General features: G+C 49.2%; 55 protein-coding genes, 1 tRNA gene and 1 pseudogene (1 of these 57 running past the window's edge). 32 read left to right on the top strand and 25 right to left on the bottom strand.

Annotated elements, in window-relative coordinates:
- A protein-coding gene (locus RIF25_RS12415; RefSeq protein WP_322878855.1) for a hypothetical protein crosses the window boundary here: on the bottom strand, positions 1–104 show its beginning. The gene continues 355 nt to the left of window position 1, outside the view; 104 of the gene's 459 nt are visible here — the first part of the coding sequence; it begins with the start codon at positions 102–104; its stop codon lies beyond the left edge, outside the window.
- A gap of 286 nt (positions 105–390) precedes the next feature.
- On the opposite strand from RIF25_RS12415, the gene RIF25_RS12410 reads away from it, so the two are divergent.
- Entirely contained in the window at positions 391–870 is a 480-nt protein-coding gene (locus tag RIF25_RS12410; protein ID WP_322878854.1) for a GNAT family N-acetyltransferase, read from the top strand.
- 442 nt (positions 871–1,312) lie between these two features.
- Here RIF25_RS12410 and RIF25_RS12405 read toward each other — a convergent pair whose 3' ends face one another.
- The 3 genes from RIF25_RS12405 to RIF25_RS12395 all read right to left on the bottom strand — a co-directional run bounded on the left by RIF25_RS12405 (position 1,313) and on the right by RIF25_RS12395 (position 3,245).
- Complete coding sequence (locus RIF25_RS12405; RefSeq protein WP_322878853.1) at positions 1,313–2,533, bottom strand: GTPase family protein; 1,221 nt, start codon at positions 2,531–2,533, stop codon at positions 1,313–1,315.
- On the bottom strand, positions 2,517–2,801 hold the full coding sequence (locus tag RIF25_RS12400; protein WP_041431767.1) for a DUF2973 domain-containing protein: 285 nt from the start codon (positions 2,799–2,801) through the stop codon (positions 2,517–2,519). Before RIF25_RS12400 ends, RIF25_RS12405 begins: the two co-directional genes overlap by 17 nt.
- Before the next feature lie 129 nt (positions 2,802–2,930).
- A complete protein-coding gene (locus tag RIF25_RS12395) occupies positions 2,931–3,245 on the bottom strand; it encodes a DUF2605 domain-containing protein (RefSeq protein WP_322878851.1) in 315 nt (104 codons plus the stop codon).
- Positions 3,246–3,340: 95 nt separating this feature from the next.
- Between RIF25_RS12395 and RIF25_RS12390 the strand changes: the two genes are divergently transcribed.
- The 9 genes from RIF25_RS12390 (at position 3,341) to RIF25_RS12350 (ending at position 11,824) form a co-directional block, all read left to right on the top strand.
- Positions 3,341–4,207, top strand: a complete 867-nt coding sequence (locus RIF25_RS12390; RefSeq protein ID WP_322878850.1) for an FAD-binding domain-containing protein — start codon at positions 3,341–3,343, stop codon at positions 4,205–4,207.
- 101 nt (positions 4,208–4,308) lie between these two features.
- Complete coding sequence (gene msrB, locus RIF25_RS12385; RefSeq protein WP_322878849.1) at positions 4,309–4,725, top strand: peptide-methionine (R)-S-oxide reductase MsrB; 417 nt, start codon at positions 4,309–4,311, stop codon at positions 4,723–4,725.
- 11 nt (positions 4,726–4,736) lie between these two features.
- The gene (ispF, locus tag RIF25_RS12380) at positions 4,737–5,216 is read left to right on the top strand and encodes a 2-C-methyl-D-erythritol 2,4-cyclodiphosphate synthase (protein WP_322878887.1); all 480 of its coding nucleotides are present in this window, start codon (positions 4,737–4,739) and stop codon (positions 5,214–5,216) included.
- A gap of 495 nt (positions 5,217–5,711) precedes the next feature.
- Positions 5,712–7,622, top strand: coding sequence for an asparagine synthetase B family protein (locus tag RIF25_RS12375; protein WP_322878848.1), 1,911 nt, complete (start codon positions 5,712–5,714; stop codon positions 7,620–7,622).
- Positions 7,623–7,641: 19 nt separating this feature from the next.
- On the top strand, positions 7,642–8,556 hold the full coding sequence (locus RIF25_RS12370) for a hypothetical protein (protein WP_322878847.1): 915 nt from the start codon (positions 7,642–7,644) through the stop codon (positions 8,554–8,556).
- Positions 8,557–8,635: 79 nt separating this feature from the next.
- Entirely contained in the window at positions 8,636–8,935 is a 300-nt protein-coding gene (locus RIF25_RS12365) for a PqqD family peptide modification chaperone (RefSeq protein ID WP_322878846.1), read from the top strand.
- 217 nt (positions 8,936–9,152) lie between these two features.
- Complete coding sequence (locus RIF25_RS12360) at positions 9,153–10,337, top strand: glycosyltransferase family protein (RefSeq protein ID WP_322878845.1); 1,185 nt, start codon at positions 9,153–9,155, stop codon at positions 10,335–10,337.
- A 26-nt stretch (positions 10,338–10,363) separates the two neighbouring features.
- Positions 10,364–11,101 (top strand): cupin domain-containing protein, encoded by a 738-nt coding sequence (locus tag RIF25_RS12355; protein ID WP_322878844.1) that lies wholly within the window; start codon positions 10,364–10,366, stop codon positions 11,099–11,101.
- 78 nt (positions 11,102–11,179) lie between these two features.
- Positions 11,180–11,824 (top strand): cupin domain-containing protein, encoded by a 645-nt coding sequence (locus RIF25_RS12350; protein WP_322878843.1) that lies wholly within the window; start codon positions 11,180–11,182, stop codon positions 11,822–11,824.
- Positions 11,825–12,218: 394 nt separating this feature from the next.
- Here RIF25_RS12350 and RIF25_RS12345 read toward each other — a convergent pair whose 3' ends face one another.
- Together RIF25_RS12345 and tmk are read right to left on the bottom strand one after the other, a co-directional pair.
- Positions 12,219–13,142: a DNA polymerase III subunit delta' gene (locus tag RIF25_RS12345; protein WP_322878842.1), complete on the bottom strand. Its 924-nt coding sequence runs from the start codon at positions 13,140–13,142 to the stop codon at positions 12,219–12,221.
- Positions 13,115–13,801 carry a dTMP kinase gene (gene tmk / locus RIF25_RS12340; RefSeq protein ID WP_322878886.1) on the bottom strand — a complete coding sequence of 229 codons (687 nt, stop codon included), beginning with the start codon at positions 13,799–13,801 and terminating at the stop codon, positions 13,115–13,117. The genes RIF25_RS12345 and tmk overlap by 28 nt, the downstream gene beginning before the upstream one ends.
- A gap of 283 nt (positions 13,802–14,084) precedes the next feature.
- Here tmk and RIF25_RS12335 point away from each other — a divergent pair, with 283 nt between their 5' ends.
- On the top strand, positions 14,085–14,435 hold the full coding sequence (locus RIF25_RS12335; protein WP_322878841.1) for a hypothetical protein: 351 nt from the start codon (positions 14,085–14,087) through the stop codon (positions 14,433–14,435).
- A 16-nt stretch (positions 14,436–14,451) separates the two neighbouring features.
- The gene (locus RIF25_RS12330) at positions 14,452–15,147 is read left to right on the top strand and encodes an FHA domain-containing protein (protein WP_322878840.1); all 696 of its coding nucleotides are present in this window, start codon (positions 14,452–14,454) and stop codon (positions 15,145–15,147) included.
- A gap of 232 nt (positions 15,148–15,379) precedes the next feature.
- Here RIF25_RS12330 and RIF25_RS12325 read toward each other — a convergent pair whose 3' ends face one another.
- Positions 15,380–16,816: an MFS transporter gene (locus RIF25_RS12325; RefSeq protein ID WP_322878839.1), complete on the bottom strand. Its 1,437-nt coding sequence runs from the start codon at positions 16,814–16,816 to the stop codon at positions 15,380–15,382.
- 323 nt (positions 16,817–17,139) lie between these two features.
- On the opposite strand from RIF25_RS12325, the gene RIF25_RS12320 reads away from it, so the two are divergent.
- Positions 17,140–18,201: a PstS family phosphate ABC transporter substrate-binding protein gene (locus RIF25_RS12320; protein ID WP_322878838.1), complete on the top strand. Its 1,062-nt coding sequence runs from the start codon at positions 17,140–17,142 to the stop codon at positions 18,199–18,201.
- Between the two features lie 142 nt (positions 18,202–18,343).
- Here RIF25_RS12320 and apcD read toward each other — a convergent pair whose 3' ends face one another.
- The 4 genes from apcD to psaM all read right to left on the bottom strand — a co-directional run bounded on the left by apcD (position 18,344) and on the right by psaM (position 20,033).
- Positions 18,344–18,829, bottom strand: coding sequence for an allophycocyanin subunit alpha-B (gene apcD, locus RIF25_RS12315; protein WP_322878837.1), 486 nt, complete (start codon positions 18,827–18,829; stop codon positions 18,344–18,346).
- A 98-nt stretch (positions 18,830–18,927) separates the two neighbouring features.
- Entirely contained in the window at positions 18,928–19,380 is a 453-nt protein-coding gene (locus RIF25_RS12310) for a hypothetical protein (protein ID WP_322878836.1), read from the bottom strand.
- Positions 19,381–19,452: 72 nt separating this feature from the next.
- Complete coding sequence (locus tag RIF25_RS12305) at positions 19,453–19,929, bottom strand: slr1601 family putative cell division protein (protein ID WP_322878835.1); 477 nt, start codon at positions 19,927–19,929, stop codon at positions 19,453–19,455.
- 8 nt (positions 19,930–19,937) lie between these two features.
- Positions 19,938–20,033, bottom strand: coding sequence for a photosystem I reaction center subunit XII (psaM, locus tag RIF25_RS12300; RefSeq protein WP_015125042.1), 96 nt, complete (start codon positions 20,031–20,033; stop codon positions 19,938–19,940).
- 431 nt (positions 20,034–20,464) lie between these two features.
- Between psaM and RIF25_RS12295 the strand changes: the two genes are divergently transcribed.
- Positions 20,465–21,259, top strand: coding sequence for a TerC family protein (locus RIF25_RS12295; protein ID WP_322878834.1), 795 nt, complete (start codon positions 20,465–20,467; stop codon positions 21,257–21,259).
- Here RIF25_RS12295 and ndk read toward each other — a convergent pair.
- The gene (ndk, locus tag RIF25_RS12290) at positions 21,231–21,680 is read right to left on the bottom strand and encodes a nucleoside-diphosphate kinase (protein ID WP_322878833.1); all 450 of its coding nucleotides are present in this window, start codon (positions 21,678–21,680) and stop codon (positions 21,231–21,233) included. The two genes, RIF25_RS12295 and ndk, sit on opposite strands and share 29 nt — an antisense overlap.
- A gap of 152 nt (positions 21,681–21,832) precedes the next feature.
- Here ndk and RIF25_RS12285 point away from each other — a divergent pair, with 152 nt between their 5' ends.
- The 3 genes and pseudogenes from RIF25_RS12285 to RIF25_RS12275 all read left to right on the top strand — a co-directional run bounded on the left by RIF25_RS12285 (position 21,833) and on the right by RIF25_RS12275 (position 24,296).
- A complete protein-coding gene (locus RIF25_RS12285) occupies positions 21,833–22,093 on the top strand; it encodes a hypothetical protein (protein WP_322878832.1) in 261 nt (86 codons plus the stop codon).
- A gap of 125 nt (positions 22,094–22,218) precedes the next feature.
- Positions 22,219–23,190, top strand: coding sequence for a DNA cytosine methyltransferase (locus tag RIF25_RS12280; protein WP_322878831.1), 972 nt, complete (start codon positions 22,219–22,221; stop codon positions 23,188–23,190).
- A gap of 44 nt (positions 23,191–23,234) precedes the next feature.
- Positions 23,235–24,296 (top strand): annotated as a pseudogene (locus tag RIF25_RS12275) (HaeII family restriction endonuclease).
- A 72-nt stretch (positions 24,297–24,368) separates the two neighbouring features.
- On the opposite strand, the gene RIF25_RS12270 reads toward RIF25_RS12275, so the two are convergent.
- Positions 24,369–24,608: a hypothetical protein gene (locus RIF25_RS12270; RefSeq protein WP_322878830.1), complete on the bottom strand. Its 240-nt coding sequence runs from the start codon at positions 24,606–24,608 to the stop codon at positions 24,369–24,371.
- A gap of 14 nt (positions 24,609–24,622) precedes the next feature.
- Positions 24,623–25,015 carry a hypothetical protein gene (locus tag RIF25_RS12265; protein ID WP_322878829.1) on the bottom strand — a complete coding sequence of 131 codons (393 nt, stop codon included), beginning with the start codon at positions 25,013–25,015 and terminating at the stop codon, positions 24,623–24,625.
- Between the two features lie 269 nt (positions 25,016–25,284).
- On the opposite strand from RIF25_RS12265, the gene htpG reads away from it, so the two are divergent.
- Entirely contained in the window at positions 25,285–27,234 is a 1,950-nt protein-coding gene (gene htpG / locus RIF25_RS12260) for a molecular chaperone HtpG (protein ID WP_322878828.1), read from the top strand.
- Positions 27,235–27,503: 269 nt separating this feature from the next.
- Positions 27,504–28,994, top strand: coding sequence for a site-2 protease family protein (locus RIF25_RS12255; RefSeq protein WP_322878827.1), 1,491 nt, complete (start codon positions 27,504–27,506; stop codon positions 28,992–28,994).
- Here the strand turns inward: RIF25_RS12255 and RIF25_RS12250 are convergent.
- Complete coding sequence (locus RIF25_RS12250) at positions 28,991–29,380, bottom strand: hypothetical protein (RefSeq protein ID WP_322878826.1); 390 nt, start codon at positions 29,378–29,380, stop codon at positions 28,991–28,993. The two genes, RIF25_RS12255 and RIF25_RS12250, sit on opposite strands and share 4 nt — an antisense overlap.
- Before the next feature lie 139 nt (positions 29,381–29,519).
- Here RIF25_RS12250 and sfsA point away from each other — a divergent pair, with 139 nt between their 5' ends.
- Positions 29,520–30,254, top strand: coding sequence for a DNA/RNA nuclease SfsA (gene sfsA / locus RIF25_RS12245; RefSeq protein WP_322878825.1), 735 nt, complete (start codon positions 29,520–29,522; stop codon positions 30,252–30,254).
- Here sfsA and RIF25_RS12240 read toward each other — a convergent pair.
- Positions 30,205–30,939, bottom strand: a complete 735-nt coding sequence (locus RIF25_RS12240; RefSeq protein ID WP_322878824.1) for a hypothetical protein — start codon at positions 30,937–30,939, stop codon at positions 30,205–30,207. The genes sfsA and RIF25_RS12240 overlap by 50 nt on opposite strands.
- A 484-nt stretch (positions 30,940–31,423) precedes the next feature.
- On the opposite strand from RIF25_RS12240, the gene RIF25_RS12235 reads away from it, so the two are divergent.
- Positions 31,424–32,401, top strand: a complete 978-nt coding sequence (locus tag RIF25_RS12235; RefSeq protein WP_322878823.1) for a DNA adenine methylase — start codon at positions 31,424–31,426, stop codon at positions 32,399–32,401.
- On the opposite strand, the gene RIF25_RS12230 is transcribed toward RIF25_RS12235, so the two are convergent.
- Together RIF25_RS12230 and hpnH are read right to left on the bottom strand one after the other, a co-directional pair.
- Positions 32,398–33,999, bottom strand: coding sequence for a TAXI family TRAP transporter solute-binding subunit (locus RIF25_RS12230; protein WP_322878822.1), 1,602 nt, complete (start codon positions 33,997–33,999; stop codon positions 32,398–32,400). The genes RIF25_RS12235 and RIF25_RS12230 overlap by 4 nt on opposite strands.
- Positions 34,000–34,130: 131 nt before the next feature.
- Positions 34,131–35,144 carry an adenosyl-hopene transferase HpnH gene (gene hpnH / locus RIF25_RS12225; RefSeq protein ID WP_322878821.1) on the bottom strand — a complete coding sequence of 338 codons (1,014 nt, stop codon included), beginning with the start codon at positions 35,142–35,144 and terminating at the stop codon, positions 34,131–34,133.
- Between the two features lie 624 nt (positions 35,145–35,768).
- Here hpnH and RIF25_RS12220 point away from each other — a divergent pair.
- The gene (locus RIF25_RS12220; protein WP_407682407.1) at positions 35,769–37,913 is read left to right on the top strand and encodes an Rne/Rng family ribonuclease; all 2,145 of its coding nucleotides are present in this window, start codon (positions 35,769–35,771) and stop codon (positions 37,911–37,913) included.
- 335 nt (positions 37,914–38,248) lie between these two features.
- Here the strand turns inward: RIF25_RS12220 and RIF25_RS12215 are convergent, their stop codons facing one another.
- Both RIF25_RS12215 and RIF25_RS12210 read right to left on the bottom strand, forming a co-directional pair.
- On the bottom strand, positions 38,249–39,427 hold the full coding sequence (locus tag RIF25_RS12215; protein ID WP_322878819.1) for a PRC-barrel domain-containing protein: 1,179 nt from the start codon (positions 39,425–39,427) through the stop codon (positions 38,249–38,251).
- A 557-nt stretch (positions 39,428–39,984) separates the two neighbouring features.
- Complete coding sequence (locus RIF25_RS12210; protein WP_322878818.1) at positions 39,985–40,722, bottom strand: DUF3120 domain-containing protein; 738 nt, start codon at positions 40,720–40,722, stop codon at positions 39,985–39,987.
- Positions 40,723–40,869: 147 nt separating this feature from the next.
- Between RIF25_RS12210 and RIF25_RS12205 the strand changes: the two genes are divergently transcribed.
- The 3 genes from RIF25_RS12205 (at position 40,870) to RIF25_RS12195 (ending at position 44,558) form a co-directional block, all read left to right on the top strand.
- Entirely contained in the window at positions 40,870–41,691 is an 822-nt protein-coding gene (locus RIF25_RS12205) for an undecaprenyl-diphosphate phosphatase (protein ID WP_322878817.1), read from the top strand.
- An 83-nt stretch (positions 41,692–41,774) separates the two neighbouring features.
- Positions 41,775–42,515, top strand: a complete 741-nt coding sequence (locus RIF25_RS12200; RefSeq protein ID WP_322878816.1) for a TIGR02281 family clan AA aspartic protease — start codon at positions 41,775–41,777, stop codon at positions 42,513–42,515.
- 78 nt (positions 42,516–42,593) lie between these two features.
- A complete protein-coding gene (locus tag RIF25_RS12195; RefSeq protein WP_322878815.1) occupies positions 42,594–44,558 on the top strand; it encodes an endonuclease/exonuclease/phosphatase family protein in 1,965 nt (654 codons plus the stop codon).
- Here the strand turns inward: RIF25_RS12195 and RIF25_RS12190 are convergent.
- A tRNA-Leu gene (locus tag RIF25_RS12190) sits at positions 44,540–44,621 on the bottom strand. The genes RIF25_RS12195 and RIF25_RS12190 overlap by 19 nt on opposite strands.
- A gap of 54 nt (positions 44,622–44,675) precedes the next feature.
- Positions 44,676–46,571, bottom strand: coding sequence for a sodium:proton antiporter (locus RIF25_RS12185; RefSeq protein WP_322878814.1), 1,896 nt, complete (start codon positions 46,569–46,571; stop codon positions 44,676–44,678).
- Between the two features lie 325 nt (positions 46,572–46,896).
- Here RIF25_RS12185 and RIF25_RS17320 point away from each other — a divergent pair, with 325 nt between their 5' ends.
- Positions 46,897–47,112 (top strand): DUF2887 domain-containing protein, encoded by a 216-nt coding sequence (locus RIF25_RS17320; protein ID WP_407682405.1) that lies wholly within the window; start codon positions 46,897–46,899, stop codon positions 47,110–47,112.
- A 33-nt stretch (positions 47,113–47,145) separates the two neighbouring features.
- Here the strand turns inward: RIF25_RS17320 and RIF25_RS12180 are convergent, their stop codons facing one another.
- Positions 47,146–47,940 (bottom strand): amino acid ABC transporter ATP-binding protein, encoded by a 795-nt coding sequence (locus RIF25_RS12180; RefSeq protein ID WP_322878813.1) that lies wholly within the window; start codon positions 47,938–47,940, stop codon positions 47,146–47,148.
- Between the two features lie 210 nt (positions 47,941–48,150).
- Here RIF25_RS12180 and pheT point away from each other — a divergent pair, with 210 nt between their 5' ends.
- Positions 48,151–50,721 (top strand): phenylalanine--tRNA ligase subunit beta, encoded by a 2,571-nt coding sequence (pheT, locus tag RIF25_RS12175; RefSeq protein WP_322878812.1) that lies wholly within the window; start codon positions 48,151–48,153, stop codon positions 50,719–50,721.
- An 8-nt stretch (positions 50,722–50,729) separates the two neighbouring features.
- Here the strand turns inward: pheT and RIF25_RS12170 are convergent, their stop codons facing one another.
- A complete protein-coding gene (locus RIF25_RS12170) occupies positions 50,730–51,713 on the bottom strand; it encodes a pentapeptide repeat-containing protein (protein ID WP_322878811.1) in 984 nt (327 codons plus the stop codon).
- Between the two features lie 186 nt (positions 51,714–51,899).
- On the opposite strand from RIF25_RS12170, the gene RIF25_RS12165 reads away from it, so the two are divergent.
- Both RIF25_RS12165 and RIF25_RS12160 read left to right on the top strand, forming a co-directional pair.
- Positions 51,900–53,822: a tetratricopeptide repeat protein gene (locus RIF25_RS12165; protein WP_322878810.1), complete on the top strand. Its 1,923-nt coding sequence runs from the start codon at positions 51,900–51,902 to the stop codon at positions 53,820–53,822.
- Between the two features lie 28 nt (positions 53,823–53,850).
- Complete coding sequence (locus RIF25_RS12160; RefSeq protein ID WP_322878809.1) at positions 53,851–54,177, top strand: metal-sensing transcriptional repressor; 327 nt, start codon at positions 53,851–53,853, stop codon at positions 54,175–54,177.
- 12 nt (positions 54,178–54,189) lie between these two features.
- Here the strand turns inward: RIF25_RS12160 and RIF25_RS12155 are convergent, their stop codons facing one another.
- Positions 54,190–54,924 (bottom strand): HpsJ family protein, encoded by a 735-nt coding sequence (locus tag RIF25_RS12155; protein WP_322878808.1) that lies wholly within the window; start codon positions 54,922–54,924, stop codon positions 54,190–54,192.
- Positions 54,925–55,103: 179 nt separating this feature from the next.
- Here RIF25_RS12155 and RIF25_RS12150 point away from each other — a divergent pair, with 179 nt between their 5' ends.
- The 3 genes from RIF25_RS12150 to RIF25_RS12140 all read left to right on the top strand — a co-directional run.
- Entirely contained in the window at positions 55,104–56,459 is a 1,356-nt protein-coding gene (locus tag RIF25_RS12150) for an APC family permease (RefSeq protein ID WP_322878807.1), read from the top strand.
- On the top strand, positions 56,447–57,316 hold the full coding sequence (locus RIF25_RS12145; protein ID WP_322878806.1) for a Holliday junction resolvase-like protein: 870 nt from the start codon (positions 56,447–56,449) through the stop codon (positions 57,314–57,316). Before RIF25_RS12150 ends, RIF25_RS12145 begins: the two co-directional genes overlap by 13 nt.
- 65 nt (positions 57,317–57,381) lie before the next feature.
- A partial coding sequence (locus RIF25_RS12140) for a cryptochrome/photolyase family protein (RefSeq protein WP_322878805.1) occupies positions 57,382–57,671 on the top strand: 290 nt, incomplete at its 3' end.

The following is a 57,671-nucleotide window of genomic DNA, read 5'->3' as shown; positions in this document are numbered from 1 at the left end:
ATGGCACTTTTAACCAGGCCTTGTATTTTTGAGAATTCTGGATAAGGATGTAAGAGCTTAAGATTTTTGGCTGTTTGACGAAACCAAAGTTTGTGATATGACATAGAAGTAGCAAACTCCATCGGAAAACTTAATATTTTCAGGCTAAAAATTGACCACCCTGATTGATGGCCCACATTTCAGCTAAAGGCAGTAAAAAGCTTAGGCGGCTGAATAATTTCGCCTTAGCTATTTTAGCAATAGATTTACCCATTTCAAAATTTATTGTATGCTTGACCCGTCTTCGTTTGTTGAGGGTGATTTGGATTAAGGAAAGGTTAAGAGCAAATAGGCCCAGGCCAGTCTAAGATTGGGATAATTTTGGGGTTCATCCCTCTGTAGGCGTGCTTGATGCTGGTTTATCGTGACTTTGACATTCGCCCCTGGCAACCCCAAGATCGGGAAGCAGTTGCAGCCCTCATTGCCACGGTGCTGGGAGAGTTTGGCCTGGCCTGGGAACCCCAAGGGGCCGATGCAGATGTGGTGGCAGTTGAAGCGTTTTATCAAGATCAGGGGGGTGAGTTTTGGGTCATAGAACAAGCCGGGCAAATTGTCGGAACGGCCGCCTATTATCCAATTGCACGGGGGGAGAATGCCGTAGAAATTCGCAAAATGTATCTCCATCCCCAGGCTCGCGGCCAAGGCTTAGGACAGTTTCTCCTCAGCCAATTGGAACAGCAGATTCACCAACGGGGATTTGACTTAATTTGGATTGAAACAGCGACCATTATGAACCAGGCCGTGAAACTCTATGAGAAAAATGGCTATCAGCCCACCAGTGGAATCGAAACTCAACGCTGTGATCGGGTTTATTACAAAACACTAGGATGACACTCAACTCTTAGTTCCCAAGGCCTGGGCTAAACTAAGATTTGCAGTCATCAACTATTTATCATGACAACCCTCGCTCAAATCTAAAAAGATATTCAAACTCTCCCTCCAGAATCCCCAGTCTGCCTGGCAGATTTTATCCAACTTCTCAAGAAAAATATCCCTTCTCCCCATGTCTCTTGCTGATGTTTGCCTAGTGGGGATCACTGAGCTGTATTTTGATAGCACTTTATTGACTTTGGATAGTGGTTTTCAGATTTACCGTCACAATAGAAATCAAATTATAGTCATTTCTGCCAAAACTGAGACACTCAAGAGTAACACTGGTGATGGTTTCAAGTATTTCTGTGTTTTATTCTTAAGCGAAATGACTATGATTCCAAATCAGTAGTATGGCTAACATAGACTGTTTTATAAATGTTTTATAAATTAGCGGTTGCACTCAACTTATTTTTCCTTGAGCCATAAGTTGTTGTTGAAATTTACGAGAGTTTTCTTGAAAGGAGTCTTGTATGACTTGGCGAATCCGGTCGGGGTTGGGTTTCTTGCCCCCGATTAAATCCCCAAAATAAACACAGGCCCCTTCCCCCAGTGCCCAGGTATAGGCAAACGACCAAGAGGCGGACATGACGTTCCCTAAGACCGGAATAAATTTAATTAGTTGCTGCCCCACCAATCGAGCTAGGAAGCCACCCCCAATGGTTGTTAAAATTCCCCCGGCCTGGGCTGGAGACAGGGTTTGTCCGTAGAGCCGGCCAATTAAGATGACCATCGTGGTCTGAATGGCAATTAAAACAGGCATGGTGGCAAAGGGTAAGGGGACAATCGCTAAGGTTGCGGCCATGATGGCAAAGGGCAAAATTGATCGCCGCCCCACATTACGATACACAGTTCCCAACTGGGTCGAAATTTCTTTTTCATCTAACAGTTGGTGAATAATTCCAGCTTCGGCTTCCGGTAAGAGTTGCTCTAGGGCGGTACCGAGTTCCCCCAGGCCATAAAACACTGGCTCAAATCCATCTTCTGCTAGGGTAAAGTCCACCAAGACCGTGTTAGCCGTAATGTCGGCAAATTGAGCCTGGAGGGCCTGGGCGGCTTCCTGGAGCAGGGGAATATTAGGAGGATAGGGGGGATGGTTGGCCTGGCTGGCGGGATAAACCTCATGCAAGCAGGTAATTACCAATAAACAGGGAATATGGGGAAACTTCTGCCGGAGTTGTTGGGCAATGCGGTGGAGTGAGTCCGTGGCAAAGTCGCTAATTTTGACCGTTAAGACCAAAACTTGGGCATTTTTACCTTGGGCCAGTTGGGCTTCTAACTCTTGGTAAATGGCATCCGTATCCTGGCTGGTTTCCCCCAGGCCCACCGTGTCCGTAAAAATCAACAGGGGCAGATCATCCGTGGGAAAGGCATATTGCTGCGTATGGCGAGTATGGGGCCGAAAACCTGAGCCAACAATACTCAAATCTGCTCCCGTTAAGGCCCGAGTGATCGAACTTTTCCCGGCCTGGGGCTTGCCCATTAAAACAACTTCGGTGGTCGGCAACTGACTGCGAATCTGGGCCAGAATCTCCTTGAGTTTTTCTGGATCCACCTGAAACCAAGACTGCCAGGCCTGGGTTCCTTGCTCTAACCATTTGCGCGGCTCAAACTTCAGTTTCATCTCCAGAACTGGGAGAGTCCTTATAAAGAGCATCGAGTTGATTGCGAGCATCCTCTAGGGTGAGGGAACGCATCACCAGCAAAGGTTCATCAATCACTTGTCCACGACTATCCAGGAGTTCAGGGTGACTGACTCTGGGGTGATTTGGGCGGGCATAGGGGTAGGTACGCTGTGACTCAATCCCCAGAGTAATGAGGTTGCGAATGAGGTTGCCCATTGCTAATAAAGCCAAAATGGTAAAGGCAACGATATAAATTAACTGCAAGATGAACGACCCTTCCATAATCAGCAAACCCCAGTGTAATTATCTCTTGGTAATGTGTCTCAGGTATTGGTATCTCAGTGTCTAGAAGCCCCTGCCTAAATCATAGCTAAAGAGACCGACTGCCTTGAAATTCTACGGGCGTAATAAGCGATATTGGTAGCTAACTCGCCAACACTCATTGACCAGTTGATGCCACTTCATTAAAACCTCGGTATCCACCCCGGCTGTCCCCTCCGTTGCCGCAAATAAGCTCTGGGCCGCATTGACCTCTTGTTGGGACTGAATGACGCGGGCTAAAAGCTGGGCCTGGACTTCGGGTTCCAGAAAGGACAGCACCTCTTGCCGTAATAGGGATTCAGCCCGCCCAAACCAATAGTGAAAATCATCGAACAAGGGTTCCAAGAGAGCTTTCAACAATTGGGGTTCTGGTAGGTTGGAGTGAAGCATAGGGTTATTAAAATCTGTAGATATAGTAACACTGAATTCTGAGACTCCTTTACATTATGATACAAATGCTAAATTCACTCCAGATTTTAAGTGTCATGTCTTCTGCGTTGCGGCGAATGTTTAGGGATCGAGCCGATTTAATTCACTACCTAAAGCAGGAATTTCCAGAGATTGCCGCCGCAGGGGATCAGGTGAGTCCTGTGGTTGGCGGGCGGACTGCGGCTGAATTGACCCTCGCTAGAATCCAACCTGGCCCCTATGGTCAAACCCGGAACTATTTGGCTGGAGCCGTCACTCACCTATCTCCCTACTTGCGTCATGGGGTGTTGAGTCTAGCTGAGGTAAAGACCGCTGTTTTAGCCCAAATTCAAACCTGGACTGAAGGGGAAAAACTAATTACGGAACTGGCCTGGCGAGACTATTGGCAGCGACTCTATGAAAGATTGGGGGATCACATTTGGCAAGACTTAGAACCCTATAAGACAGGTTGGCAACCGAGGGACTATCAACCGGAGCTACCACCAGATATTGATGCCGGTCGCACTGGCCTGGCCTGTATGGATGGCTTTAGCCACGAACTCCAAAATACTGGCTATCTCCATAATCACGCCCGGATGTGGTTGGCGGCCTATGTGGTGCATTGGCGGAAAGTCCGTTGGCAAGCCGGGGCGGCCTGGTTTCTGCAACACCTTTTAGACGGGGATCCGGCTAGTAATAATCTCTCGTGGCAGTGGGTAGCCAGTACCTTTAGTCATAAACCCTATTTCTTTAATCGGGATAACCTCGAACGCTACAGTCAAGGTCAATATTGCCCAACCTGTTCTCTGCAATATCGCTGCCCACTCCAAGGCAGTTACTCAATATTAGCCGCTAAACTCTTTCCTAACGCTCCAGAACTCCAAAATCCCCAGACCCGTTCGGGTCAGTTTCATCGCAGTAAACCCCAAAAAAATAACCGCTAAATTCCCAGGTTGCTGGCGTTGGCTCAGTCCTAAAAATACTTGCTGGAAGACCGGTTTTTGCGTCAGTATGGGATCACTGATTGCTCTGAAGGGGCGATATTATGACTGAAAATATCCAAACCAAAGTCGAAAAACCAGATACGGAGTGGCAAGCCCAACTGACCCCAGAGCAGTTTCAGGTGACTCGCAAAAAAGGTACCGAGCGGGCCTTTACGGGGTGCTACTGGAATAATAAAGAACCTGGAACCTATACCTGTGTTTGTTGTGGTACACCCCTCTTTAAGTCCCAAACTAAATATGATTCCGGCACAGGCTGGCCCAGCTTTTGGGAACCCATTGACCCCAAAAATGTTCGTCGGGAAGTGGATCGCAGCCTGTTCATGAGCCGAACTGAGGTTTTGTGCGCGGTCTGTGATGCCCACCTCGGCCATGTCTTTCCCGATGGCCCGCCCCCAACTGGTGAACGCTATTGTATGAACTCAGCTGCCCTTAACTTTATGCCTGAGAGTCAATCCTAATTCTTATGGGTATGAAGTTTCGAATTGGGAACGGATATGACATTCACCGCTTAGTTCCTGGCCGCCCGCTGATTTTGGGAGGTGTTTGTCTGGAGCATGAATTAGGGTTGCTGGGCCATAGTGATGCGGATGTACTGACCCATGCCATTATGGATGCTCTTTTAGGGGCCTTGAGCTTGGGAGATATTGGGCATTATTTTCCGCCGGATGATCCCCAATGGGCTGGAGCCGATAGTATGCTGCTCTTGAAACAGGTGGCGGGCCTGGTGAAGGAACGGGGTTGGCAAATTAATAATATTGATTCGGTGATTGTGGCTGAGCGGCCCAAACTGAAACCCCATCTCAGTAAAATGCAAGTCCAACTCTCCCAGGCCCTGGATCTGGATCCGGATCAAGTTGCGATCAAAGCCACCACCAATGAGAAATTGGGGCCTGAGGGCCGGGAAGAAGGAATTGCAGTTTATGCGGTGACGTTATTAACCCAAGAATAGGGCATTCTCGAAATCTTGGGATGGGTTTGGTCGTAATTTACAGAACCTAGTTAAGTAGAGCAATTCAGGCCTGTTAGGATATTTTGCACTCTTCTAGAGATTTTTAATTTGGTCTGGAGAGTTATGTGACGAAATTACTGGTTACTGATGCTGATTAGGGAACGTTTTCTAAGCTGTAATAGAGCCTAAGGACACCTGAACACTGATAGCTTCTATCTAAACAACATTCAATCCTCTACAACAGTCTATTGATTTAATAAACGGCATGACTTACATAGAGATGAATAGGTGCTCTGTGCAAGGGTATGTTTATTGAGTCTATGATTCAGACTGAGATCGTAATAAATCCCCTAGTATAGGGTTACGCAGGCTGTTCTGAGAGAGTAGAAATGTCAAAAAGACTGACCATCAAGCACTTTCTGACTGATCCCCGTCTCACTCTAAATGAGTAACGCTATAGTGGCACTTGACTGGGGGGATGAACTGGAGTGAAGGATGACTAAATTTTATGGACTATATTCTCTTAGGCATGAGCTAAACCCAGATCATCATTTGAGTAGGGTAGGGGCGACCTCAGATTGGAGCCGAACTGGCCATGAAATTTGGCAAGAAGGGCCAATTTTGTTCTACAGCCGATTACTAAGAATTAATCCCCATGATGCCTTTGAGTTACAGCCTCTCGTGACGGAAGATTTTGTCTTGGTTGGTCAAATACGGCTGGATGATCGCTATCGGCTGGGGCAGGACTTGGGTGTTAATTATGATCAGCTTTCACAACTATCAGATAGTCAGCTTTTTCTCCAGGCCTGGCAGAATTGGGGTCAAAACTGTGTGGATTATCTTTATGGAGACTGGGCTTGCGGAATTTGGGATCGACACCGACAATCTCTTTGGTTAGGGCGGGATGCAGGCGGAAATCGGGGCCTTTACTATTGGCATAATTCTCAGTGGCTAATTTTTTCCAATAGTTTGAAGACATTATTAGCTCACCCCTTTGTCCCAAAACAACCAAATGCCTATCAGATTGCCCGCCAACTAGCATTAGTTATGGATCCGAGCCAAGAGGGGGCAACGGCCTATGCGGAAATTAGGCGACTGCCGGTGGGAAATGCGATTCGTTGCCATGACGCAAAAGTAGAACTCTACACTTGGTGGCGGCCTGAGAATTTATCAGAGTTGGACTGGGCCGATGATGAGGATTATTACCAGGCCTTTCGGGAACTTTATCGTACGGCTGTATCTGACCGGCTTTCCAGCAGTCATGGGCCTGTGGGACTGATGTTCAGTTCTGGCTTAGATTCTGGTTCCATTGCCTCGCTGGCGGCGCCGATCTTGAAAAAACAAAATGAAACCCTGCAGGCCTATACTTCTGTACCACAGTTTCAACCGGATGGAGCCTCGAGACGGCGATTGGGAGATGAAACAGGGTTGGCCCAGGCCTGTGCGGCATATATTGGTGATATTAATTTTATTCCTGTATTTTCAACCGAGAGTAGCATTATCTATTCCCTTGAGAAGCTGTTGGAAATTCATGATCGGCCGGGCCATGCGGCGGTGAATTACTACTGGATCCTCGACATCTTAACAATAGCTCAGGCCCAAGGAATAAAAGTGATGCTGACTGGGCAAGGTGGGAATGCCACGGTTTCCTTTAATGGGTCTGGGACTCTCTGGCCCTATCTCCTTCACCGGGAATGGCAGCGGTTTTTAACTGAATTTTGTCAGAGCCGTGTTGGCACTTGGCAAACCCTGAAGGGACAAATTCTCCGCCCGCTCGTCCAACCTTTTCTAGAGATCCTGGCTCATTTGAAAACCCTTAATCAAGCTCCCTGGGGAAATGATGCCCTCATCGGTCCAGAATTAGTGGCTGAGGTTAATCTTTGGGCACGGATGGAGGCCATGGGGTATCACCGGATATTGGGGGCATCTCAGGCAATTTCAAGAGAACGGATTAAACAATTTCGGCTCGGGGGCCTGGGGGGGATTGGGGAAATCTGGATGGAATTGGGGGCAGCCCATCACATGGATGTCCGAGATCCGACCCGTGATCGGCGCATCATTGAATTTTGTTGGCGAGTTCCAGATCGCATCTTTTGGGCTAAGGGATTACAACGAGGGTTAATTCGCCAGGGGATGGCCGGGTCTTTACCAAAAATGGTTCTCCATAGCAAACGGAAAGGACTGCAAGCGGCCGATATTGGTTATCGAGTTTGGGCCCAGCGGGATGCCATCTCGACTACTCTCGACAAACTAGAAGCACATTCACTGGCCCAGGCCTGGTTAGATATTCCTAAAATGCGCTTGACCCTAGCAGAATTAGCCACAGGAATCACCCCGGCCAAAACAGTTCGAGTGAGTTCCCTCTTACGGGGGATTGGAGTTGGCTTATTTTTAATGCGGTTCTAACCGGGATATTTGATGACCAATGCTAGAAGCAGAAAAGTATATCGTCCACCCGGCCTTTGGCTTAAGGTTTCGGTCTCAAATGGCTGGTTTTCCAATGCGCGCAATTCGAGAGAACGGCCAAGCCTATGATGTGGAAGTGGTTGTGGAGCCTGTCCCCCCTGCTTTGCCGCATCCGGTTTACCAGTCACAGATCTATACGGCTGCACCAGGCCAGTTACTCTGTCAAACCAGAACTATTGCCGATTTTTTCGTTGCGAATGGGTCACGGGTTTCGATTGCTCCTAAGCCGACTATAGACCCCCTCAAGCTCTGTAATTTGTTGTTTGGAGGCGTGACCGGGGGAGTATTAATCCAACGTGGAATATTAGCCCTGCATGGTTGTAGCATTGAAACGCCTACGGGGGTAGTGGTGGTTTGTGGTCATTCTGGGGCGGGTAAATCAACTCTGACGGCCTTGATGTTGGCCCAGGGATTCCGAATTTTGGATGACAATATTGCCGCTCTTACGCCAAAATCAAATCAGTTTTTAGTCGCACCTGGCCTGGGATTTTTACGCCTGACTGAACCAACCCTCAAGCTGTTGCATTGGTCTCCCCCGGATCTAAGTTATCCTGTCCCAAACCAACTGAAATACATCTATCAGTTGCCCCCAACAGGTTTTTGTGATCAACTGCGACCGCTCCGGCAAATTTGGCTGTTAGATCGGGCTTGTGAGCAATTGACTACGCCAATTCTGGGCAAGGCAAAACTAGAAACCCTGCGCCAATTTACTTATATGACAGAACTAGTGCGGGGCCTGGGGCAGATTGAACATTTCTTTCCTCAATGGATTAATATTGCGAACTCAATTCCCATCTCAATTATTGGCTATCCCAAAACCCTAACACTCCCGGCCTGGGTGGATCATCTTGCTAACCTTCTCCACAAAGCCTAAGCCTAAAAACAGATTTTTATCTCAAAAATATCTGAAAAATCGGCTATGCTGTGGGCCATGGACAAATTCCACAATCGTTATGACCGCTGTTACCCTCAATCCTGATACCCAGCTTCAGCTCAACCCAGATATTACCTTTGGCGATGTTGACGGTGAAATTATTGCCCTAAATATTCAAACGGGGTTTTTTCTCAATCTAAACAGTAGTGGCAGTTACATTTTTGGCCTGTTTGAGGAGACTAAACCCTTAACCCTCGCCGAGATTTATCAACAGGTACAAGATGCTTACGAGGTCGAGCCAGAGGTATGTCAACAAGAAGTCAAGACTTTTTTGGAACGTTGCCTCGAATTGGGCTTAATCCAACCACAAATTTGCTAAAATTTTTCCAACATAACCGAGGAGGTTAGACCAATGGGTATACATCCAGACAATGCAATCAAGAGCCAATCAGAGAGTACCAAGTCCATCAAAAAAGCCTGGGTTACTCCAGAAGTATCGGAATCTCCTGTTAATCAATTTACGCAGAGTGGCCCGTTTCCAGGAACATTCGATGGTACAGGCTACTCTTGAAAAACTCTGAAAAGTCTTCCAACCCTTGACTTCTGTTGTTTTTGCCTGGGAATTAGGGGCTGGCTTTGGCCATCTTGCACCTATCTCTGCTCTGGGAACTGAGTTACGTCGGCGGGGGTATCAGGTTAAAGCCATTGTTCCCAATCCTGACCAGGCCAAGCCTTTGTTAATTCCTTTGGGTATTGAGGTCATCCCAGGCCCTCTCTGCCCGGCCCCAGCCCAATCCTTTCCCATTTCCCTCAACTACACGGCCAACCTGCTACGGAATGGTTTTTGGCATGGGGAAACAGTCAGCGCAAGACTTAGGGCCTGGCAGGACATTCTGAACGAACTAGATCCTGATCTTTTGATTTGCGATCATGCCCCATCTGCGCTACTTGCCAGTCGTGATGCCGATTATCCCCGCGTGGCTATTGGACATGGGTTTACGCTCCCCCCCCTCTCGGAGCCAATGCCAAGCCTCTATCCCTGGTTTTCGTTGCCCATTGAACAGCTACAACAGGCCGACCAGATGTTCTTAGGGACTGTTAACCCTGTTTTGATGGAAATGGGGATCCCTCCCTTAGCCAGAGTTGCGGCATTGTTTGACGGGGTAGAGCGTTTTTTGTGCATCGAACCGGAATTAGATCACTATCCAATTCGTCCGGGAGAAACCTACTGGGGGAGTATTGACGCTGTATTTCCGGTCATGTCTGAGCCAAGCTTGGCAGCGATGGAGTCTAAAATTTTTATTTATATGTCAGCAACTAATCGTTTCCTCGGGCCATTACTGCAATTTCTGAGGACTCAGGCAATTCCGACTTTAGCTTATATTTCTGGACATGTTCCTGAAAGCCTACAAACCTCTTTCTCGTCGCCATACATTCAATATTTACCATCACTGATAAACTTGAAAAGCATTACAGAAAATTTCTGGGCTGTGGTTACTCACGGTGGTACTTTATCAGTTTCCTTTTTTCTCCGGCATGGCATGAAACTCTTGATTTGCCCATCGGATCTAGAAAAAGCGATTTTAGGGACTCGTCTGCAAAAACGTCAATTGGCCCAAACTGCCAACTGGTTTAGCACCCAAGGTCTATCAGATGGGCAGCTTGAGCAATGGTTAGGGTCAAATTTACCGAAAAACCTCACTAAATTTGCTAAAACCCAGGCTACCCGCCCGAATCCGGTTGAAGCAACAATTAATCAATGTCAACGCCTCATCTCATAAAATTCCCTTAGCCATTTGGAATGTAAATGAACAGCAATAAATTAAGCTATTGGGTCAGGTCTGTTCCGCCAGTTCCCCTCAGCCATCTAGAGTCGAGTTGGGGCATTAAGCCTTTATATCAAGACTACCCAGGCCTGATGGGGACACTATCAACTTACTACTCTGTTCTAGCTCCTGGGCATATTCCCCATGAGATTCATACCCATGATGATGAAGAAATTATTGTCTTGCTGGCTGGGGAATTAGATATTCTTGCTCCTGATCATCGAGTTCCGATTGGGCCGGGGAGTTTTTTTCATCATCCACCCCATGATCCCCACACAATTGAGGCGGTTGGGTCAGAAGTGGCCTGCTTTCTGGTATTCAAGTGGAAGTCCGAACTTAAACCGCAAACATCTGAAACTGCTGAATTTTTCCTGTTTAATGCCCAGGATTTACCCCCTTGGGATCAGCAGAAAGGGTTTCAACTCCAGGTGCTTTGTGAAAACCAACCCCTGACTAATGGTGGGACGCTCAAAGTTGGTTTAATTCATCTAGCACCCAATCAAGGGTATCCCCCCCACAGCCATGATCATGACTTGATGCTAGTTCTACTCCATGGTGAAATGAAAGCCCTCGGACATAACACTAATGCACCTGCTGTCATTTATTACCCTGCTCGTACCCTACATGCTCTTGCACCTGTCAGCCCAGCTCCAATCACCATTATTGAATTTGAATTTCATCGGGGGCGTGAAAACTCACAAACAACTGGGGGCTTCTAGATCTCGATGAAATCAACATTCTGGATTCGGTCTCTACCCCAAAATCCTCCCATTCATCCACTGGCAAATTGGGTAGTCATGTCTTTAATCAAAGACTACAAAGGGCCGATGGGCAAAATTTCTGCATATTATTCAGCTTTGTGGCCTGGGCATCGCCCCCATGGGATTCATCAACATCCTGAAGAAGAAATGATTGTTCTCCTCAAGGGTGAGTTAGAGATTATTTCGCCTGATCATCGGATTCGGATTGGGCCGGGTAGTTGCTTCTTTCATCCACCGGGGGACTTACATACCATTGAGTCTGTCGGCAATGAGCCAGCTAGTTTTTTGATTTTTAAGTGGACTAAAGAATTAAAATCAAGACTCCAAAAAGATTTTACTGCCCAGTTTCGCTTGTTTGATCCAATCGAGTTACCGGCTTGGGATAGTCAAAAACCTCATCAACAAAAGCAAATTTGGAAAAATCAACCCCTGGCCAATGGTGGGAGCCTGACTCTCTATCAAGCTTATCATCATCCCTATACTGGCTTTCCAATCCATTTCCATGACTATGATGTTATGGCTATTCTCCTAACTGGACAGATGGATATTTTGGGCTTTGTGGCAACTGCACCGAGCATTATTTATTACTCTGCTGGTATTTTACATGGTTTAGCCCCCACCAGTTCTGAAGCGATTAACTATCTGGAATTCCAGTTTCACCAGCCTCCAATCGCCCGCTAATTTTCGCTGTTGACTATAGCATTATCCATTTTGAGATGTAGGCAGATTGAACGATTTTTTTAAAATTTTTCCCTGGACTTGATTAAATCATTAAATCTCAATCCAGTTAATAAATATAATTGATCCAAATCAACTATAGCGTTACTCATTTAGGGTGAGACGGGGATCAGTCAGAAAGTGCTTGATGGTCAGTCTTTTTGACATTTCTACTCTCTCAGAACAGCCTGCGTAACGCTATAGCGTAAAGTCTCCCAGAATAAACTGCTCGACTGTCCAAAGCCGTTTTGAACCAATCAATTCCTGAGCTTTCTTCATCTTGATTGGTTGCACTAATAAACCGTTAAACCGTATCGGGAAATAACACCTGTTTCAGGGAATCAGGATGACGTTGGGTTTAGGTAAATCCAATCATGGCTACCTCCCAAACTAAGCGGGGTTGAACATATTGTTTTAGTTGTTGGCGGGCGGCTTCTAATCGTTCCACATCAGCGATATTTCGGTGGTTTTGCCAAAGAGTTTGTTGCATTAAATCCAAGAGCCAAATTTGTGATTCCACGTCCAGGCCTTGGCTAATCTCACGGGCTAACTCTAATCCTTGCCGGAGAGAAATAGGGGGTGTTAAGCCTAAACAGGCCTGGCGGAGTTCCCTAGGAATAGTTTGCCACTGTTGCCAATGGGTAATCGCTGCTCCCGGACTGCCAGCCGCTAATTCCATTAAGAGGGGAAACCCTAAAACTTCGCTGGCCCCGGCCTGGTGGAGAACTTGGCTCATTTGACTGGCCGTGAGGCGATAGAAGGGAATCCGTTGGCAGCGGGAAACTAAGGTCGGGAGAAGGGCGGTTTCACTAGGGGCAATTAAAATTAAGGTGGCCAGACCAGGTTCCTCTAAGGTTTTTAAGAGTCCGTTGGCGGCCCCTTCGGCCATTGTTTCTGCTTGCTCAATGACCACGACAGAGCGGGGGGCTTCTAATGGTGGACGACTCAAGAACCGACTCAGGTGTCGAATTTGCTCGAGACGGATTTGGGGGCGTGTTTTCGGTAGGCTCTGGCCTTGGGCGATGAGTTCAGCAGCGGTGACAAGCTTATTGTTTTGTAAGTAAGTTGGTTGGAGCCAAAGAACATCGGGATGATTTGCTAAGGATTGATGGATTCCCCCCAACAAAGACCGGATCAGTTGCCGCGCCATCAATGCCCGTCCGACTCCGGGTGGCCCTGCGAATAAATAGGCGGTGGCAATTCGTTGACGCACCAAGGCCTGCTCTAAGAGTTCTCGGGCTTGGAGTTGACCAATTATGGGGCTGAAATCTGGGGATACCATTGGCGCAGTACCTCTCGTAAGCAGGATTGAATTTGGATCGTCACCTCGGCCTGGGAGCAGTTGGCATCAATCCGCTTGATCCGTGCCGGGGCCTGGCCACTCAGTTGTGCAAATCCCTGCTGGACTCGTTGATGAAACGCTAAGGTGGCCTGTTCCATGCGATCTTGACTGCCGGAGCGTTTTTCTGCCCGTCCCAGGCCCTGCATGGGAGTCACATCCAGCCAGAGGGTTAAATCCGGTTGCCGGCCGGCCGTCGCGATTTGGTTGAGTTGGTGAATGATCCCTAAATCCAGGCCCCGCCCATAGCCTTGGTAAGCCACAGTCGAATCCGTAAAGCGATCACAGAGGACTAATCCCCCGGCATCAAGGTGGGGCAGGATTTTTTCAGCTAGATGTTGGGCCCGATCCGCCGCATAGAGCAACAGTTCACAGGCCGGGGCAATATCTGTCGGACTATGGAGCAACAGTTGGCGCAGGTGTTGACCTAGGGCCGTCCCCCCTGGTTCGCGAGTCACCAGCATCACTGGCTTTAACTGTGGGACAAGGGTTTGCAAGGCCTCTAACCAGCCGGATTCCTGCAACCAGGCCTGGGTGAGGCCAATTTGAGTCGTTTTGCCCGCCCCTTCACCCCCTTCCCAAACAATAAAACGACCAGGAATTTGCTTACCCATCGTGAACCTGCCTGCCTGAAACACCAGTTCAACTCACTGAATTATCCTGGATGCTGCCGAAAATCCGAAATTTTTCCAAAACTCGTAACCCAGGACACAATCCCCCCTAGACAATCCCCAGAGAATGGGCAAAGGTTGAATAGTAACTTGATCAACTTACCCATTAGACATTGGATTCAGTACCCAATTCAGGGAACCTTGGTTATTATTTAAGTTAGCTGCAAGCTGGTCTCAATTATGCGGTCGCTGTTATTCTGAGTTCCTTTACTTTATGGCTCGTTATACCCACAACTTAACAGTCGCCCTTCCTAGAGAGCAGGTTCAGGACGAATTAGCCGATGCCTTACGGGCCTGTGATTTAGAAGTATTGCATCAAGATAAGGATTATCTGGTCGCTCGCGAAGTTCCAGGCCGCTCGGCCCTTGCCCAATTGGTGACTGTGGAAATCTTGATTAATGATGTTCCGGTTGAGCCAGAAATCACCCGTGTCAACGTTGTGTTTAAGAATGAAGAGCTACCCCTAAGCCGTAATAATCACTGTTCCCAAATTTATCGTCAAGTCCGGCAAGCCCTTACTGAAGAACGAAACTGGGAGCTAATTGGGAGCGTTTCAGGCATCTAGGGCCATTGAGAAGATTATGAGTCAGCCGGCAACGGAACATCATGTACTAATCATTCAAGACTTAAAGGGGAAACGCACCATCCATCTCCAGGCCGCAACCTACTCTATTGGTAGAGATAAATCCAATGCAATTGTGGTTGAGGCTCCCGATATCTCCCGACAACACGCCCTCCTTTTACGACTGCCTAAACAGGGTGGTGAGGGATATCACTATCGTCTGGTGGATGGAAATGCCCGTGGCCGCCTCAGTGCCAATGGTGTCTTTGTCAATGGAACCCGCTCTAAGACCCACAATTTGTTGCATGGGGATCAGATTCTCCTGGGCAGTGATGTCAGGATTGCCTATGAAGTGTTGACCATGGCTAAGGCAGAGTTTATTAGATATCTGGAGCAGATTCGCTTTCAAAGCATTAAGTCTATTCCCCTGACCGGAACCGAAACTTTAGTCGGTGAACCCTTTGAAGTTGATCCAACGGTTGTCCGTAAAGATACCTCTCTACCGCCGCCCCCAGTAGCCATCCCAGTAGAGCCTAGCCCAGATGTGAGTTCTCCATCGCTGTCCAAATACTGGCTAGTGGGAGTTGGAGGGATTGCAGCCGGAGTTGCTTTGGGGAGTTTGTTAATTTGGGCTTTAAGTCAATCAGCCCCGCCCAGTCCTAAACCCTCACCACCGCCCTCAAGTTTTCATCTCTTCAAAAGTGCCACAACCTAAAAGGGCTAGTCCCAAGATTTTGACCGCTTGGGTTTATCGGTTGGAGATAGCTAAGGGCAGGGGAAAACGCGTCTGACTGGCCAGGCGATTCCGGGGTATAGCGTTACGCAGACTGTTCTGAGAGCGTAGAAATCTTAACAGGACTGCCCATAGAGCATTTTCTGACTTGTCCCAATAAGAGCCCTAAATGAGTAGTGCCATAGAGTAGTCTGGGTAACCCAAGGGTGAGTTGTCAAAATGGGCTTGGTTGTTGCAGCTTTTCCACCTTAGGGGGTTGTCGGGATTGGATTAACAAGATGCCCAGGCCAAAGATAGTTAGCCCCGCAGCCACAAGAAAGCAACCTGCCAGGCCATGGGTAAGGGCTAAGGGTGGGGCTGATTTAATGGCTGAACCGGGGGGTAAGCCGCCCCAAAGAATAAATAAACTCCCCATCAGGGGCACACCGATCAGTTGTCCTAAAGTTCCCACTAAGGCAATCAAGCCAGAACCAATTCCCGTCGCAGTTGGAGGAACACTACTCATAATTGCCGTGGCACTGGCAGCTTGAAATAACCCTAAACCAATCCCATAGGGGATAAAGGTCAAAATAAACTGGCTAATCGGCGAGTTGCTGTTAAATTGACTGATGAGAAAACATACCCCGATCACCAGGCCCAGGCCAATGATCCGAATCCGTTTGGTTCCCCAGCGATCCGACAGTTGCCCGGCCATCGGGGAAATGATGGCGTTACTGATGGGACATACAGCTAGAAGCATCCCCACCTGTTGGGTTGGAAACTGTTTAACAATTTCAAAGAAAAACGGCAGGACAAAGACTCCCCCGGCAATCACCAGGTTAACAATGCAGTTGAGAAGCACACTCCGGCTCAGTTCCCAGTTACGAAATAGCTGGAGGTTGAGGGTGGGATATTTGACCCGAGTCTGAATCCATAGGAAGAGACCGATCCCTGCGGCGGCTAGAGTTAAGGAACTCAGGGCAAGAATGTTGGTAAACCCGCGGGCCTGGCCGGTGGTCATCCCCAAGGCAAAGCACCCTAAACTGAGGGCAATCACTCCAGCACCAAGGTAATCAAAGGTTTCAGCTTGACGAGGCCGGGCCTGGAGGGGGAGGTACTTGAGAATAATGGCCATCGCAATTAAGCCAATGGGGATATTAATCCAGAAGATCGCCCGCCAACTGCCCCAAGCAATCAGGACTCCCCCTAAGGTTGGGCCCAAGGCAACCCCGACAGACATCAGCCCAGAAACAATTCCGAGGGCTTTGCCCCGCTCCTGGGGTGTAAAGGATTCAGTGACAATGGCCGCCGCTAACCCAGCAATGAAAACCGCACCTAAGCCTTCTAAAGCTCGAAAGCCCACGAGTTCCCAAACCGTTCCGGCAATGCCACAGAGGGCCGAACTGATTGTAAAGATTGCCAGGCCACCGATAAAGAGATATTTCTTACCCCAAAGATCGCCAAGGCGCGAGGCCCCTAACTGCAAACTGGTAATGACAAGGAGATAACTGAGGACAACCCACTGGACAGCGGTAAAGCTGGTTTGAAATTCGCGCATCAAAGTCGGTAAAGCAATATTGACCACGCTTAAGTCAATGGTGAACATTAAAATGCCTAAACTCACCCCAGTTAAAATCCGCCATTTCCGCTGTTGTCCGATTGCCCCGGCCATGTTTTTCCCTATTGCTGAGTTGTAAGCTAAATCTTTTGCCCTCTTGCCTCAGATCGCCCAGGCCTGGGGTGTAGGATGCTGAGGGGTTGATCACATTGCCCATCGGTTTTGGTGCTGCATCCCCTAGGCTTTGGTTAGGGAAATGACCAGTGACTCAATTGATACAACGGGCCCCAACTTAGGACTATCTTAGTCTTTTCGCTCCAGCGGTGGCCGGGTGTTTTGTTCGCAGGGATATCTGAACATTAGCTCCTATAATCCTAGAGAAATGAATGCTCGCCCCAACCAATCAGTTACTCGCCCTAGCAGAAAAACGGTAAACCATGTCTCAGAATAATAATATTGCCCCTTTACTGGCTTCCTTGGTGGTGACGGTGGGCTTATTGGGGGGCGGGGCCTGGTGGTTCTTTCGCTCCCAAGGCGGGAATGTTGACCAGATGATTCCCTTACCCGTTCCAGGGGATACAAGTCTTACGGGTGGCAGTGGTTCTTCAACTCCCAGGGTGGCAACCTTTAGCCAAGTCAAAGCTGTCCCCTCGGGATTATTCAACTACGGCGGCAGTACCACCTGGGCCCCCATTCGCTTGGAAACGGAGTCTTTAATTGCCGGGGCCTGGCCGGAGTTTCGCTTGCGTTATACGGATCCAACCACTGGGACACCAGGATCTGGGAGTGGGATTCGGATGTTATTAAGTGGTCAGTTAGCCTTTGCCCAGTCCTCACGCCCCCTCAATGACAAGGAACTTCAAGAGGCCCAGAGTCGCGGGTTTCGGTTGGTCGCCATTCCGGTCGCTATTGATGGAATTGCCTTTGCGGTGCATCCAAGTTTACAAATCCCCGGCCTGGCCGTATCGCAACTGGTGGATATTTACACGGGCAAAATTACCAACTGGAGTCAAGTGGGCGGCCCCAACTTAGGCATTACACCCTACTCGCGCCGCCGAGAAGATGGGGGAACGGTGGAATACTTCATTGATGAGGTCTTGGGCAAGCAGAACCTCGGGGCTAACGTCCAAATGGCCCGGGATACCACCGATGGAATTCGCAAGGTGGCCAGTAACCCAGGGGGCATTTACTACGCCTCGGCACCAGAAATTGTGGGGCAATGCACCGTCAATTACTTGCCGTTGAAAAGTAAATCCGGGGCCTGGATTCCCCCCTATCAACCCCCCTTCGTGCCTGCTAATCAATGCCCAGGCCAGCGCAACCAACTCAACCAGGCTGCATTTCAAAGTGGTGAATACCCCATTACCCGGCGATTGTTTGTCATCGTCAAGCAAAATGGTCAAACCGATCAGCAGGCCGGGGAAGCCTATGCCAATCTTTTACTGACGGATCAGGGACAAGCAGCCATTGCCAAGGCGGGGTATGTGCCATTGCGCTAATGGGAACTGTCCCTAGGGGTTAGTGTTCGCTCAAAAAAATAAGGTAAACCCGCAAGAGCCTACCTAAACGAATCAAACCTAATTTTTGAGGACTTTGGGGTGCGATCAATTAACCGCCACAGCGCAATCAAACCCCTTGGGCTTAGGACATCCCTTGAATCAGAAAATCAAAGTAGGGAGCGGTGGCCGCAGCATCCTCTTCACTGAGGAGGTCTAGGGAGGCTTCTTTTAAGCAGCGAATTGCTTCCACCATGCCTGGCATTGGCACACCTAAGGAGTTATACATTTCCCGGACTCCAATTAGGCCAATTTTCTCAATCGGATCCTTATCCCCAGACAAGACTCCATAGGTAATCAAGCGCATATACCAGCCGTAGTCCCGCAGGCATAGGCCCCGTTGTTTCTGGCCATAGGCATTACCACCCGGGGAGATAAAGTCCGGCCGCTTTTGCCAGAGTTGCTTACTTGCTTTTTCGACAATCCGTTTTTCATTTTCAGATAAGGTCGAGGCGATGCGGACTCGCTGCTCTCCAGTTTGAAAGAATTCACTCAGGGTTTTTAATTCCCCGGCGGTCGGGTAGCGTAATTCATCGTCTGCTTGTAAAACAACTTGGCTAATCACACTCATATTATTTACACCGCTTGATACGCTATTTATTTTAACCAACTGCGGGCCTGGTTCTAATGGTTCTTAACATCCCCGGCCTGGGCCAGACTCACGCATCCTTAGAGAATTTGATGAGTATAGGCGTGCTGCTTGACATTATCCTCAGCCGTGACCAATCGCTCGGAGTTTAAGACTCGCTTGCGTTCTACGGAAAAATTGAGGTCGGTACAAATAGTCCCGAGGGGAACATGGTTAGCTGCTACAGGTTTCGCCCCATAGGTTCGGGCCGCCGCCAACACTCGATCCGAAAATTCATCACAGAGTTGAGCCTCCGGGGCAAAGTCAGGCGGAACTTGGAGGGGATCCGTTGTCATCTGGCCAAGGCTGACCCCGAGAATTTTACTGTAGGAGGTGGGGATGCCTTTGATGATGGCTTCAAGGGCCGCAGAGGGAATCGGCTCTAATACTTGCACAGGCGTTAATTTCCCATCACGTTTAATGAAGCAAGTCGCCAGGCCAAGGGCAAGGTAGCTGTCGGAACTGAGGGCAGTGTCAAGGAGGGGTGAAGTCACAGTTTAGTAATCATCAAATAAAAAACGATCATGATCCAAGCATGAATAAAGCTACCCTGCCCACTTCCAGAATTAGGGAATTGCCGGGGGACTGGGAGAATCACTGGGTTGGGGGACGGGACTGTTGAGTGGGGCTGGGTCTGAGTGGGCGGCGACTCCAGGTTTAACCCAGACAATGCGCCGTTGATTGGGACGAATGAGATTAGCGTCTTCTTGGGCAATTCGTTCTATGGCCTGAGGTTGATTGTCCTGCTGATAGTGGACTTTGAGTTGATTGACCCGGGCCTGGGCTTCTTTTTGGGCCGCTTCTAAGTTCGTGAGCTTTTCCCGTTGAGCTAGGTAGTAAGGGAGAAGTTGTGTGAGAGCGACCAGGCCGGCGGTCACAATCCCCAAGTTAATCAAAACTTTGACGATAATTTCCCGCCCAATTTGTCTGTGTTTGGCCGCCAAGGACAGATTACGCTTGGGGCGAACAGGGGGAGAGGGCTGAGGCGCGGTGGCAGTCATCGGGGGAATATCTCCAAACAAGGGGGGCCTGGCCGATTTCACCTAGCTCTCTATTTGTAGAGTTCAGTCGAAAGACGGAAAGCCAAGACAGCGGGAATTAAGGCAATTGCTAGGGCTATATAAACTTGAGTATCGGTGAGAGTCATGATTTTATTTCTCCTTAAAACAGCCAAAATGTCAGATCATGAAAACGCCATTGACCAGAAGCCAGGCCAATCCGCTGTTCCTATTAGTTCATAATCCTCAGGCCGATGGCAACTCCAGTTACAGATTGTTACACACTGTCATCTCAGGTCATTAATATTCCCCGACTTAACCCCTCTGTGAGTTCTCAATCTGGGACATCCGACCAGTAAGGGGCTGTTTAACAAGCTCCTCTTTAACCCTGAATTAGCAAGGCGATATTGGTGTAAATTTCTTGGGCTTTTTCAGGAATCTGGATTGCCAAAATTAAGCCCAGCCCCGATTGCTCACTCAGCGGCACAAATCTCTTCCCGGAAATTCACTGTATGGTGGAAGTAGCTCTAGTCATTATTTCGATGACATTATTTCTTACGGAGACCTCGACCGAGTCCCAATGTTAGATCAACTGCTGGAATCTTTCCCCAACTTTGGCTTAGAAACTGTCTCTCTACTGTTAGTCCTTGTTGCCTTAGAGGCGGTTCTGTCTGCTGATAATGCCATTGCCCTGGCGGCCCTTGTCCAAGGGATCCCAGATTTGAAGTATCAACAGCGGGCTTTGAATTTTGGCCTGGTGGCCGCCTTTGTCCTGCGGATTACCTTGATTTTGACTGCGACTTGGGTGATTAAATTCTGGCAATTTGAACTGGCTGGGGCCGCCTATCTACTGTGGTTATCCTTTAAGTACTTTTCCTCACCGGAAGATGAGCAACATCATCACCATGGCCTGGACATTAACTCCATCTGGCAAGCGATTCCCCTTCTGGCAATTACAGATTTAGCTTTTTCACTAGATAGTGTCACCACAGCCATTGCTTTATCGGAAGAACGCTGGATTGTCTTAACTGGGGGCGTGATTGGCATTATTGTCCTGCGGTTTATGGCCGAGTTATTTATCCGGCTACTGAAGGAATTTACCCACCTCCAAGATGCAGGCTATTTGACGGTGACGCTGGTGGGGTTGCGGCTGCTACTGCGGGTCTTTGACTCCCAATTTGTTTTACCTGACTGGTTAATGCTTTCGATGATTGGGCTATGTTTTGCCTGGGGCTTTTCTCAGCGGCATCCACCAGAAACAATCACCCCAGGCCCGGATTTATCTTTGAATTTAGGAACGGTCGAGCCACTGGCAGAGGACTCCCAAGAACCCGTATCCGCTGGAACTATTCATAAATCCACGGAGTTAAACTAGACGACCAGGCCACCAGTTCTTCCGGCCCAAACCAAAGGCTAATTTCCTTGACGGCTGTTTCGGGAGCATCGGAACCATGGATGACATTGCGACCCACATCAATCCCAAAGTCACCCCGAATTGTGCCTGGTTCAGAGTTTAAGGGATTGGTCGCCCCAATCATTTTCCGGGCTGTGGCAATGACCCCTTTACCTTCCCAAACCATCGCTACTACCGGCCCTGAGGTAATAAACTCTACCAGGCCTGGAAAAAAGGGCTTGGCTTGATGTTCGCCGTAGTGAGTTGAGGCCAGTTCTTTGCTCACTTGGAGTAGTTTCAGACCTACGAGAGTAAATCCTTTTTGTTCTAAACGTTGAATAATTTCACCCACCAGGCCCCGTTGTACCCCATCCGGTTTAATGGCCAGGAATGTCCGTTCCACGCTGCTGTCTCCTCAATGTGAATGGATGTGCAAGCTCATTTTACCTGTGTTTGGTTGAGGGGCCGCCGACCTGAGTTGTGACTGAAGAATTAACAGACATTTTGAGTTAGCATAGCTGCAACCCTAGTCAATCAATCTTTTCTATAAAAATTATGCCTCTCACCGAATTATTCCCTGTTGTTAATCAACTATCCCATCAAGATAAATTGCGCCTAATTCATTTCCTGTTAATGGCAGTGGCCAAAGATGAAGGCTTTGACTTGCATAGTTCTGAGACTCGGAAAACAGAAATCGAAATGCTCAAGCAACTAGAAGCTACTGAAGCGGTTGTCTGGTCGCCCTACGAAGCTTATGATGCAGCCCAAACCCTTGCAGATCTATTAGTAGTGGCAAAACGAGAGAATCATGCTTAACGGCCGGCGATTTGTGCCTGTTTTAACTTGTGTCCCAGTCTTATGGCTAATTGAGCTTATCAATGTTATACTTTCGATAAAGTAAGGTTTGTACAATCCTCAAATGTTCATCATATAATTCTCAAATGTTTAAATGTATTGACTTATTTTGTGGAATTGGCGGCTTTCGGATTGCAGCAAATCAAGCATCTAAAGACTTAGGTATTGATCTTAAATGGGTTTTTTCATGCGATATAGATAGTCATGCACAACAAGCATATTTTGAGAATTTTCAAGACTATCCTCACGGCGATATTACGAAGATAGAATCAAAAGATATACCTGATCATGATCTATTATTTGCAGGATTTCCATGTCAGCCATTTTCTATTTGTGGAGACCTGAAGGGATTTGAGGACTCTCGTGGAACCTTATTTTTTGAGATTGTTAGAGTTTTAAGAGAAAAGCGTCCGGCTTCTTTTGTTTTAGAAAATGTTAAGCAATTAGTTGGTCATAATCAAGGAAAAACATTTAAGCGTATTTTAGAAATATTAAATGAAATTGGATATTTTGTAGATTATAAAGTTCTTAATGGATTAGATTTTGGTATTCCACACAAAAGAGAGCGAATTTTCATAGTTGGTTTTAGAGAGCCTTATCACTTTGAGTGGCCGACTGGAAAGATCCCAATGCAGTCCTTGGCAGATTTACTCGAAATAAAAGTGTCCGATTTCTATTATGCCTCTCCTAAAATTCGTCAAAGTCGCTTAGAGAGATTTGAAGGTAAACTTCCAGAACCTCCAACTATTTGGCATGAAAATAAGTCTGGACATCTTAGCGCATACCCTTACTCATGTGCGATGAGAGCCGGAGCGTCTTACAACTACTTGCTTGTCAATGGTGAACGCCGACTTACTGAGCGGGAAATGTTGAGACTGTTGGGTTTTCCTGATTCATTTAAGATTATTTATGGTTATAGTATTATGCGTAAGCTGGCGGGCAATTCTATAGTTGTTCCATGTGCTCTTTCCGTAATCAAAGCAGTCTTACTTACTCTGAGAAATCCAAACATATCTTCATCTTTAAACTATGATGTCAAACAACTAGCCTTTCTCTAGATTTATAATATTTTATAGAACAAATTAATTCGAGAATAACTTAGATGATTAATATAGATGAAGCTAAAGGAAAGCTAGATAATATTATTAATATTGCTCGAACTGATTTGTATAAGCCTATTCAAGTTGCAGAGGTTTTATACAATTCACGGATCAATCAAGATATTGATGTCAGTCAAGTTGAAACATATCGAAACACATCAAAGCAATGGAGGGATATTGTCACTCGGCGATTATTAGGAAAAGTTTGTACTTCGACTGCCAAATTCTAAGATAATCTTTGGGATCAAAATGCAATGCCAGCAAGTCACCTTAAAGTCTTAGATACCGAAAACAAAAGATTAGGTGGAGTTATTGAACGTTATATCTACTACCGGTTTATAGAACGTCAAGAATTGGTGGCATCTGTCATACGCAAACTAGATATTGATAATTATGAACTATTAAGGTTAGAAAATTTACTTGCTTTAATTACTGATAGTACAGGATTAAGAAGAAGCATTGATAAAGTTTACGAGATTATTACTTATAGTTTGTTTGAAACAATTGTATGTAGCTTAGAAGTTGAAGTATCAGTTAAAATACCAGATAAAAATATTAAATTGTTGGAAGAGTTTAATGACTTGGCTCAGGTTTTGTTAGGTGTAAGTGCTGTAAATACTACATCAATTACTCAAGCTCATATTTATCGAGTTGGCGTTACAAATGCAGCAGATAGAGGGCTTGATATATGGGCTAATTTTGGCCCTGCTATTCAGGTTAAACACCTCACTTTAAAACCAAAATTGGCTGAGAAAATCATTGATCAAGTTGAAAGCGATCATATAGTTATAGTCTGTAAAGATGCTGAGGCTAGTGTGATTCAATCTGTTATTCAGCAAATTAGCTGGGGGCAACGTGTTCGTGGCATTGTCAAAGAGTCTGACCTGATTGCTTGGTATGAAAAATGCTTAAGAGGTAAGTTTGCTAAGCTGCTGGGTCAAAATTTGCTGAGCCAAATGAAAAGTGATTTTGCTAATGAATTTCCACACGTAGTTGAAGCGTTTAATTTTTGCAAGGAACGGGGTTATTCTGAAATGCAACCACCCCCTTTCTGGGAAATTTAATTTATTTGGATTAGACTAATTAACCTGTGCCAATATCTACATGGGTTTTACTTAAATTCTAGTCGCTTTTGCCTAATTATTTTCCATATAAGCCATGTACTTAATAATTTGGGCTTCAATCCGATCTAACTCGGCGTAACGGCTACCAATCAGGTGTAAATATTCTCGTTCAAAGGCATGAAGTTCTGCTTGTAAAGTTGCCAGGCCCAGTTCCCGTTCTGCTAATTCCGATTCCAATGCAGCAAGCTCGGCCTCTTTTTGGGCTAATTCCTCTTCCTCTGGGCTAACGTGGCGGATCAGATCGCTCGTCATGGGAAATTACCGAGTTAGGAATTAATGCTGTTGAGGTAATTTTGGGCGGCTAATTTCAACCGATCTCCCTCCAAGATGAACTGATCCACATAGTTTTTGAGATCAAGATAGGGTTGACGGGCTTCCTGTTTTTCCCGTTGCATGGCCTGGCGTGTGATTGAGCGAACTGTTCCGGCCATTCGGCGTTTTCCAAATAAATCCAGGCCAACGGAAACAATGCTATCCGGTCGCGATTGAGCCGTATTTTGATTGATCAGTTGAATCTGGGCATTAATCTCTCGTTTAATCACTCTGAGTTGTTTTTGGACTAGGGTTATTTCCTTGACTTGTTGTTTTACTGAGGCTGGATGATCTAAAACCAAAGTTATTTTTGATTCCAGAGTCTTAATTTCATCTACCCATGACATGGCGTTCTCCTCTGAACCGATGAATTTTTCTATGGGTTGGGGATTTTATTGGACTTTTTCGGAAAATTTTAATCCCTACTATACACGCTGAATTTACTTTTGACCTTGTTCTGACTGGTTCTGAGGCTGGTGGGTGGCGAGTCAGGTAGGGAAAACCGTATCTACAAGCAGGGAGATTGCGAAGTCTGGAATTCTCTGTCCCAGGCCCCAAGCCCCATAAAATAGAACATGACCATCTTTTTCAGACCCACAACGAGTAAGAACCGATCATGCTGGAACAGGGCACCATTTCGATCCACACCGAGAATATTTTTCCGATCATCAAAAAGTGGCTCTACTCCGATCATGAAATTTTCCTGCGGGAATTAGTCTCCAACGGCGTAGATGCGATCCAGAAACTGCGGATGATTGCCCGAACGGGGGACTACGGCGGCGACATTGACCATCCTGAAATTACAATTGCCATTGATAAAGAGGCGAAACAGTTAAAAATCACCGACACGGGCCTGGGGATGACCGCTGAGGAAGTTAAGAAATACATCACTCAGGTGGCGTTTTCCAGTGCCGAAGAATTTGTCGAGAAGTATAAAAACCAAGCAGATCAAGCCATTATTGGTCACTTTGGCCTGGGCTTCTATTCCTCGTTTATGGTGGCCAAAACCGTTGAAATTGATACCCTCTCCTATCAGACCGGGGCAACGGGCGTAAAGTGGCATTGTGATGGCTCAACAGAATATAGCTTGTCGGAGTCAGACCGCACCGTAGTCGGAACCACCATTACCCTGACCATGCAAGAGGAGGAGTTGGATTACCTTGAACCGGCCCGGATTAAAGAATTAGTCCGAAAATATTGTGACTTTTTGCCCGTCCCAATCAAACTTGATGGCGAGCAAATCAATAAACAAAAGGCGGCCTGGAAAGAATCCCCCAGTGCATTGACTAAAGAGGATTACCTCGAGTTTTATCGCTATTTGTATCCGTTCCAAGAAGAGCCGCTATTGTGGGTGCATCTGAATACGGATTACCCGTTTGTTGTCAATGGCATTCTCTATTTCCCGAAACTTCGCCCCGATATTGATGTCACCAAAGGGCAAATAAAACTCTTCTGTAATCAAGTCTTTGTCAGCGATAACTGTGAAGAGGTGATTCCCAAGTTTCTGTTACCGTTGCGGGGCGTTATTGACAGCAGTGATATTCCCCTAAATGTGTCTCGGAGTTTCTTGCAAAATGACCGGACAGTACGCCGGATTGCTGATTACATTGCCAAGAAAGTGGGTGATCGCCTCAAAGAACTCTATCGGGATGATCCCCAGGCCTATGCCCGCAGTTGGAATGATTTAGGCACGTTTGTTAAATTTGGCTCGATTAATGACGACAAGTTCAAAGAGCAAGTCAAAGACATTATCATCTTTCGGACTTCCGCCAATTTAGCCGCGCCAAAACCAGAGGATGCCGGGGATGAATGGGCCGACGAGAAGAGCTTAGTGGTTGATGGCCAGTCCTACACGACTTTGAAGGATTACCTCAGCCGCACCTCCGAAAAACAAGGGCAACGGGTTTATTACTGCACCGATGAAGTCAACCAGGCCACCTATGTCAATCTGCTCCAGAGCCAAGGCATTGAAGTCCTGTTCATGGATAACTACTTTGATACCCACTTTGTCCCTTGGTTGGAGCAAGAGTATAAAGACCTTAAATTCTCGCGGGTCGATGCAGAACTCGATGAAACCCTGATTGATAAAGATAAGGCCGCCGAAATTGTTGATCCGGGCAGCAACAAAACCCGCAGTGAACTGATTAAATCTTTGTTTGAAAAAGCCCTGAATAAACCCAATGTCACCATCCGCACCGAACCCCTCAAATCTGACAATCCTGAAGGTGCACCGCCGGCCATGATCCTGTTGCCCGAATCAACCCGCCGGATGCAGGAAATGATGGCCATGATGCAGCAAAAACTGAGTATTGATCTGCCCAATGAACACACGCTTTTAGTCAACACCTCCCATCCCCTCGTTCAAAACCTGATCACCCTCAGCCAAGGCAGCATTGTCCAAACCTCTGGGCAGTCACCTTCAGCGGAATTGGCCGACCAACTCTGTGCCTACATTTACGATCTGGCGTTAATTGGTCAACGGGGCCTGGATGCCGAGGGGATGAAACAATTTAGTCAGCGAGCCAGTTCGGTTTTAACCCGCTTAACCACGATGGCCAGTAAATAGTAGATTCCCAACTCTTTGAGGTAACTTTGGGTGCAGATCCTGGAGATTTACGAGCTTGTTGCAGATACAGGCCTGCGAATGATCGGAGACCCTGCGTTTTCAGCCGACTTACTCGCTAATGAGCCAGGCCCATCTCAAATCTCTAGGCCCTAATCCTAAGGTGCTAGCCACTTGATAAATTGATCTGTCATCACCCATTTGGTTAAGGTTGTCGAAGGGGCAGTTTGATCGCCGAATTGGACTCAGGCACACTTGAAGGGGCAGATGGCATGGTTTTTACTGGACTAACAATTATTGGCGCACTCCTGATATTGGGTTGGGGCTTTTACCGAGCGTTACCAATGGGGAAGTTGGGCATCGTGGCCTGGTTGCAGTCGGTGGTGCTGATGCTACCCTGGTTGCTCCTATTTGGCTTGATGAGCGTTGGGATCAATATCAGCTTTGCGGCAATTCTGGGCTTCTTCTTCATTTCTGTTGGGGTTTATATCGGCCTGGGTCGTTGGTTACGCACATTAGCAGCAGCCAGTCCCCTAAGTCCCTCCATCTCGGCCTCTGGTCAGCCCTTAGATCAGCCAAACTCTGGGGGGATAACCAAGGAGGGGGAGGTTTCCCTGGAAGCTGAAACCATCGCCACCATTCCAGGGGAAGATTTCAAAGCAGTACAGGGAATTTTTGGCATTGACACCTTTTTTGCCACCGAACTTAAACCCTACAAAGAAGGCCTGATTTGCCGGGGGAACTTACGGGGAGAGACAAAGACTGTTCATCAAACCTTAACAACTCGCTTGGAAACGGTGTTGCCAGATAAATATCGCCTGTTCATGGTACCAAACCAAGAGAATAAACCTGTTGTGATTATTTTGCCTCGTCGAGAACCGGAACCACCCGCCCTCTCAGAGAAAATCCTCGCTACGGTTTTAGGAATTGCCGCAGTCGCCACCAGTTTAGAGGCTAGTTCCCTGGTTCAAGGCTTTAGTTTCTATCAAGAACCCGGCCGAGTTGCCCAATCCTTGCCTTTGGCTTTGGGACTCATTTTAATTTTGATTGCCCATGAACTGGGACACCGTTGGATGGCGAATCAATACAACCAAGCCCTCCCCCAGCGGGATCAAATTCGCTTGAGTTGGCCCTTCTTCATCCCGGCCTGGCAGTTGGGTTCCTTTGGCGCGATTCTTCGTTTTGATTCATTTCTCCCCAGTCGTACCGTCTTGTTTGATCTCGCCATGGCCGGCCCGGCGGTGGGGGGCATTTTATCCCTATTTGCTTTAGTGATCGGGTTGCTGTTATCCCATCCGGGCAGTGTCTTTCAAATTCCGAGCCTATTTTTTCAAGGGTCAATCCTAGTTGGGACTTTGTCCAAGGCAATTTTGGGCGATGCCCTGCAAACTGAGTTAGTGGATGTGAGTCCTTTAGTAATTATTGGCTGGCTGGGCCTGGTGGTGACGGCCTTGAATTTGATGCCTGCGGGCCAGTTGGATGGGGGACGGATTATCCAGGCCATCTATGGGACAAAGGTGGCAACTCGAGCGACTTGGATTACGCTGATCGTCCTTGGCTTGGTGGCCTTGGGAAATCCTCTCGCACTCTATTGGGCCCTATTAATTATATTCTTGCAACGAGATATTGAACGCCCCAGCTTGGAGGAAATGACAGAACCGGATGACACACGGGCAGGCTTAGGATTATTGGCTCTGTTGTTAATGGCGGCCACCTTAATTCCTCTTGCCCCAGGCCTGGCCGGTCGCTTGGGTATTGGCTAATTGCGTGGCGGATAAATCAATACTGGCTGATTGTGGGGGCTGGCCTGGTAGATGATTGGTTGATTATGGCCACCGTAAAATGTTGATCCGGAGCGGGGGTAAATCAAGACCGGTTGATTGTACGGATTGGCCTGGTAGATCATCGGCTGATTATTTTGCACTGGAAAGGGTAGCAGCGGCGGATAAGCGGAGATAGGCGGCACAACAAAGGTGGGTTGGACAAAGGTGTTGGGAATGGTGACAACTTGCCCCGTTTGGCCAAAAACAACGGATGTTTGGGCTAGAGTCGGCGAAACCAAGCCAAGGATTGCGGTGCTCGCCCCCAAGAAGCTAAGACCCCAAATCCAAGGGGCTGGATTGGCAAGCTTTCCTAAAGATTGAATCATGATCTTATTCCCGCCGCGTGAGGAGCTACTTTCAGAATATCAACCTCATATGACGTTCAAGCAGGGATTAAAGTTGCCTCAGGTTAATCAACGCCCCCAGCCCTAACTTATGATGGCTGCCCCTATTTATACTTGATCCATGTCCCAAACTAACCCTAATCCTTGGCTTTATCCCTATCCACCCCTCCAAGCGGGGATCTTACTGCGGCGATATAAGCGTTTTTTTGCGGACATCCAATTAAATACGGGAGAGGAAATTACGGCCCACTGCCCCAATACTGGCCCAATGACGGGAATTTCTACCCTAGGCAGTCCTGTGCAAGTGTCCTACCATCCAGATCCAAAGCGCAAGTTGGCCTATACCTGGGAGATGATTCAAGTCAATGACAATGGCCCGGCCTGGGTTGGAGTTAATACCAGTCTTCCCAACCGGGTTGTTGCTGCGGCCCTGGAAGCGGGAATTTTGCCAGAATTAGCCCATTATGCCGAAATGAGGCGGGAAGTCACCTATGGACAAGAACGCAGCCGGATTGACTTTCTCTTAACTGACCCCGAGCAACGCCCGACTTATGTAGAAGTCAAAAGTACAACTTGGGCAACTGGGGAACTGGCCTTATTTCCCGACACCGTTACTACCCGTGGGCAGAAACACCTCCGAGAATTGATGGCATTAATTCCCACGGCCCGAGTTTGTATGCTCTACTTCATTAACCGTGGCGACTGTCCCAACTTTGCCCCCGGTGATACAACAGACCCCACCTATGGAAAACTCTTGCGCCAGGCCCGTGAGGAGGGCTTAGAAGTTTTACCCTATCGGTTTGCAATTACACCCACTGGGATTCAGTTTTGCGGACGGGCAGCTTGTCAATTCTAGGCGTGGCAGCAGTGGGCAAGGCCGGGGAAACATGGGACTCAGGGGCGAGTCCAGAATAGTCTGTGAATTGGATCAGGGCCTGCAAAGCTGCTTCTTTGACCTTGGGTTCTGGTTCATGGGGGATCAGCAATAACAAGGCCTCTTGGAAAATGTTGATTCTTTGGGGATCTGTTGCCAAAGACGGGAGTTGCCGAATGGCCAAATAACGCTTGAGAGCTTGAGGATCAGCCAAATCGGTCAAGAGAGTTTGCCACTGGGTCTGGCTGTTCTGCTCGGTTTGACGTTGGTTAAGGGTGATCAATATCCAGAAAATTCCTAGTACGCCCAGGCCCTGCACCCCCAACCCTAAACCGATCCACGGACTCGGACTGTCTTGCCATAGTTTTAGGGCTGTATAGGTGCCTAAGGTTGCGCCACTAGCTAAGACTCCAGCTAAAAACAAGGGATGGTGCTGACTCAATCGCCAGAGGGAATGGGAGACTTGCCAGGCCTGGTTGAGGACAGCGGGAATGGCCGGGTGGCGGCGGTGAACCAGGAGTAATGTCCCAATTCCACTTAGGGTTGCCGTCAACAAAATTGGATCTGTCTCCCATAGCCCCAGCCCCAAAAGAGCAGTGCCCAGAACCAATGTGCCCCGTTGCGTTAATGGCCATCGCCATGAAAATCGCTGATTCACTTGCTGCAATAAAAATACCCTGCCCAGTAAAGGCCTAAACCTGAAAATATTAAGGGGGAGAGGCACTGATTTCCGCATCTTAACTATCTCGTATCTCGACTGAAAAGCGGCGATCATGATTCAAAATTATGGTTTGAAATTGAGAGGGCATTTCCCAATTCAAACAGGCTAAACCTAGGCTAAATCAACTGTCAATGGGGCAGATCCCAGCCAAGCAAAGCCTACAAGTATTGATATATCAAGATTTCCGTTGAGACCTTAAAAAGACATACCCCCCTAATTTATCCCGGAATGAATCTTGCTTAGGAAAATGAGTTCATGCTTAAAGGATACCACCCGATAATTCATCACTCCCTCTTTAAGACTACCGCTGAGACATCGACACCAATGTGCTTTAAGCTAGATTCTTTCACTCAGTCCCAGGCCAGTAACGATGGTTTGAATCTCCAGAGAGCTGAGATAGGATGATGAAAATGCTTTCTAGGGCAGTCAATTGCCGCGTCCTCTGCATCTACGAGCAAGTAAAGTTCTACAACCCCAGGCCAGGCCATTTCTCAAGTGGGCCGGTGGTAAATCCCAACTCATGGGGCAAATTATCCCCTATCTCCCCCAAGCCCTCATTAACGGTGAAATTGAAACCTATATTGAACCCTTTATCGGTGGTGGAGCCCTATTTTTAGAAATTGCCCAACACTACCCGGTCAAAAATCTGATTATTGCCGATGTCAACCCAGAAATTGTCTTAGCCTATCGGGTCATTCAAACCCAAGTTAGCGAATTAATTTCAGCCTTAGCCTTCCTAGAAAGCCAATATCTCCAGGCTCCGGAGTCCGAGCGGGAAACCATGTTTTATGCAATTCGCCAAGCCTTTAACCAAAGCCAAACAGAGATTAACTATGCCTGTGTAGCCGACCCGGAAATTCAGCACACCGCCCAGTTAATTTTTTTGAATCGCACCTGTTTCAATGGCCTATTTCGAGTCAATCAAAAAGGTGAGTTTAATGTTCCCTTTGGGCGTTATGTCCGACCGCGAATTTGTCAAGCAGACAATCTCCAACGGGTTGCCCAACTCCTATCGTCTGTCAAAATCTTGCGAGGTGACTTTGAACTCATTCGCCCCTTTGTCAACCCTCAAACCTTTGTTTATTTTGATCCCCCCTATCGCCCGATTAGCAAAACTGCCAGCTTCAAAGCCTATGCCCAAGCTAACTTTACGGATCACGAACAAACCCGCTTAGCAACCTTTGCGCGAGAGTTAGATCAGCGCGGGGCCAAACTGCTCCTGAGTAACTCCGATCCCCACAATGAAGATCCAGCGGATCACTTCTTTGAAACCCTCTATGACTCCTTTCAGATTTATCGCCTCCAGGCCAAGCGGGCCATTAATAGTAACTCCAGCAAACGCGGCCCGGTCAGCGAACTGTTGATCCTTAACTATCTTGTTGAAACATTACCGGAGCAAATTGGCTAACGATCCTCATTCATCACTTCTGACGGTGTTTGACTCGGGCGGGAATCACCCTCCAAATGAGTGAGCGGCCCCATGAGGGGATATTCACTCACATAGGTGGGCGCAAAGGTGGTTAAGGACATCAGGGTCAGTTCCATCAATTCAATGTAATCCTGAATATTCACTTGATTCTCAATCAACATTTGCCGATAACTCAGACGCAACTCCTTGAGCTTCGTTAAGGCCTCTTCCGGCATGGTTTGTAGGGTGGCTTGCCAGTCATCCACTAACAGTAATGTCTTCAAAATCGCCTGATTCCGTTTCTCTTGAATTAAAACTTGGCACTGTTCCGAAAACCGTTGGGTGCGATGCTGGGCCTGGTCGTAGGCTTCGGCATTAATTTTGCCATCAATAAACATCAATCGCTGTTCTTGGTTTAATTCTTCAATTCCTTGCAAGGCCTGGTCAGGATAATCCGGTAAGAGTTGTTTCAATTCCGTAATCCGCTTGGTCGTAATTGCCATCACCTTTTGGGAACGCTGATATCGCCAATACTGCAAGACAATCCCCACCACACTGGACAACACCAGGATCATCACCCCGGCCTGGAGATCATTATTATTTTCCCAATAGCGCACCCAGGCACTGCGGGGATCACCGGATTTATAAACATCACTAGCCGCGGGATGGACATAGAACAGGCCCTGCTGCAATAAACGGGTTGCATCCCCAGTTTGTAATTCGGGATAAAACAGGGCAAACTCCCGCGCCGAGTCCAAAATTGCCCAAGTCACCCACCCCACGACCTGATCACTGACATCTGCGCGAGTAGCCAAGACTGTTGAGGTGCTGAAGGTGGCAATATCCTCAGGAGGAATTGGGGGATTAGCGGAATAGGAACCCTGCAAAATCCGCGTGGGAAAATAGGCATCTGGCTCCCGAATCGAGAGGTAGTTAATTAAACTGGGGGGCATTGAGATCAGCTTCAGGTGGGCCTGGGTTTTGAACCATTGCCGCAGGGTTAAATTTCCCCCCACACTGCCCACATAGACTACGGCTGCCAGTTGATTTTTAGTTAATTTAGCCAAGGCCTGATCGAGGGGACTCTCATCCGCTTGAACTTGGATATTTTGGTTGGCAAAGATCACCTTGGCGGTATAACTCGGGCCACCCCCAGGCGGGCCAATCCCGACTTGCCGATTTTGTAAATCTGCTAATTTCCGCACCCCAGATGTGGTGGTCGTAATCACATGAATTGGTTCTTGGGAGAGAACTGCAACCGCCTTAATTTGCCGCTTCTCCATCGCCGCCACCGCCACATCCAACTGAGTCAGGGCAAAATCCACCTGATGGGCCTGGAGTCGGGCTAGATTTTGCGTTGAACCGGAAGACGGTAGACCTTCCATATTCAAGCCCACCTCGGCCTGGCTGACCTGGGTAATTTTCTCTCCTAACTGATGGTAAAAACTATCGGGACGACCACTGGAGAGGCGCACTGTTGAGTTCCCAGCCCCACAGCCCACCAGGCCCCAGGCCAATCCCAGGCCCAAACAGCTCCCGGCTAGCCCAAGTCCTCCCCAATGCCAGTCCTGCCCTACCACCCGTTTAAATTCCCGCACTCCTACTAAAAACTTATGCCAAAAAAGTAAAAATCCCCAGCAGCCAGAGTGACTCTAGGGAAAGACATTTGCGTACTCATTAGTGTAGAAGAATCAGCCAGCGTTTGGGTAATCTTCGAGAGGAAACTAGGTTAACCCAAGAGGCTCCCCGCTGCCCGGGCCATATTAGCTGGATTAAAGGCATCCAAAGCCGCCGTGGGTTCATAGCCGCAATGCACCATGCAATCGCGACATTTGGGATTGCCACTGGCTCGCCCGTAGTTGTCCCAATTCGTTTCGTCTAGAAGCTCCTTATAGGTTTGGTAATGCCCCTCATTCAGCAGGTAACAGGGTTTTTGCCAGCCCAGGACACTGTAACTTGGCATCCCCCAAGGGGTACATTCATAATCCTTCTCCCCAATCAAGAAATCTAAAAACAGGGGATTATGGTTAAAATTCCATTTTTTCTGCCCGGAGTACAACGGAGCCAAAATTTCCCGGAAAAGTTGTTTGGTCTGTTCCCGCTTAAGAAAATGCTCCTGATCTGGGGCCCACTCATAGGCATACCCCGGAGAGATCATCATCCCATCCACACCCAAAGTCGAGACAAAATCAAAGAACTTTTGCATCTCGGCCACATTGGCCCCTTCAAAAATGGTCGTGTTGGTGGTGACCCGGAAGCCCTTGGCTTTGGCGGCTTTAATGGCTTGGATCGCCGTATCAAAAACCCCCTCCCGATCCACACATTTGTCATGCCACTCTCGCAGGCCATCCAGGTGAATACTAAAGGTCAAATAGGGGGAGGGTTGAAACCGATGCAGATTTTTTTCCAGCAGAATCCCATTACTACAGAGATAGACAAACTTCCGCCGCGCCACCAGGCCAGCGACAATTTCATTAATTTGAGGATGGAGTAAAGGTTCACCCCCCGGAATGGCCACCACTGGTGCACCACATTCTTCGGCCGCATGGAAACACTCTTCGGGGGTGAGTTGTTTGCGGAGAATTTCGTTGGGATGTTGGATTTTGCCACAACCCGTGCAGGCCAAATTGCAGCGAAACAAGGGTTCGAGCATTAAGGTGAGGGGAAAACGCTTTTGGCCCTGGAATCGTTTGGAAATAATATATGTGGCAATTTCTACGGCTTGCTTAATCGTGACACCCATGGATCCGTGCTCCTCCACCCTCTCAGGTCAGAACTAGTTGGCAAAATTTGCAAATGTTCACATTGCTTAAATATAGTATCCTGACGCTTAATCTGAATAGCCGGCCAACTGTCCCAACAGGTTTGCGAACTGGCACACTACTCTAGTTAATTTTTTAGTCCCACCCCCTAGCCAAGTTCGCCCCAGATCGCTATAATTCGATTCAATCGGGATAACTGGATTATGCCACCCGTTCTGGTTTTTGGAGATTATGGTGACGGAGTAAAGTTTTGTTTAGACTCCGGGCCTGGGCTAGAGACTCCTAGGTAAAGCCATAAAAATTTGGAACTGTAACCTCTTGACTTGTCACCACTGACACTTGCTACAGCTTCCTTAACAGATTTATCTGGACATCGCTGTTGGGCTGGCTTTTAGGCCTGGACTTTCTTAGCTTTTGCTGATTCGCAATTCCCCCAAAGCATTATTAGGTAGATCATGTTCCAAGCCACGGACTTGGCCTGGTTGACGGCAACGATCATCACCCCATTGATCCAGACTCAGAACCTCGCCGCCAGTTGTGTCGCCTTAACAGTCTCGCTTGACCAGTCATCCCTGGCTTTTTCCCCATCGTGCAGGAAAATCTTAATGTCGAAACAAATTATTATTGCGGAACAGCATCGCTTGGCCGCTGTGATTTCAGAAGATCAAATTCAAGAACTCATTGTTGCCTCAGGCAGTTATCAAATTAGTGATGTTTACCTGGGGATTGTCGAAAACGTCTTGCCAGGGATTGATGCCGCCTTTATCAACCTCGGAGATGCGACCCAAAACGGATTTATTCATGTTACAGATCTTGGCCCCTTACGGTTACGGCGGTCGGCGGGGGCGATTACAGAATTGCTAACTCCCCAGCAAAAAGTCCTTGTCCAGGTGATGAAGGAACCCACAGGGAATAAGGGACCCAGGCTGACAGGAAACATTTCCTTACCAGGCCGATACCTAGTCCTGATGCCCTTTGGACGCGGGGTTAACTTGTCACGGCGGATTCTTAGTGAAGCAGAACGGCATCGCTTACGGGCTTTAGCTATTTTGGTTAAACCGGCGGGGATGGGCTTACTAGTTCGCACAGAAGCAGAAGGCGTGGCCGAGGAGGCGATTCTTGAGGATCTTGAAGCTCTCCAACGGCAATGGGAAACGATTCAGCAACAGGCCCAATCCACCAGGGCCCCAGCCTTATTGGGACGGGATGATGACTTTGTCCAGCGGGTGTTACGGGATGTCTATAGCTCTGATGTCAACCGGATTGTGGTGGATGTGCCGGAGAGTGTGAAACGGGTCAAGCAAAACCTGATGGCCTGGAACGAAAGTAAGTTACCCGTGGGGGTATTGATTGACTACCACCAAGAAGCGATTCCGATTTTGGACTATTTCCGAGTCAATGCGGCCATTCGCGAAGCCTTAAAACCACGAGTGGACTTGCCTTCCGGGGGATATGTGATTATTGAGCCAACGGAGGCCTTGACGGTCATTGATGTCAACTCTGGCTCCTTTACTCGTTCAGCCACGGCTCGGGAAACGGTGTTGTGGACAAACTGTGAGGCCGCGACAGAAATTGCCCGCCAACTTAAGCTGCGGAACTTGGCCGGGGTGATTATTGTTGACTTTATTGATATGGATACCCGCCGGGATCAGTTGCAGCTTTTGGAGCATTTTAGTAAGGCACTGCGGGCTGATAAAGCGCGTCCCCAAATTGCCCAACTGTCAGAACTGGGCCTAGTGGAGTTAACCCGCAAACGCCAAGGGCAAAATATTTATGAGTTGTTTGGTCGTCCTTGTCGTAGCTGTGGAGGCCTGGGCCATTTAGTCCATTTACCCGGCCATCCCGATGACAGCCCGGGGGAAATTGTCGAGCGGGTAATTCCACCGCGGATTATCGAGACTCGCGCCCGTCCCTTAGATGTACCAAACCGTCCAGAAGTGGCTAGCGGGAATGGGATTGAACTGCAATTAACAAACCACCCTGGCTATCAAGAAGTTTCCAGCTCGCGGCGGCGGTCAACACGCCCTCGGGTCGGCAATGGCATTAGTGCCCCCCCAGGCCAGGCCCCAACCCCATCTCGGAGTTTGCCCCGTCGCAGCCGCCCAGACTCTACTCCGCCCCTCAATGTAACCGCCACAGTGGCTAAAACAGCCCGGACTGAGGCCGGCCCCACAACAACCTCCCGGATTGTCCTGCCAGAGACTCCCCGCAGCGAAACCGGTAGCCGTCCGAGTCGGAAACCCACACCCCGCCCCCGCACCATTGAGCCGCCTGAACATATTAATGTGACGATGACAACGGTTGAGCAAGATGTTTACGCCTTGATGGGAATTTCACCCCTCGTGCTCTACACCGGAGAAGTTAAATCCCCTCGTAACACAGTCGTCTCTGTTGCCGCCCCAGGCCAGGCCCCGGTTCCCCCCCCAGCCATCAGTCGAGCCGCTATTCCCAGCCAACGGGGGGAGGAGCCAGCCAGTGGTTATGCCCCTGAACCAGAAGTGGCCTCTCAGGAATTTGATGATGCGGTTAATTCTCCTCTGGAGAGCCTGTCAGTGCTGGAGCCAGCCGTTATAAACCCAGCGGTTTTAGACGTGATGCTACCCCAGGCCCTGGAGACTGAATCAGCCCTAATTATTGAAACATCCCTTGAATCTGAAACACCGGAAAGTTTGGCCGTAGGAGTCAGGCGGCGGCGGCGGCGGACTACTGGGGGGGATGAACAGCTTTCTTTCGGAACTGAGATTCGCTAGTTCCGAGAGCCTCAAGTTTTAACGTTGACAGATGGTCAGCATGGTAGCAAAGGGACATCGTCTTGTTTAGGTGTCCCTCGTTTTGCTTAATAAAGGTATTAGTCTATGGGTTGATGCGCCTTACTCTTTGGCCAATACCCGTTATAGTGTTACTCATTTATGGCTAGATAGGGATAAGTCAGAAAATCCTTTCTGGGCGCAGTTCCTTTAAGATTTCCACTCTCTCAGAACAGTTTGCGTAACGCTATAGAACATTACCTATTTAGGGTTAGGCATGAGCTAATGAGCAAGGAAATTATTCGACAATAAACTTAATGAAATAGGCTCTAATAAGATTAGAGGGCATCTCTACCAGCATGAGGAGCTCGCATATCTTCAAGGGTAAGGTTAGGTTTATCCGTGTAAACTGAGCTAAGTAATAGCTCTAGAACTTGGGCTTGGCGAGCACTTGCAATGGCTTGATGGGTAATCAACTCACCCACGTTCAGAATCACATCATCCTGTTGATCAAGAATCACTCGGTTTACGGCCCGACCAAGAGCACCTTGAATCCGTTTTTTTTCAATTGCTTCAGTTCCCATCTCCTGTATCTCTTTAGCCGAATCTTTGATTTGACTCCAGAGACCTTTCGCCCCCGATTGCAGAGTCTCACCTGTGTTTTCACCAGTGGACTTAAGGCGAGCTCCAGCTTCAGTCATAAATTGACCAGCCTGATTTTGCATTGCACCTTGAGTCGTCAAACCAACCGCTTCGAGTAATTCTTTTTCTTTGCCCGTAACTTTAGCTTGCTTAATGATCAGTTCGGTGACAATTTGGCCTGGAGCCGTAATAATTGAACCTTCTTTGGCCCGGACAAACTGTTGACTTCGTCGTCCTTGGGCCTGTTCAACTGTAAAACCAGCCACCGCATGGACAACCTGTTCGGTTAACTCCTGAACTTTATCACCAGTGCCTTGAGCAGTTTCTTGTACCTTATCTGTAACAGTCTGCATGGCCCCTCTAATGCCACCAACTTGCTCTTCCATCAATTGAGCCGTCTGAGTCGGGACAAAAGCAACATCTCGACCAATTTTCAAGGTTTGCAACGCAGGCACAAATGAGCGTCCAGAATAGGTATCGGCAAATAATCCTCCAGAAACCTCATAGCCCTCTACCTGTCCTGTTTTCTCGTCAAAATAAAGGTCAACAATAATGCCTAAATCATGGCCATCAACAGTAAGAATTCGAGTCCCGTTGAGAATATTATTCCGTTCCATTACATAATGAATTGCGGGAATTTCTTTCGCAGCTACAACGGTACTTTTAGAAGGTGTAATCACGGCATCGGGGCCAATGACCTGCACATCCTTTAGCAATAAAATTTGGGTCGATGAAAACCACTTAGATTCATTAACAAGAAATCCCAAGAGTTGATTACTGTTCTGATCAAAAATTAAGTCTTCAATCTTATCAAACTTTTCACCCGATTCGTAACAAACCAAGGGCTTACCAATAAAATCTCTACCCTTATACATTTCTAGTACTCCTATCAATTAAGGTCGTGATCGAATCATGCAGATTGATTAGAATGCGGATGAAGGTTGATTGAATCTTTAGGGATTTAGCTGCTGTTGGGGCTGATCATTGAGCTTATTATCTAGACCGATGCCAGTAATAAGATTGATTGCTCCAGCATATTCTAGGTATCCCAAGGCTGCAATTGTCAAAATAAGAGTTACTCCTGCAAACCAATTACCATTTGACTGTTTACCTACGAGTCTTGGCATACTTTTCTCTTCAATGTTTTCAAGTTTGACCGATTACTCGATCAAGTGGCTATCTAAGTAAGCGTGACATAGAGGTGCTTGAAATTAGGTATTAGGTGGGGATTAAAATGTATGAGTTAATTCATTTTGAAGACAGGATTCAAGAGTTTCCAAGAAGATAAAAGATGAGTGTATCAAAGAGCCTGTTCAAGAAATATAGCAATTTTACCTGAGTCAAGAACGATTCAAGGCTGTGACTCTAGCAAAATCAATACCCCACGGTCCAAATTCCATAAGGATTGCGATAGAGATATAGGGAATTACGATTACTGCACAACTACAAAAACCCAAAATACTCCATCAACCAGTAGGGTGCTTCCCACTGCCCCAATAAATCCCCACCAGGCCAGGGATTGTGACCGCCGGAGATTGACGGCAAAAAAGGGTGCCAGGGTTAGACCCACGAGGATTAAAACCAAGAGCATGGCCCAGAACTGACCGTTAAAAGTCTGAACCTGAATGACCGCATCCTGAAAAATTCCCATGACCAGATCTGGGGCGGCTTCCACCCGCATCACGGATCGCCAGTGGGGGATCACATCAATCAGATAGAAATATAAATCTGTAATCGCCGTTCCCAATAGTGAACCCAGGTAAAATAATCCCCCAATTTTTAACTGCCGCCGCCACAAGAGCCAGGCCACCAGGGGAACAGCAAACGCTTCAATGGGTAAATGCCAGAGGGGTTCCCACCGCAACCAGCCCCAATAGACGGAGCCTGCCAACCAGCAACAGCTAAACCCGAAGAGTAAATCTCCCCAGGCCGGCCCCCGTTTGGAACGGATCAACCAGGCTGCCAATCCCCACAATAGCGGAGTCAAACCCAAGCTGACCCAAGGATAAAGCCGCACAAGGGGGGCCTGGACAAAAACTGGAATTGAGACCAGGAAACCCGCCACAGCCATGAGGAAGCGGGGATGATTTAGAAGTGCCCCATCCAGGCCTGGGCGCAGGGGGGGAGCGAGAGAAGAGGCGGGAATTAAAGCAGACAAGGTATTCAACACTGAGGGGGTAAATGCAGGGGGTAATGATAAGAGAATATTAACTTTTGTATATACTTACCCTAAGTTATCACAGAGTTAAATTTCCCAACAGATCATCCCCCCCAGGGGTATCTAAACTTAATACTTTAATTTGAGTTTTTGCAAATTATGTTTGAATTTAGCTGGCTCCAAGCGATCATTTTAGGTCTGGTCCAGGGTATTACCGAGTTTCTGCCCATTAGTAGTACCGCCCACCTGATCATTTTTACGGATATTTTCGGCTGGAAAACGATTTGGAATAAGCCCGCTTTGGACGCAATTCAATTTGGCAGTGTCGTGGCTGTGTTCTGGTATTTCTGGGGGGATATTCGGCAAGTCTTGGCCGGTGCGTGGCAGGCCTGGCAAGCAAAAAATTGGCAGCAAGAGGAGTGGAAAATTTTGATTGGGATTGTGATTGGGACAATTCCCGCCTTAGGGATTGGCTTTCTCCTCAAAAAATTAGGGATAGATTTAGAGTCTCCGGTTTTAATCGCTGTAATGGCTTTAGTGATGGCGGCCTTACTGGGCCTGGCTGAACAGGTGGGAAAACGTCAACGGGATTTTGCTCAACTGGAGGTGTCTGACGGTGTTCTCGTTGGCCTGGGACAAACCATTGCGCTCTTACCAGGGGCTTCTCGCTCCGGCTCAACCCTGACTACGGCCCTGTTCTTAGGACTTAAACGGGATACAGCGGCCCGCTTTTCCTTTCTTTTGGGGATTCCGACTCTCACCGTTGCCACGCTTGTCCAGGCCAGGGATGTCCTCCAAGAAACGACGATGGCCATGCCGCTGCTGATTGGTATTATCTCTTCCTTTATTTTTTCCTACCTGTCCATTGCTTGGCTTTTGCAATACTTACGGAAGAAATCGGCCTGGGTCTTTGTTTGGTATCGGTTTGGGCTGGGCATTGCCCTCTTGCTGTCCGTGGGCCTGGGGTGGTTACGGGGGTAATGGGGAGGATTAAAGATGTCCAGCCGCCCGCTCATTTCCTCTTGTATCGGGCAATATGCCGTTGAGGATATGATGAAAAGGTTGTGGGGTTGCCCCTGGTTCAAGCTCGTTTTCCTGCCCCATCCCTGATCATGCGCTTTTCCTTTGGTTTTTCCCAGGCCCGACTCTTGACCGCCTGCCTGACTGGCCTGGTGATGGTCACGCCTCTGGCAGGTTTAGCCCAACCGGGGCAACGCTCCCTCCAAGATCAGCTTTACCAGGCCATTGGTAATCAAGACTGGGCCCAGGCTGTTCGGGTTGTGGATCTAATGATCCAGGCCAATCCAAATCAAGCATCAGCCCTGCGCCAATATCGCCAAGAACTGGTTCAGATGGGTCAATTTCGCCCGCCCAGTCCCCCCCCTGCTCGCCCAAACGCTAGAACGCCTAGCCCCCCTAACCCAGGCCTGTTGGGTGTGGTGCAAATTCAGCGCCGCCAAAATGGGATTCCGGTGATTAATGTCACATTTAACCGCCGCCGTGACTTTGAAATGATGGTGGATTCTGGGGCCAGCATGACTGTGATTACGCGCCCGATGGCCACCGCCCTCGGAATTACCCCCGCCAATATTGTCGAGTACGCCATTTTTAATACAGCGAACGGTCAAGTGCGGATGCCTATTGTCTTTATTGGCAGTATGGATGTGGGGGGCTTGGTGACGCAGCAAATTCCGGTGGCCGTGGCGGGGCCGGAAATGAGCGTGGGCCTCCTAGGGCAAGATTTCCTCCAGCGGTTTGATGTCAGTTTGCGCCGGGATCAAATTGAATTTCATTTACATCCCTAAAGGTGTTCTGCTTAACTCGGGCAAAATCCCTTTCACGGTAAGGATAGTAAGGGAATCTGCACTAGGCCTGGGTAAATCATGGGGAAGTTACAACGCCGCGGAGAGATTTTTCATCACTTTTTGGCTCGTGTCTGGCAGACCTATCAACCCACACTCAGCAAAAAGTGGCTTTATGGCAGTTTAGGGATTTTGGTGGCTGGCCTGGTGATGGGCTGCGGGCATTGGTTAGGCGCAAATAGCCTCTCCAGTCCGGTTATTGCCCTATCTGGAGAAATCACTCCGATTCATCAAATTCAAGGAGAGGAGCATTTTTCGAGCCAAGTTGGCCAAATCGTTACCACAACTGGTATTGTCACTGGCCTGGATCAGCGGGGGTTTTATCTCCAATCGGAGCAATCTGATTCTACCCCCCGGACTTCCGAGGGACTCTTTGTCTTTACGAATGTTGCCCCCACAGTCAGGCCTGGGAACCGAGTCGCAGTCCGAGGTCGGGTAAGGGAATTCCAGCCAGAACAAGCCCCTGGGGATCTGCCCTTAACCCAAATCAGTAGCCAGGGTGAAATCCAAGTCCTGAGGGAGAACCAGCCCTTACCCGCCCCAATTGTCCTGAGCCGCCCCCCCACAGAGATTATTTACCGCCCAGCCACAAACCTAAAAAATACCCCAGCTTCCCTCGAGCCCCAGGCCCGGGGGTTAGACTTTTACGAATCTTTAGAAGGAATGCGGGTGACGATTCCCGAACCGCAAGTGGTCGGCCCCCAAAATTCCCGCCACCAGTTTTTTGTCGTCAGTCAACGGGGGCAGCAGGCCACAGGGATGAACTCACGGGGCGGCATTACCATTCGAGCCTTGAGTCAGAGTCCCTATTTGGATGGTGACTTTAACCCGGAACGGCTGCGGATTAACCCAAAACTGCTACCCGAAGCCCAACAACATCAAGCCCTCCAAGTTGGAGATCGCCTTGCTAACTTAACCGGAATCCTCACCTATAACTGGGGCAATTACGAAGTTCTCCTTGATCCAGAGCAATCTCTCAAACCAACCAGTTCCAAAAAACTAATGCCTGAAACCACATCCCTCAAAGGTGATCAGACCCATTTAACAGTCGCTACCTTTAATGTTGAAAACCTGAGTGTCCAAGAACCCGAGCGAATTATCCGTGTTGCCCAGGCCATCCACCAGAACTTACAAAATCCCGACCTGATTGCCCTCCAAGAAATTCAAGATGATAGTGGCAGCCTTGATAACGGGATTGTCAGTGCAGCCCAAACCGCCCAACTGCTGATCAATGGCATCAAACATGAGGGCGGCCCCGACTATGAGTATTTAGATATTTCGCCGATTAACAATGCGGATGGTGGCCAACCCGGCGGGAATATTCGGGTCGCCTTTCTCTACAATCCCCAACGCCTTAACCTGGTGAATAATCCCCAAGGCCCCGGCCAGAGTCAAACCCCCGTCCAAATTAAGGCCACTGGTCTGAGTCACAACCCTGGGCGGATTCAGCCCCAAGATCTGGCCTGGCGGGCGGGGCGCAAACCCCTCATTGCCCAATTCCGCTGGCAGGATCAAACCATTTATGCCATCAATGTCCATCTCAAATCCAAGCGGGGTGATGCACCACTGATGGGACTGAATCAGCCACCAACCTTGGGTAGTCAGGGGACGCGGATGGCCCAAACCCAAATTTTGCAACAATTCATCGGCGAACTTCAACAACAGCAACCCCAGGCCAGAATTATTCTCCTTGGGGACATGAATGATTTTGCCTTCTCTCTGCCTTTACAACAACTCAGCCAGGCCCCGGCTAACCTCGCCAATCTGACCCAAATCCGTTTACCAGAGGTGGAGCAATACAGTTACATCTACGAAGGTAATTCCCAACAGTTAGATCACATCTGGGTCAGTCAAAATGTGGTGCAAACGAATCCAACCTCAGCGGCTGTGGATATTGTCCATCTCAACGCTGAATTTAGCCCCCAGATTAGCGATCATGACCCGGTTGTTTGTCGTTTAGTCATAAATGCGGACGGAGGGACTTGAACCCACACACCTTGCAGTACTAGAACCTAAATCTAGCGCGTCTACCAATTCCGCCACGTCCGCTGATGTCTTCCCATTTTAACCCATTCACCTGAATTTGCCGTGGGCTGGAGCAAGCTAGGTTTTTGGCTCTACAAACGAGAGATGGGCATTGGCCAAGACGGTTTTGATTTCTAAGGGACGGGTGACTGGGCTGGGCAGCAGAAAATCAGGTTTAGGGGTGTGGAGGAGATAGACAATTTGATCCCCAGCTTGAAATTCCACATCCCCTTGGACAACCCGCACCGTTTCTTGGCGAATCCACAGCAGGGGTAAGAGTTTTTCCGACTTGACCAGGGCCAGGAGGTGGGCCAATTGCATCTCCAGACGTTCGGCGGTCAATGTCACTTCCCCCAGGCGGATGGAGTCGGCGGTAATATATTCATTCCAATCTTTCACATTCAGGCTTTGACTCAGGGCCGCTTCAATCCCTTGGGATAGCTCGGTGATGTCGTTACTGGACTGATTGACCCTGGAAAATGCCGCCAAAACCCTTGGGGGATCAAACTCTTCGCGGATACGTTGGCTCAAGACACGATTCACTTCGGGATTACTCGTGATGGCTAAAAACGTCCCCAAATTTTCGATACCCGCTTGCCGGAGAACCTCTGAATTTAAGGCACTACTGACAAACACCGTTAACCCCTCGGCCTGGGCCTGGTGACAATAGGTCGGGTTACTGTCAATCATGACGACTGGCTCGCCCCATTGATGGAGGAGTTGTCCCAATAATCGCCCCAAGGGATTGCAGCCAACAATAATCACGCCGCTATTGCCGTGGGCCCGCACCTGGAGAAAGTTTGCCCAAAGCTTAGCCGTTAAGCCCTGCCCAAAGACCGTTAAGAGAATCGTCAAAAAGACAAGAGCCTTGATTGCATCTCCCCCGTTAATCCCGCCATTGGTCAAACTAATCGAAAATAAGGAGGCGACCGAGGCGGCAACAATTCCCCGCGGGGCAATCCAGGCCAGGAAGGCTTTTTGCTGCCATCTCAGACCACTATTCCAGGTGGATACAAACACACTCAGGGGGCGAACAATAAACATTAAGCATAAAACCGTGACCAATCCCCCCCAGCCCAAAGCCACCATACTGGAAACGGATAAATCTGCGGCCAACAGGACAAACAAGACAGAAATCGCCAGGGTGCTCAGTTGCCCCTTAAACCGTCGTAAAACTCGCTCCCCTGGAATCTCCGCCCAGCGCAGGGTAATCCCCAACATCACCGCCGTCATCAGACCCGATTCACTCACTAGGACTTGAGAAAGGGTGAACGTTCCCCAAACCGAGGCCAAGACCAGAAGATTGCGTAATTCATCGGACAAGAACTGGGCCTGGCGCAAAAACCAACTGAGTCCCCAACCCGCTATCCAGCCAATCAGTGTCCCCACCCCTAAACGCGTCCCTAAGCTGATCAACCCACTCCAAGGATCAAGATCATGATTCAGCACCAAATTGAGGACGACTACGGCTAAAATTGCCCCCAAGGGATCAATTAAAATCCCCTCCCCCTCCAAGATGGCCCCCAGTTTCCGTTCGGCCCCAACCTGTCGCAATAATGGCCCCACCACCGTTGGCCCTGTCACCACCACTAAAGAGCCATAGAGTACGGCAATGGGCCAGGGAAATTCCCCACTCCAATGAGCAGCCAAGGTGGCTCCGACTAGGGTAATCACGGCTCCAATGGTAACGAGGTTGCGAATACTCCGGGTCACTTCCGCTTCGCTGCGTTGGAGTTCGAGAGTTAACCCCCCTTCAAATAAAATCAAGGCCACACAGAGGGGAACTAAGACTTCCAGTCCATCACCGAGAAGTTGCGGATGGAGCCAGCCTAAGCCACTCGGACCAAAGCCAATCCCCACTGTCAGCAACAGCACAATACTGGGTAACCGCAGAACACTGGCCAGGACTTGGGCCCCGATCCCAGCTACCACCGCCAAGACCACCAGCACCATGATTTGTAGGTTGTGATCCATTCAGTCCCCTCCGAAACTCGGTTTTGACCTGTTGGCCCCATTTTAGGGAGTAAATTTGCTTCTGTCTCCTCCAAATTTTCTACGAGAAATAGTTTTTGCAACTCTCCCAAAAGCACGAGATCAGGGGAATTAAGGCATGGAATGGGGCTACTGGCTAGGGGTGGGGGCCGGACTAATACTGGGCATAACCCCAGTTACATTTTTGGAAAGGGTGATTGCTCAAGGTTGCTAGACATAAATATTAAGGTGGAAGAATTAGCGGTGGCATTGTTGGAGTTTCAAGAGGTGGCCGATTTGGGGGCGTGGTTGCAAGTATCCTGAATCTGTGCGGTGTGACTCGATTTTTTATCAACTGTTTCAGCAATTTCCATCTCTATTATTTCAACTGATAGAGACACCTCCCCCTAATGCGGCGGCCTATCGGTTTAAGTCTGTTGCGTTGACATTCTCCCCGCCCTGTAGCTTGCGTGTAAAGCAGGACGGGGCTTGTATCCCATTTCTTTGGTCAAGAGGTGTATGCTCCCAAAGACTACATCTATAGCTTACATACAAGGGGATAATGACCGAGTTCGTCTTAAGACTTTCCCAAAACTCGCTCTAGGAACATTTTGGTGCGGGGTTGTTGGGGATTGCTAAACAGTTGGTGGGGTTCCCCTTCTTCAACAATATGCCCATCAGCTAAAAAGGCCACTCGGCACGACACATCCCGCGCAAACTGCATTTCGTGGGTTACAACCACCATCGTCATGCTTTCATCGGCTAAGTCCTTCATCACCTTGAGAACTTCCCCTACCAGTTCCGGATCTAAAGCAGAGGTGGGTTCATCAAACAACAGGGCCTGGGGTTGCATGGCCAAGGCGCGGGCAATGGCGACTCGTTGTTTTTGGCCTCCCGAAAGTTGGCCAGGATAGGCTTCTTTTTTCTCTGCCAGGCCCACCTTGGCGAGTAAAACCTCAGCCATTTCAATCGCGTTTTTCTTCGGCATCTTGCGAACCAGCATTGGGGCTTCAATCACGTTCTGCAAGACAGTCATGTGGGGAAACAGGTTAAAGCTCTGAAATACCATCCCCAAATCCCGGCGAATCAGACTGAGTTCCTTATGGCTGGTGTTGGGGTGCATCACCCGGCCGAGGACATAAATTTCACCGCTGCTATGTTTCTCCAGGCCATTGAGACAGCGAATCAAGGTACTTTTCCCAGAACCACTCGGGCCAATTAAAGCCACTACTTCCCCTTTGCGAACCTGTAAATCTACATCCTTGAGGACGTGCCGCTCTCCGTAGTATTTGTTAATTTTGCTGGCCTGGATAATGACTTCAGCATCAGGTTTGGGGGATTGACCATTGGTAGAGGTGGGGGAAGCAACCATCGTTATACCTGGCAGACACGACAACAATCTAAGGGAAATTTAACTTGATTTGACTGGAAATGCGCTCAATATAGCCCGAATCTACCCCAGGCCTTGTAACAAGGGTAGCGATTTTTCCAGTTCCCTAGGTGGGACTAATACCGTGAGATGGGCAAATTTTGTTTAAGATCCAAACATTGCTGCAATAGCTCAGGTTTTTTAGGAAGTCGAATGCGTATCTCATTAAAGTGGTTGCGAGAATTTGTCCCCTTTACCGATTCCCCCACGGATTTAGCCAGTCGTTTGACCCTGGCCGGATTTGAAGTCGAGGACATTGAAGATCGCACGACCTGGGCTGAGGGGGTAGTCGTGGGTAAAATTCTCACCTGCGAACCCCATCCCAACGCCGATAAACTCCGGGTCTGTCAGGTGGATATTGGCGAGGATAATCCCTATACCATTGTTTGTGGCGCGCCCAACGCGGCAGCGGGGATGTTAGCTCCAGTTGCGCCTCCAGGAACTTATTTACCGCAAATTGATCTGAAAATTCGCCCGACTAAACTGCGCGGGGTGCTGTCTTCGGGGATGATTTGCTCCTTGGCTGAACTGGGATTGACCAAAGAGTCGGCGGGCATCCACAGCTTTGAGCAGGGTGAACATAGGATTCAAGTTGGTCAGGATGTGCGGCCATTGCTGGGCCTGGATGATGTGATTTTAGATGTCACTTCCACCGCCAACCGCGCCGATGCCCTGAGCATGATTGGTATTGCCCGAGAAGTGGCTGCTTTAACCCAGTTACCGATGCGGTTGCCCGATGTGGGGGAAATTAAAATTCCCCAAAGCTCGCCCAAACTGGCCTATCCCCTTAAGCTCACTTTAGATATTCCAGATGCCCAGGCCTGTCCTGCCTATGTGGGTACTGTCATTGGGGGTGTGAAAATTGGCCCCTCCCCGGCCTGGTTTCAAGAGCGGTTAGTTGCGGCTGGGATGCGCCCGATCAATAACGTTGTGGATATTACCAACTACATCCTCCTGACTTGGGGCCAACCCCTCCATGCCTTTGATGCTGATCGCCTGCAAGCCCTAGCCAAGACCGCTCCATCCCCAGGCCGCCGCGCCAAAACATCGCAACCAGCCCCTATTTCCCCAGACTCACCCTTGGCGGATGGCCCTGACCTAACCATTGGTGTCCGACTCTCCCAGGCTGGAGAAACCATCACCACCCTAGATGGTCAAGAGCGGACTTTAACCCCTCACAACCTAGTCATTACAGCCGCAGATGTTCCCGTGGCCGTGGCGGGGGTGATGGGGGGGGCAGAAACGGAAGTCCAGGCTGGGACTGTCAACTTAGTCCTCGAGGCGGCATTGTTTAGTCCGGTAGCAATTCGCAAATCGGCCCGCGCTCAAGGCCTGCGCACCGAGGCTTCCACACGCTATGAACGGGGTGTTAATCCGGCCGAACTGTTCCAGGCCTGTGACCATGCATTGGACTTAATTCAAACCCTGACGGGGGGACAGGTTCAATCCCAAGTCATTTTTGATCAACGCCCCCCCCTGACTCGCACCCTGGAATTACGCCTCAGCCGCCTTCAACAAGTTTTAGGGCCGGTGGATGCGCCCGAGGAAGACATTGAAGATCTGCCTGCCGCAGTGGTTGAGAGCACCTTAAAATCCCTGGGGTTTGGCCTGGAGCCGCTTGCTGCCAGTGACGATGAAGACAGTAGCCCGGCCTGGAAGGTGACTGTGCCTCCCTACCGTTTCCGGGACATTGAACGGGAAATAGACCTAATTGAAGAAGTGGCCCGTCTCTATGGCTATGACCGCTTTATTGATACGCTGCCGAGCAAGTCGGAATTAGGCTACTTACCCCTAGAGCAATCCTTAACTCGGGCGATTCGGTCTGCCTGTCGGGGGGCAGGGTTAACGGAACTGGTGCATTATTCTTGGATTCGACCGGGTAGTGAGACCACAGGTAAAATCACAGTGGTTAATCCCCTCGTGGCAGAGTTTTCAGCCTTGCGCACTGACATTATTACTAATCTCCTCAATGCTTTACAGTTCAACTTGGAACAGGGCAATCCTCCCCTAAATGGCTTTGAAATTGGGCGGGTGTTTACCCAGGATGAGGAGGGCCTATGGGAAACTGATCATCTCGGCGGGATCATTAGCGGCGATCCACTCCGGGGGACATGGGTCAGGGGCGCGAAAGTGAGTCAACCCCTGTCTTGGTATGAAGCTAAAGGGATTTTAACCAGTATTTTTGATCGCCTTGGCCTGGGGGTGGAATATCAACCGGATCGCCGTGATGACCGTCTGCACCCTGGACGAACCGCCTCACTTTGGCTCCAAGGGGAACGCCTCGGTACCTTTGGGCAACTCCATCCCCAACTGCGGCAAGAGCGGGATTTCCCAGCAGCGGTCTATGTCTTTGAACTGGACATGGAAGTTTTATTGGATCACCTGATGCAACACCAGGCCCGGCAACTGTTTCGTCCCTACTCTACTTACCCCGCCACCGACCGGGATTTGGCCCTCTATGCCCCGATAGAAGTCTCTGTTTCGGAGTTGGAACGGATCATGGTTAAAGCGGCCACCTTTGGTAAACAAGAGACGCTCCTCGAATCCGTAGAACTGTTTGATCAATATGTCGGGGAAGGCGTCCCCTCAGGGCAGCGGAGTTTAGCCTTTCGCCTCATTTACCGAGCCAGTGACCGCACCTTAACGGAAGCAGATGTTACGCCAATCCACCAGGCCATTCGGGACGCGCTCCAAGATAAATTTGCGGTTACCCTGCGCAGTTAAATCTCAAACTAGGGAAAGGAGGTTGATCCCACAGGGGACTCTGTAGAGCCTTGCTCGCTCGTAGAATCCATCAGGGCTCCGTCCGGCATCACGGTTTCACTCAGATCCACCCCGGTTAAATCTACTCCCGTCAAGTTGGCCCCGGTCAGAATTGCTTCGATGAGATTGGCCCCCCGCAGTTGGGCTTCAGAAAGATTGGCTCCCATCAAATTAGCCCCCGTCAGGATTGCCTCGTTGAGTTGCGCCCCCCTTAACATGGCCCGGGCTAAGCTGGCTCCCCGTAAATCCGCGCCAATTAGGTAAGCTTCGTCTAAACAGGCATAGCGGAGATTGGCTTCGGTTAGGGTCGCTTCTCGTAAATTGGCCCCTTCTAGGCGGGCCTGGCGTAAATTGGCCCCCCGAAGATTGGTTTTTTGTAAGTTTGCTCCTTGAAAATTACAATTTCGCAGGTTGGCTCCCCGTAAATTGGCCTGGATCAGGGTTGCTTCGAGCAAAATTGCATCGGCCATATCCGCCCCCCGCAGATAAGCATTGGTCAGGTTGGCCTGGCTTAAGTTCACCTGTTCTAGTTCCGCTAGGGTTAAATCGGTTAGGGTTAGGTCTGCTCCCCGCAGGATGGCCTGGCTCATATCTGCGGCTGTTAAGTTCGCTTCCGATAAAATTGCGCCGGTCAAGTTTGCTCGGGTTAAATCCGCTCCGGTCAGATTGGCCTTCCGCAGGTTCACTTTCCGCAGATCTGCCCCCATGAGCATTGCCCCGCGCAGGTCGGCCCCAATCAGGTCGGCATGATTCAAATTAATGGCTGAGAGAACGGCCCCCCGGAGATCGGCGCGCTGGAGTTTAGCCCCACTTAATCCGGCATCTGTTAAGTCAGCCCGACTGAGGTTAATCTCGTCTAAACAACTGTGATTGAGATTGACGCGACGAAGGCGTTGCCCGGCAAAATTTCTCTCTCCGGCTCCATAGCGTTGAAGTAGTTCCTCTGCCTTCACCCCCGCCCATCTCCTTAGCGCATTTCAGAATGCTTTACGATTTCATATCCCCATGAGTCAAGGTTAGACTATTTCCTATCCCTAAACCTAGAAAACGTCACATCCTCTACCTGATTCCGCTTAAGTTATGCTTAAGATTTAAGATAAACTGCCCCGGCCTGGCTGTGAGGAGACCGAACACTTGCCATGAAACCCAAAGCATCCCGACCTTGGTGGCGAGGCCAACGGAGTCCGCGCAAACGGCATCCATCCACAGACCCATCCCTAATGATTGAACAGGGTGCAATTGAATTATCTCCAGCTACCACTAAATCGCAGGCTTCGTCCTCCACCCGTTGGCCCTTTGCACCCGTTTTCAACTCGCCTTGGTTTTGGCCATTTTTTATTTCTGGGGCCACTGCCTTGGGGGCCGCTATTTGGATCTTTAACCTCCCCCCCCTGCCGGAATGTCGGAATGTTTCTCTGGGTACAACCGATGCCGAGCAACTGTACTGTGCCGATATGGCGGCGCGCCGAGGCAACATTAACGCCCTGATGGCAGCCCTAGATTTAGTCAGCCAATGGCCGCAGGATCATCCCCTTTATACCCAGGCCTTGGAACTCAGCAATCAATGGTCTCAGGCGACAATTGTGATTGCCCGGCAGCAATTTGCCCAGGGGAATATTGATTATGCCAAGACGATTATCCAAAAAGTCCCCAAAGTTTCTCATTACTATCCCCAGGCCCAATCCCTACTCACCTATTGGACTACTGATGAAGGTTCTAGCCTCGCGGCCCAGGCCAGTAGTGCCATCAATGGAGCCGATTGGGCCGCGGCCTTAGATATTGCCAGGCGATTAAGTTTACTCGGGAGTGATCATTGGAGTTCCGTGGCCAGTGACTTGATTGTCCGTATTAATCGGGAGCGGGAGGCCTGGGGACAACTGGAACAAGCGCGGGGCCTGGCGGGGTGGCAAACGGTCAACGAATTGGTTGCAGCCATCTTAATGGCCAAGAAAATCAACCCCGAAACCATTGCCGGGCAGCGAGTGCCTCAAGAAATTCAGCCCTGGGTCGAGCTGGTCATGGACTATGCCCAAGAGTGGCAAAATGCGGGCAACCTTGAAGCCGCCATTGACTTGGTGCGGGAAATTGCCCCAGTGCTCCGAGCGACCCAAGGAGATCCGCCCCTCCTCCAATTGGGCCAGGCCGAGGCAGCCGCTCATCAAGATACCTTTTGGGGGTACTGGGAAGGGATCATGCGTCTTGAAAAACTGGCAGGGGATTCGGGTTTAGCCGCCTATGTCACCCGTCAACAACAGGCCTGGGAACGACAGGCTCAAAACTTGGGACAACTGCAACTCGCTCGCTCGCTGGCCGGCTTGGAGCAAACCTGGGGCTATGAATTGGCTGTGCTCCAGGCCCAGAGTGTTCACATGGGTCAACCCCGCCGGATTGAAGCCCAAACCCTAATTGCCCAATGGCAACGTCAAATCCAGGCCAGTCAAGCTCAACCCTTACTAAATGCGGCCCAGCAACTAGCCCAAGCCGAAAAGTATCCCGCTGCCCAGCTAATTGCCCAACGGATCTCACCCACAAATCCTCTCTACAGCACGGCCCAAGCTGAAGTGAAGCAATGGCAAGCCACCCTCCAAACTAAGCAGGATCAACCGATTCTTGCTCAGGCCGAGGCCCTAGCCAGCCACGATAAACTCAAAGAGGCCATTAATCGAGCCGCAGAAATTCCCGCCCATAGCCCCCTCTATCAACAAGCCCAAGCCCGGATTAGTGATTGGTATCGGGAAAGAAGACGTATTGAAGATGCTGAAGCCGCCGCCCGCCGTCCCCTCTGGTCTGCCCCTAGCCCTGAACCAGCCCCGGAGACAACTGAAATTAGCCCAGCCTCCAGCCCTGAACCAGCCCCGGAGACAACCCCATCGCTCACACCCTCCCCAGCCAGTGATTTGCCCAGTTCTCCCCCAACCCCCGCTAGTCCCAGCCCTGAAGCACCATTGTCCCCTGATCCCCCCCCCAGCCCAGATCCAGTGGATTCCGCCCCAGTCAACACCCAGCCCCCTGCTCCAGATACACCACCTTCCAGCCCTAGCCCCAGCAACCCTGTCAATTAATCACACCTCAATAATCGGAACCCATCCTGTGACTGCCCCCTCCCATTCCCATGCTGATCTCCCTGCCCCTGAAGCTGCGGATCACGTTCATTCCCCAGAATCTCGCAAGGCGATTTTGAATCGGTTGGCGCGACTAGAGGGTCACATTCGCGGGATTAAGAATATGGTGATTGAGGAGCGACCCTGCCCCGATGTCCTGATTCAAATTGCTGCCGTTCGAGGGGCGTTAGACCGTGTAGCCCGGCTTATTTTGGATGAACATCTGACTCAATGTGTGGCACGGGCCGCAGAACAGGGACGGATTGAAACTGAGATTGCTGAACTCAAAGCGGCCTTGGATCGATTTCTGGGCTAAAGACCTGAGGGACTAGCGAGATTCCCGTAACCCACTCCAGCCGATGGTAATAAAGCCAATAGCCAAAAGAAACGCTCGCAGGCCATAGCGAATTCGGTTCACCAAGGCCTCCGTTTGAATTTGGTCGCTAGCTTCTTTTTGCTTGCTGCGGATTTGCTCTCGGACTTGCCCATATTGCTTCTCTATGGCCTGGGGATCCTGTTGGAGTTGTTGAAGGAGGGCCCGTTGTTCGGCCGGGAGTTGATCATTTTTGAGGATTTCGGGAATCTGGCCACTGCTGGCAAGGGCTTTCAGTTGTTTTTCTTCTCGATCAATATTAATTTCGCTTTGGGCCGCCTGTTGCTTGAGTTGGGTCAGGGCCTGGTCGGTCAATTGGCCGGTGGTGGCTACTAGCAGCGGGATAGTTAACAAAAAGAGGAGACCCAGCAAGCTGGACACCACAAAGACCCAAAATCGCCAATCTTTCCAGGCCGGCGCGCCCGCTTCCGTCTCCGGCTTGGCCCCGGCAACTCCTTGAATCCAAAACCCAACATAAATCAGGACAAAAGCAATTAAAGGCGTAACACCCCGATCTACAAATTGGGTCAAGAGATTAATTTGCCATTGCACATTTTGAAACTGGGGCGCAATTAACAGCACAATCCAATCCCCAAAAAAGCTGAGGATAAGTAAAATCCCCACTAGCTTGAGAAACTGGGCGGCCAAGGGAACAGGACGTTGAGCAGGAGGAGTTTTCGGCACAGTCATGGAGCGCAATCACCTTCAAAGATGCTGGATCAACCTTACCGGATTTGGGACTGAGTTGGACAATTAAGAAGGTTAACCAACCCAGACGGATGGGGATGAAATCGGGTTATTCTCTAAGCATCTCACTAATGATTCACTAAAGTATTCATGGCTAATACCGTTTATTGGCTTGACCTGCAATGACTTCTGGAACGACAACCCACCTGAAACGTTCCCTGGGCTTTACGGGAATTTTGGCCCAATCTCTGGCAGGTATGGCTCCAACGATAACACCAACGGTTAATGTGGGCATTATTGTGTTGGCGGCTGGTAGCGGGACTTGGCTCACCTATGTTGTGGCAACGGTTGCAGCCCTGATTATTGCCCATAACTTGAATGTTTTTAGTCGCACCACCGCCTCGGCCGGAGCACTGGGGGATTATGTTGGGCTGGGGCTGGGTAAACGGGGACAACTGATTACAGCCTGGGCACTACTTTTGGCCTATGTAACAACGGCTATGGGTTTAATCACGGCCTGTGTGACCTACTTGGATAGTTTATGCCAGAGGTTACAGTTAGGGATTCATCCAGGCCTTTTAGCGATGGGTGTGAGCAGCCTTGCCAGTGTCTTTGTCTTGCGGGAAATTCGGCTTTCAACCCGGATCATGTTGATTTTAGAAGCCCTTTCTGTCCTGTTGGTGCTGGTATTTTGTGTTTTGATCTTGTTCCATGACGGCTTGCGAGATGATTTGTCCCAACTGACCCTGAGGGGGGTGACGACTGATGGCTTTAACCAAGGATTGATCATTGCCATGCTCAGTTTTGCCGGTTTTGAGGCGGCCACCACCTTGGGAGAAGAAGCGGAACGTCCCCTAACCACAATTCCCAAAACCTTAGTTGCCACGCCCATTTTCGCCGGGATTTTCTTTGTGTTTTCCGCCTACGTTTTAGTGCTGGGTTTTCATAGCTTTGATGTGGATTTGGCCAAGAGTGTTGCGCCCTTAGAAACCTTAGCGACGGCCATGGGGCGGGATGGGTTAGGTTTTTTGATTGGGATTGGGGCAACGGCTAGTTTATTTGGTTGTACCCTGGCAACGATGGTGGGGGCGAGTCGGTTAATTTTTGCGATGTCACGCTTAGGACAACTGCCTCAGTTTTTCAGTATGACTGCGCGACCCTCCAGCCAACCCCGCCGGGCAACCCTGATCACTTGCATTCCGGTGAGTATGGTTGGGGTTCTGAGTATTCTGGCTTTCAAGCCTTCGTTGGATTTATTTGCTTGGTTTGGAACCTGTGGCACCTTTGGTTTTTTAATTGCCTATGGCCTGACCTGTATGGCAGCACCCGTCTTTTTACACCAGGTTCAGCGATTGCGGCCCCAGGAACTGGCTTTAGGAGCATTGGGGTTTCTCGTCACTGGCTATATTTTGATTGGGTCGGTGATCCCATTCCCTCCCTATCCGATGAATTTAGCTCCAGTTGCTTTTTTCATCGCTATTATCTTGGGTGTGGGTTATTCGCTGCATCGGGAGACTAAGAGATCATGGCCTGGGTGATTGTTTTTGCCATTGGGGTTCTGTTTGGAGCCGGACTAACCTGGATAATTCTGCAAAAAAGCCAACGCCAGGCCCAGCGTCAAGAACTTTTAGGCCTCCAACACACGCACCAGGCCGAGTTAACGGACTTAATCCAAACCCATGAAGCCGCCCTGTCCGAGCTAAAGCTGAACCACAAAAAGGATATTGACCAGGCCAAGCAAAAAAGCCTTGATGCCAGCCGCAGTGTGATCAAAGGTCAGATTGCCGAACAGATTGCCCCTTATCTCCCTAACTTCAAATATTTACCCTCCGATGCCCGCTTTATTGGGGATCCGATTGATTTTTTAGTGATCAATGGTTATACCAATCTCAAAGATGGACAGGGTGCAGCGGAGGAGTTGGAAGTTGTGTTAGTGGACATTAAGTCGGGAAAGGCAAAATTATCAGATCGGCAAGTGGCCATTGAAAACAGCGTCCGGGCGGGGCGGGTTCGCTTTGAAACCATTCGGATTAACTTAGATCAACTGAACTTAGATCAACGAATTTCAGAAAAGCCCCCAGCAGAAACCCAAATGATGGAATTACCCACCGCCTTACCGGAGTCGTTAGGGGATGCACTGGACAACTCCCTAGAAGGGGGCTTAGACCCAGGCCAACCGGGGAGTTCCTCCTTTCAACGCTCCCAACAGATTGCCAAGATTCGCCAACGGTATCCCCGAGCCTATGAGCCTTGGGAGGCCCAAGAAGATTTTCAACTGGGTCAACGCTTTCAACAGGGCCAATCTATTCAACAACTGGCAACTCAATTTCAACGTCAACCCAGTGCGATTCAGTCCCGCTTACGGAAGCTTAAATTACTATCCTCAGATGACTAGCTGTTAAAACTTAAGGGGGAGGCAATGACAGATCACAAGCTGGCCATGGCACTGGGGAAGCGTCAATGATCATTCTGCTCGGTAATATGCTGTTTCCCAGTCATCAAGACTTACCCTGTGACAAACATCTGATCTTTATGGCAGAGGACTTTCGGTTCTGCACTGCTTTTCCCTATCACAAGCATAAATTAATGCTCTACCTAGCAGCAATGCGGCATCAACGTCAGGTCTTAGAGGCAGAGGGACGGCGAGTGCTCTATTGGGAGTTGGATTCCGATAATCAGCATTTGGTCTATGAAGATACAGCAGATTCTCCAACTAGGTGGCACAGTAGCAACAGTGAGTATAGTAGTTT

The sequence above is a fragment of the Pseudocalidococcus azoricus BACA0444 genome (assembly GCF_031729055.1).
GTDB classification, from domain to species: domain Bacteria; phylum Cyanobacteriota; class Cyanobacteriia; order Thermosynechococcales; family Thermosynechococcaceae; genus Pseudocalidococcus; species Pseudocalidococcus azoricus.
This window is presented reverse-complemented; position numbering and strand designations above follow the sequence as displayed.

Excerpts from the sequence above, each read along its gene's own strand:
- RIF25_RS12145 (WP_322878806.1), top strand. The coding sequence starts at position 56,447 with ATGGCCTGGGTGATTGTTTTTGCCATTGGGGTTCTGTTTGGAGCCGGA.
- RIF25_RS12375 (WP_322878848.1), top strand. The coding sequence starts at position 5,712 with ATGACTAAATTTTATGGACTATATTCTCTTAGGCATGAGCTAAACCCA.
- RIF25_RS12285 (WP_322878832.1), top strand. The coding sequence starts at position 21,833 with ATGCCTCTCACCGAATTATTCCCTGTTGTTAATCAACTATCCCATCAA.
- RIF25_RS12365 (WP_322878846.1), top strand. The coding sequence starts at position 8,636 with ATGACCGCTGTTACCCTCAATCCTGATACCCAGCTTCAGCTCAACCCA.
- RIF25_RS12255 (WP_322878827.1), top strand. The coding sequence starts at position 27,504 with ATGGTTTTTACTGGACTAACAATTATTGGCGCACTCCTGATATTGGGT.
- RIF25_RS12325 (WP_322878839.1), bottom strand. The coding sequence starts at position 16,816 with ATGGCCGGGGCAATCGGACAACAGCGGAAATGGCGGATTTTAACTGGG.
- apcD (WP_322878837.1), bottom strand. The coding sequence starts at position 18,829 with ATGAGTGTGATTAGCCAAGTTGTTTTACAAGCAGACGATGAATTACGC.
- RIF25_RS12195 (WP_322878815.1), top strand. The coding sequence starts at position 42,594 with ATGGGGAAGTTACAACGCCGCGGAGAGATTTTTCATCACTTTTTGGCT.
- RIF25_RS12150 (WP_322878807.1), top strand. The coding sequence starts at position 55,104 with ATGACTTCTGGAACGACAACCCACCTGAAACGTTCCCTGGGCTTTACG.
- RIF25_RS12185 (WP_322878814.1), bottom strand. The coding sequence starts at position 46,571 with ATGGATCACAACCTACAAATCATGGTGCTGGTGGTCTTGGCGGTGGTA.
- RIF25_RS12155 (WP_322878808.1), bottom strand. The coding sequence starts at position 54,924 with ATGACTGTGCCGAAAACTCCTCCTGCTCAACGTCCTGTTCCCTTGGCC.
- ispF (WP_322878887.1), top strand. The coding sequence starts at position 4,737 with ATGAAGTTTCGAATTGGGAACGGATATGACATTCACCGCTTAGTTCCT.
- RIF25_RS12410 (WP_322878854.1), top strand. The coding sequence starts at position 391 with ATGCTGGTTTATCGTGACTTTGACATTCGCCCCTGGCAACCCCAAGAT.
- pheT (WP_322878812.1), top strand. The coding sequence starts at position 48,151 with ATGCGTATCTCATTAAAGTGGTTGCGAGAATTTGTCCCCTTTACCGAT.
- RIF25_RS12345 (WP_322878842.1), bottom strand. The coding sequence starts at position 13,142 with ATGGTATCCCCAGATTTCAGCCCCATAATTGGTCAACTCCAAGCCCGA.
- RIF25_RS12270 (WP_322878830.1), bottom strand. The coding sequence starts at position 24,608 with ATGACGAGCGATCTGATCCGCCACGTTAGCCCAGAGGAAGAGGAATTA.
- RIF25_RS12395 (WP_322878851.1), bottom strand. The coding sequence starts at position 3,245 with ATGCTTCACTCCAACCTACCAGAACCCCAATTGTTGAAAGCTCTCTTG.
- hpnH (WP_322878821.1), bottom strand. The coding sequence starts at position 35,144 with ATGGGTGTCACGATTAAGCAAGCCGTAGAAATTGCCACATATATTATT.
- RIF25_RS12320 (WP_322878838.1), top strand. The coding sequence starts at position 17,140 with ATGTCTCAGAATAATAATATTGCCCCTTTACTGGCTTCCTTGGTGGTG.
- RIF25_RS12330 (WP_322878840.1), top strand. The coding sequence starts at position 14,452 with ATGAGTCAGCCGGCAACGGAACATCATGTACTAATCATTCAAGACTTA.
- RIF25_RS12215 (WP_322878819.1), bottom strand. The coding sequence starts at position 39,427 with ATGTATAAGGGTAGAGATTTTATTGGTAAGCCCTTGGTTTGTTACGAA.
- RIF25_RS12205 (WP_322878817.1), top strand. The coding sequence starts at position 40,870 with ATGTTTGAATTTAGCTGGCTCCAAGCGATCATTTTAGGTCTGGTCCAG.
- RIF25_RS12295 (WP_322878834.1), top strand. The coding sequence starts at position 20,465 with ATGTTAGATCAACTGCTGGAATCTTTCCCCAACTTTGGCTTAGAAACT.
- RIF25_RS12335 (WP_322878841.1), top strand. The coding sequence starts at position 14,085 with ATGGCTCGTTATACCCACAACTTAACAGTCGCCCTTCCTAGAGAGCAG.
- RIF25_RS12180 (WP_322878813.1), bottom strand. The coding sequence starts at position 47,940 with ATGGTTGCTTCCCCCACCTCTACCAATGGTCAATCCCCCAAACCTGAT.
- RIF25_RS12165 (WP_322878810.1), top strand. The coding sequence starts at position 51,900 with ATGAAACCCAAAGCATCCCGACCTTGGTGGCGAGGCCAACGGAGTCCG.
- RIF25_RS12350 (WP_322878843.1), top strand. The coding sequence starts at position 11,180 with ATGTCTTTAATCAAAGACTACAAAGGGCCGATGGGCAAAATTTCTGCA.
- psaM (WP_015125042.1), bottom strand. The coding sequence starts at position 20,033 with ATGACTCTCACCGATACTCAAGTTTATATAGCCCTAGCAATTGCCTTA.
- RIF25_RS12405 (WP_322878853.1), bottom strand. The coding sequence starts at position 2,533 with ATGAAACTGAAGTTTGAGCCGCGCAAATGGTTAGAGCAAGGAACCCAG.
- RIF25_RS12370 (WP_322878847.1), top strand. The coding sequence starts at position 7,642 with ATGCTAGAAGCAGAAAAGTATATCGTCCACCCGGCCTTTGGCTTAAGG.
- htpG (WP_322878828.1), top strand. The coding sequence starts at position 25,285 with ATGCTGGAACAGGGCACCATTTCGATCCACACCGAGAATATTTTTCCG.
- sfsA (WP_322878825.1), top strand. The coding sequence starts at position 29,520 with ATGTCCCAAACTAACCCTAATCCTTGGCTTTATCCCTATCCACCCCTC.
- RIF25_RS12265 (WP_322878829.1), bottom strand. The coding sequence starts at position 25,015 with ATGTCATGGGTAGATGAAATTAAGACTCTGGAATCAAAAATAACTTTG.
- RIF25_RS12250 (WP_322878826.1), bottom strand. The coding sequence starts at position 29,380 with ATGATTCAATCTTTAGGAAAGCTTGCCAATCCAGCCCCTTGGATTTGG.
- msrB (WP_322878849.1), top strand. The coding sequence starts at position 4,309 with ATGACTGAAAATATCCAAACCAAAGTCGAAAAACCAGATACGGAGTGG.
- RIF25_RS12280 (WP_322878831.1), top strand. The coding sequence starts at position 22,219 with ATGTTTAAATGTATTGACTTATTTTGTGGAATTGGCGGCTTTCGGATT.
- RIF25_RS12220 (WP_407682407.1), top strand. The coding sequence starts at position 35,769 with ATGTCGAAACAAATTATTATTGCGGAACAGCATCGCTTGGCCGCTGTG.
- RIF25_RS12355 (WP_322878844.1), top strand. The coding sequence starts at position 10,364 with ATGAACAGCAATAAATTAAGCTATTGGGTCAGGTCTGTTCCGCCAGTT.
- RIF25_RS12390 (WP_322878850.1), top strand. The coding sequence starts at position 3,341 with ATGTCTTCTGCGTTGCGGCGAATGTTTAGGGATCGAGCCGATTTAATT.